49 protein-coding genes (2 of these 49 only partly in view) are annotated in these 56207 nt (G+C 64.8%); 19 read left to right on the top strand and 30 right to left on the bottom strand.

Features of this window, described 5'->3' with window-relative positions; all coding sequences use genetic code 11:
• The 3 genes in view from ACFPFG_RS16915 to ACFPFG_RS16905 are tightly spaced (each overlapping or abutting the next) and all read right to left on the bottom strand, a layout consistent with a single transcriptional unit that may run on beyond the window.
• Positions 1-1781: the 5' portion of a two-component system sensor histidine kinase NtrB gene (locus ACFPFG_RS16915; RefSeq protein WP_183021335.1), read on the bottom strand. The gene continues 325 nt to the left of window position 1, outside the view; 1781 of the gene's 2106 nt are visible here — the first part of the coding sequence; the start codon lies at positions 1779-1781; its stop codon lies off the left edge, out of view.
• Positions 1778-2593, bottom strand: coding sequence for a carbon-nitrogen hydrolase family protein (locus ACFPFG_RS16910; protein WP_374619030.1), 816 nt, complete (start codon positions 2591-2593; stop codon positions 1778-1780). Before ACFPFG_RS16910 ends, ACFPFG_RS16915 begins: the two co-directional genes overlap by 4 nt.
• The gene (locus ACFPFG_RS16905; protein ID WP_380107503.1) at positions 2590-6723 is read right to left on the bottom strand and encodes a YhdP family protein; all 4134 of its coding nucleotides are present in this window, start codon (positions 6721-6723) and stop codon (positions 2590-2592) included. The genes ACFPFG_RS16910 and ACFPFG_RS16905 overlap by 4 nt, the downstream gene beginning before the upstream one ends.
• Positions 6724-6856: 133 nt before the next feature.
• Between ACFPFG_RS16905 and glnE the strand changes: the two genes are divergently transcribed.
• Positions 6857-9601 carry a bifunctional [glutamate--ammonia ligase]-adenylyl-L-tyrosine phosphorylase/[glutamate--ammonia-ligase] adenylyltransferase gene (glnE, locus tag ACFPFG_RS16900; RefSeq protein WP_380107501.1) on the top strand — a complete coding sequence of 915 codons (2745 nt, stop codon included), beginning with the start codon at positions 6857-6859 and terminating at the stop codon, positions 9599-9601.
• A gap of 336 nt (positions 9602-9937) precedes the next feature.
• Here the strand turns inward: glnE and ACFPFG_RS16895 are convergent, their stop codons facing one another.
• Positions 9938-10558, bottom strand: a complete 621-nt coding sequence (locus ACFPFG_RS16895) for a glutathione S-transferase family protein (RefSeq protein WP_183021339.1) — start codon at positions 10556-10558, stop codon at positions 9938-9940.
• A gap of 115 nt (positions 10559-10673) precedes the next feature.
• Here ACFPFG_RS16895 and purB point away from each other — a divergent pair, with 115 nt between their 5' ends.
• From purB to ACFPFG_RS16880, 3 genes are read left to right on the top strand one after another with little or no spacing between them, the layout of a single operon-like run.
• Entirely contained in the window at positions 10674-12053 is a 1380-nt protein-coding gene (gene purB / locus ACFPFG_RS16890) for an adenylosuccinate lyase (RefSeq protein WP_380107499.1), read from the top strand.
• Positions 12054-12057: 4 nt separating this feature from the next.
• Entirely contained in the window at positions 12058-13134 is a 1077-nt protein-coding gene (locus tag ACFPFG_RS16885) for an acyltransferase family protein (RefSeq protein WP_380107497.1), read from the top strand.
• Positions 13135-13161: 27 nt separating this feature from the next.
• On the top strand, positions 13162-13722 hold the full coding sequence (locus ACFPFG_RS16880; RefSeq protein ID WP_183021341.1) for a YaeQ family protein: 561 nt from the start codon (positions 13162-13164) through the stop codon (positions 13720-13722).
• Between the two features lie 25 nt (positions 13723-13747).
• Here ACFPFG_RS16880 and ACFPFG_RS16875 read toward each other — a convergent pair whose 3' ends face one another.
• From ACFPFG_RS16875 to ACFPFG_RS16865, 3 genes are all read right to left on the bottom strand, one after another.
• Positions 13748-14461: an N-acetyltransferase gene (locus ACFPFG_RS16875; RefSeq protein WP_183021342.1), complete on the bottom strand. Its 714-nt coding sequence runs from the start codon at positions 14459-14461 to the stop codon at positions 13748-13750.
• A 140-nt stretch (positions 14462-14601) separates the two neighbouring features.
• Positions 14602-14793 (bottom strand): hypothetical protein, encoded by a 192-nt coding sequence (locus ACFPFG_RS16870; protein ID WP_380107494.1) that lies wholly within the window; start codon positions 14791-14793, stop codon positions 14602-14604.
• A gap of 80 nt (positions 14794-14873) precedes the next feature.
• On the bottom strand, positions 14874-15305 hold the full coding sequence (locus ACFPFG_RS16865) for a DUF3717 domain-containing protein (protein WP_183021344.1): 432 nt from the start codon (positions 15303-15305) through the stop codon (positions 14874-14876).
• 511 nt (positions 15306-15816) lie between these two features.
• On the opposite strand from ACFPFG_RS16865, the gene ACFPFG_RS16860 reads away from it, so the two are divergent.
• From ACFPFG_RS16860 to ACFPFG_RS16850, 3 genes are all read left to right on the top strand, one after another.
• The gene (locus tag ACFPFG_RS16860) at positions 15817-16557 is read left to right on the top strand and encodes a TerC family protein (RefSeq protein ID WP_012202789.1); all 741 of its coding nucleotides are present in this window, start codon (positions 15817-15819) and stop codon (positions 16555-16557) included.
• A 135-nt stretch (positions 16558-16692) separates the two neighbouring features.
• On the top strand, positions 16693-17151 hold the full coding sequence (locus ACFPFG_RS16855; RefSeq protein WP_013804594.1) for a hypothetical protein: 459 nt from the start codon (positions 16693-16695) through the stop codon (positions 17149-17151).
• A 299-nt stretch (positions 17152-17450) separates the two neighbouring features.
• Positions 17451-17798 (top strand): phage holin family protein, encoded by a 348-nt coding sequence (locus ACFPFG_RS16850; protein WP_012202791.1) that lies wholly within the window; start codon positions 17451-17453, stop codon positions 17796-17798.
• Here the strand turns inward: ACFPFG_RS16850 and ACFPFG_RS16845 are convergent.
• Positions 17772-19397, bottom strand: coding sequence for a M48 family metalloprotease (locus tag ACFPFG_RS16845; protein ID WP_197953986.1), 1626 nt, complete (start codon positions 19395-19397; stop codon positions 17772-17774). The two genes, ACFPFG_RS16850 and ACFPFG_RS16845, sit on opposite strands and share 27 nt — an antisense overlap.
• Before the next feature lie 154 nt (positions 19398-19551).
• Here ACFPFG_RS16845 and moaC point away from each other — a divergent pair, with 154 nt between their 5' ends.
• Positions 19552-20025 (top strand): cyclic pyranopterin monophosphate synthase MoaC, encoded by a 474-nt coding sequence (gene moaC / locus ACFPFG_RS16840; RefSeq protein ID WP_380107491.1) that lies wholly within the window; start codon positions 19552-19554, stop codon positions 20023-20025.
• Positions 20026-20131: 106 nt separating this feature from the next.
• On the opposite strand, the gene ACFPFG_RS16835 is transcribed toward moaC, so the two are convergent.
• The 9 genes from ACFPFG_RS16835 to sucC all read right to left on the bottom strand — a co-directional run bounded on the left by ACFPFG_RS16835 (position 20132) and on the right by sucC (position 29936).
• Positions 20132-21679, bottom strand: a complete 1548-nt coding sequence (locus tag ACFPFG_RS16835; RefSeq protein WP_232245673.1) for an NAD(P)/FAD-dependent oxidoreductase — start codon at positions 21677-21679, stop codon at positions 20132-20134.
• 1 nt (position 21680) lies between these two features.
• Positions 21681-22115, bottom strand: coding sequence for a GtrA family protein (locus ACFPFG_RS16830; protein ID WP_380107489.1), 435 nt, complete (start codon positions 22113-22115; stop codon positions 21681-21683).
• Between the two features lie 3 nt (positions 22116-22118).
• A complete protein-coding gene (locus tag ACFPFG_RS16825) occupies positions 22119-24044 on the bottom strand; it encodes a hypothetical protein (protein ID WP_197953980.1) in 1926 nt (641 codons plus the stop codon).
• Between the two features lie 200 nt (positions 24045-24244).
• On the bottom strand, positions 24245-24748 hold the full coding sequence (locus tag ACFPFG_RS16820) for a pilin (protein WP_374619048.1): 504 nt from the start codon (positions 24746-24748) through the stop codon (positions 24245-24247).
• 223 nt (positions 24749-24971) lie between these two features.
• A complete protein-coding gene (locus ACFPFG_RS16815; RefSeq protein WP_183021352.1) occupies positions 24972-25685 on the bottom strand; it encodes an FHA domain-containing protein in 714 nt (237 codons plus the stop codon).
• 244 nt (positions 25686-25929) lie between these two features.
• On the bottom strand, positions 25930-26712 hold the full coding sequence (locus ACFPFG_RS16810; protein WP_183021353.1) for a PP2C family protein-serine/threonine phosphatase: 783 nt from the start codon (positions 26710-26712) through the stop codon (positions 25930-25932).
• Positions 26713-27003: 291 nt separating this feature from the next.
• On the bottom strand, positions 27004-27696 hold the full coding sequence (locus ACFPFG_RS16805) for a TerC family protein (RefSeq protein ID WP_099734894.1): 693 nt from the start codon (positions 27694-27696) through the stop codon (positions 27004-27006).
• A gap of 165 nt (positions 27697-27861) precedes the next feature.
• Complete coding sequence (gene sucD / locus ACFPFG_RS16800) at positions 27862-28755, bottom strand: succinate--CoA ligase subunit alpha (RefSeq protein ID WP_012202800.1); 894 nt, start codon at positions 28753-28755, stop codon at positions 27862-27864.
• Between the two features lie 20 nt (positions 28756-28775).
• On the bottom strand, positions 28776-29936 hold the full coding sequence (sucC, locus tag ACFPFG_RS16795) for an ADP-forming succinate--CoA ligase subunit beta (protein ID WP_071954120.1): 1161 nt from the start codon (positions 29934-29936) through the stop codon (positions 28776-28778).
• Positions 29937-30372: 436 nt separating this feature from the next.
• On the opposite strand from sucC, the gene argC reads away from it, so the two are divergent.
• The 3 genes from argC to yddG are packed head-to-tail and all read left to right on the top strand — an operon-like array spanning position 30373 to position 34131.
• On the top strand, positions 30373-31305 hold the full coding sequence (gene argC / locus ACFPFG_RS16790; protein ID WP_380107484.1) for an N-acetyl-gamma-glutamyl-phosphate reductase: 933 nt from the start codon (positions 30373-30375) through the stop codon (positions 31303-31305).
• Positions 31302-33188, top strand: a complete 1887-nt coding sequence (locus ACFPFG_RS16785) for a hypothetical protein (RefSeq protein WP_380107482.1) — start codon at positions 31302-31304, stop codon at positions 33186-33188. The genes argC and ACFPFG_RS16785 overlap by 4 nt, the downstream gene beginning before the upstream one ends.
• Positions 33189-33210: 22 nt before the next feature.
• Positions 33211-34131 carry an aromatic amino acid DMT transporter YddG gene (yddG, locus tag ACFPFG_RS16780; RefSeq protein ID WP_197953976.1) on the top strand — a complete coding sequence of 307 codons (921 nt, stop codon included), beginning with the start codon at positions 33211-33213 and terminating at the stop codon, positions 34129-34131.
• Here the strand turns inward: yddG and recX are convergent.
• Both recX and recA read right to left on the bottom strand, forming a co-directional pair.
• A complete protein-coding gene (recX, locus tag ACFPFG_RS16775; protein WP_183021358.1) occupies positions 34128-34604 on the bottom strand; it encodes a recombination regulator RecX in 477 nt (158 codons plus the stop codon). The genes yddG and recX overlap by 4 nt on opposite strands.
• 116 nt (positions 34605-34720) lie before the next feature.
• Positions 34721-35827, bottom strand: a complete 1107-nt coding sequence (gene recA, locus ACFPFG_RS16770; RefSeq protein WP_183021359.1) for a recombinase RecA — start codon at positions 35825-35827, stop codon at positions 34721-34723.
• Between the two features lie 147 nt (positions 35828-35974).
• Between recA and ACFPFG_RS16765 the strand changes: the two genes are divergently transcribed.
• The 3 genes from ACFPFG_RS16765 (at position 35975) to ACFPFG_RS16755 (ending at position 38843) form a co-directional block, all read left to right on the top strand.
• Positions 35975-36475: a MarR family winged helix-turn-helix transcriptional regulator gene (locus ACFPFG_RS16765; RefSeq protein ID WP_012202807.1), complete on the top strand. Its 501-nt coding sequence runs from the start codon at positions 35975-35977 to the stop codon at positions 36473-36475.
• Positions 36476-36574: 99 nt separating this feature from the next.
• Complete coding sequence (locus tag ACFPFG_RS16760; protein WP_012202808.1) at positions 36575-37249, top strand: response regulator; 675 nt, start codon at positions 36575-36577, stop codon at positions 37247-37249.
• A 94-nt stretch (positions 37250-37343) separates the two neighbouring features.
• On the top strand, positions 37344-38843 hold the full coding sequence (locus tag ACFPFG_RS16755; protein WP_183021360.1) for a sensor histidine kinase: 1500 nt from the start codon (positions 37344-37346) through the stop codon (positions 38841-38843).
• Here ACFPFG_RS16755 and ACFPFG_RS16750 read toward each other — a convergent pair.
• Entirely contained in the window at positions 38827-39810 is a 984-nt protein-coding gene (locus ACFPFG_RS16750; protein ID WP_183021361.1) for a LysR substrate-binding domain-containing protein, read from the bottom strand. The two genes, ACFPFG_RS16755 and ACFPFG_RS16750, sit on opposite strands and share 17 nt — an antisense overlap.
• Positions 39811-39919: 109 nt before the next feature.
• Here ACFPFG_RS16750 and ACFPFG_RS16745 point away from each other — a divergent pair, with 109 nt between their 5' ends.
• Both ACFPFG_RS16745 and ACFPFG_RS16740 read left to right on the top strand, forming a co-directional pair.
• The gene (locus ACFPFG_RS16745) at positions 39920-40888 is read left to right on the top strand and encodes a Bug family tripartite tricarboxylate transporter substrate binding protein (protein WP_012202811.1); all 969 of its coding nucleotides are present in this window, start codon (positions 39920-39922) and stop codon (positions 40886-40888) included.
• A gap of 167 nt (positions 40889-41055) precedes the next feature.
• On the top strand, positions 41056-41988 hold the full coding sequence (locus ACFPFG_RS16740) for an N-formylglutamate amidohydrolase (protein ID WP_183021362.1): 933 nt from the start codon (positions 41056-41058) through the stop codon (positions 41986-41988).
• A 67-nt stretch (positions 41989-42055) separates the two neighbouring features.
• On the opposite strand, the gene ACFPFG_RS16735 is transcribed toward ACFPFG_RS16740, so the two are convergent.
• The 5 genes from ACFPFG_RS16735 to ACFPFG_RS16715 are packed head-to-tail and all read right to left on the bottom strand — an operon-like array spanning position 42056 to position 46030.
• Entirely contained in the window at positions 42056-43063 is a 1008-nt protein-coding gene (locus ACFPFG_RS16735) for a Bug family tripartite tricarboxylate transporter substrate binding protein (protein ID WP_380107477.1), read from the bottom strand.
• 2 nt (positions 43064-43065) lie between these two features.
• A complete protein-coding gene (locus ACFPFG_RS16730; protein WP_183021364.1) occupies positions 43066-43722 on the bottom strand; it encodes a 3-oxoacid CoA-transferase subunit B in 657 nt (218 codons plus the stop codon).
• Positions 43719-44393, bottom strand: coding sequence for a 3-oxoacid CoA-transferase subunit A (locus ACFPFG_RS16725; protein WP_183021365.1), 675 nt, complete (start codon positions 44391-44393; stop codon positions 43719-43721). Before ACFPFG_RS16725 ends, ACFPFG_RS16730 begins: the two co-directional genes overlap by 4 nt.
• Positions 44394-44427: 34 nt before the next feature.
• Positions 44428-44853 carry a Zn-ribbon domain-containing OB-fold protein gene (locus tag ACFPFG_RS16720; protein ID WP_197953969.1) on the bottom strand — a complete coding sequence of 142 codons (426 nt, stop codon included), beginning with the start codon at positions 44851-44853 and terminating at the stop codon, positions 44428-44430.
• 7 nt (positions 44854-44860) lie between these two features.
• The gene (locus ACFPFG_RS16715) at positions 44861-46030 is read right to left on the bottom strand and encodes a thiolase domain-containing protein (protein ID WP_183021367.1); all 1170 of its coding nucleotides are present in this window, start codon (positions 46028-46030) and stop codon (positions 44861-44863) included.
• Positions 46031-46133: 103 nt separating this feature from the next.
• Between ACFPFG_RS16715 and ACFPFG_RS16710 the strand changes: the two genes are divergently transcribed.
• Positions 46134-46895: an IclR family transcriptional regulator gene (locus ACFPFG_RS16710; RefSeq protein WP_183021368.1), complete on the top strand. Its 762-nt coding sequence runs from the start codon at positions 46134-46136 to the stop codon at positions 46893-46895.
• On the opposite strand, the gene ACFPFG_RS16705 is transcribed toward ACFPFG_RS16710, so the two are convergent.
• The 3 genes from ACFPFG_RS16705 to ACFPFG_RS16695 are packed head-to-tail and all read right to left on the bottom strand — an operon-like array spanning position 46882 to position 49039.
• The gene (locus ACFPFG_RS16705; RefSeq protein WP_197953960.1) at positions 46882-47613 is read right to left on the bottom strand and encodes an SPOR domain-containing protein; all 732 of its coding nucleotides are present in this window, start codon (positions 47611-47613) and stop codon (positions 46882-46884) included. The genes ACFPFG_RS16710 and ACFPFG_RS16705 overlap by 14 nt on opposite strands.
• 35 nt (positions 47614-47648) lie before the next feature.
• On the bottom strand, positions 47649-48479 hold the full coding sequence (locus ACFPFG_RS16700; RefSeq protein WP_183021370.1) for a biotin--[acetyl-CoA-carboxylase] ligase: 831 nt from the start codon (positions 48477-48479) through the stop codon (positions 47649-47651).
• On the bottom strand, positions 48476-49039 hold the full coding sequence (locus tag ACFPFG_RS16695; protein WP_183021371.1) for an SET domain-containing protein: 564 nt from the start codon (positions 49037-49039) through the stop codon (positions 48476-48478). Before ACFPFG_RS16695 ends, ACFPFG_RS16700 begins: the two co-directional genes overlap by 4 nt.
• Before the next feature lie 117 nt (positions 49040-49156).
• On the opposite strand from ACFPFG_RS16695, the gene ACFPFG_RS16690 reads away from it, so the two are divergent.
• Together ACFPFG_RS16690 and ACFPFG_RS16685 are read left to right on the top strand one after the other, a co-directional pair.
• A complete protein-coding gene (locus ACFPFG_RS16690; RefSeq protein ID WP_183021372.1) occupies positions 49157-52069 on the top strand; it encodes a DNA topoisomerase III in 2913 nt (970 codons plus the stop codon).
• A 114-nt stretch (positions 52070-52183) separates the two neighbouring features.
• A complete protein-coding gene (locus tag ACFPFG_RS16685; RefSeq protein ID WP_183021373.1) occupies positions 52184-52963 on the top strand; it encodes a tyrosine-protein phosphatase in 780 nt (259 codons plus the stop codon).
• Positions 52964-53488: 525 nt separating this feature from the next.
• Here ACFPFG_RS16685 and ACFPFG_RS16680 read toward each other — a convergent pair.
• Positions 53489-56026, bottom strand: a complete 2538-nt coding sequence (locus tag ACFPFG_RS16680) for a penicillin-binding protein 1A (RefSeq protein WP_380107472.1) — start codon at positions 56024-56026, stop codon at positions 53489-53491.
• Positions 56027-56189: 163 nt separating this feature from the next.
• On the bottom strand, positions 56190-56207 hold the 3' end of the coding sequence (locus ACFPFG_RS16675) for a ferritin-like domain-containing protein (RefSeq protein ID WP_034389809.1). The gene runs 552 nt beyond the window's last position; the window shows 18 of its 570 coding nt (coding positions 553-570); the start codon falls outside the window, past its right edge — the gene reads right to left on this strand; it ends in the stop codon at positions 56190-56192.

The raw sequence follows: 56207 nt of genomic DNA, 5'->3' as shown, positions 1-56207 counted from the left end.
CGCGCCAGGTTGAGCAGCACCTGCTCGATCATGGTCGGATCGCAGAGCACGGGCGAGAGGCCGGGCTCGATGTCGGTGGTCACGCGCACGCCCAGGTTGCGTGCCTGCAGGCTGATCAGCGGCAGCACGGCGTCTATGAGTTCGGCGGCGCCTATGACTTCGCGGGACTGGTCGCGCCGCCGCACGAAATCGCGCACGCTCTTGATCACGCGGCCTGCGCGGTCGGCCTGGAAGCTGATGCGCTCCATGGCCATGCGCAGGTCCTGCAGTTGCTGGCGCAGCCGGGCTTCATTGCCCGAGATGGCGCCGCCTGCACCCGCACCCGTGTCATCGTCGCTCCCCAGCATGTTCAGCGATCCCGTGGCGTAGCTGGAGATGGCCACCAGCGGCTGGGTGAGTTCATGGCTCAGCAGCGAGGCCATCTCGCCCACCGTGGCCAGGCGGGCCGTGGCCTGCAGGCGCTCCTGCGAGGCGCGTGAGATCTCTTCCATGCGCTTTTGCTCGCTGATGTCGATGAAGGCACTCATCCAGCCGGTGTGCTGGCCCTGGGCGTTGATCAGCGGCGCCTCGAAGATCAACACCGGAAAGCGCGTTCCGTCCTTGCGCATGAAGATGCTTTCGTGGCCCTCGCGCGGTGGCGGGGCGTTGCCGGACAGGCGGCTGTCGCGCCGGCGCGCGTAGATTTCGGCGCGCTCGGGCGGCCAGTAGGGTGCAATGCTCAGTCCCAGCAATTCCTCGGCCGTGAAGCCCACCATGCTGCAGAAGGCCGGGTTCACATAGCTGATGCGGCCCTGCAGATCGCGCGCGCGCAGGCCCGTGACCAGCGAGTCCTCCATGGCCTTGCGAAAGGCCAGCGCATCGCCCAGATCGCGCTCGGCGCGCAGGCGTCGGCGGTTGTCGCGCACCAGCACGGCGACCACGGAGACCAGGGCGATGGACATCAGCGTCACCAGGGCAGTGAGCACGTTGGGGAACACGCTGGGCGCGCGGTGCCAGCTGTCCATGCGCAGCACCAGGGTGCTGCCCGGCAGGTCCAGCAGCTGCTGCGCCGTGAACATGCGGGTGCCGCGCCAGGAGGCGCCCAGCAGGGCCAGGCGCGTGCCGTCCGGCTCGGTGAAGGACACTTCCTGGGTGCGCGGCAGGTTCTTGCTGACCTGGGTGATCAGCAGGCTTTGCAGGCTGTAGGTGCCGATGACAAAGCCGATGATGTGGCCGCTTTGCGTCAGGGGCAGGCAGACCTCCATCATCTCCGTGCCAAGGCCTTCGGCCAGCAGCTGGAAGTAGCTGGGCGAGTAGGCCGGGCCGTTGAGGCGGCGCGCGTGGGTGCAGGTCAGCACGGCCTCGGGGTGGGTGTTGTTCGTGCGCAGCTGGTCTTCCCACTGCACGTTGCGGTAGGGCGTCTCGGCATGGGAGCGGATCTGCAGGCCCGCATCGCGCCATTCGATGCGCATCAGCTCGCGGCGCACCTGCAGCAGCTCGGCGGCGCGGGTTTTCCACTCGGCGGGATCGTTGTCGGGCGCGTTCAGCGCCTGCAGGTCCTGCAGGTTGCGGTTGAGCGCGGCGCGTATGTCGGCCACGGCATTGGCGGTGTCGCGCTCCAGCTTGTCCTGGACCTGGGAGGCCTCGTAGCGTCCGGCCAGCCAGACCATGGTGATGAGCATGCTGGCCACCAGAGCGACCAGCAGGCTCCACAGCGACCAGCGCCGCCAGGCGGTGCGCCAGCGGCGCCAGGGCCAGCGGCCTTCGGCAGGAGCGGGCGTGGACAGGTGCAGCGGATTCACAGGACGCGGTGCTCCAGGGCCGGGAGCTGGCGGCGCACATGCGCCAGGCGCTCGCGCCTGATCTCGCCCAGCACCACGCCGGCGCCCTCGGCCTGCTGCGCCAGCACCATGCCCCAGGGGTCGGCCAGCAGGCTGTGGCCCCAGGTGCGGCGGCCGTTCTCATGGTGGCCGCCCTGGGCGGGCGCCAGCAGGTAGGCCTGGTTTTCGATGGCGCGGGCGCGCAGCAGTACCTCCCAGTGGGCCAGACCCGTGATGTGGGTGAATGCGGCGGGCACCAGCAGCAGGTCGGCGCCCTGCTCGGCCAGTCGGCGGTACAGCTCGGGAAAGCGCAGGTCGTAGCACACGCTCAGGCCCAGGCGCCAGGACTCGCCCTCGTGCGAGGTGATGTCGCAGGTCACGGGCGTATGGCCGGCCTGTACCACGGCGGCTTCCGTGTAGCGCTCGCGGCCATTGTCGTAGTGGAACAGGTGGATCTTGTCGTAGCGCGCCACGCATTCGCCCTGGGGCGAGAACACCAGCGAGCTGTTGAGCACGTGGGCATCGTCATCGGCCACCAGGGGCAGGGTGCCGCCGACGATCCACAGCTGCAGTTCGCGCGCGGCGCGGCCCAGGAAGTCCTGGATGGGGCCTTGGCCGAAGCTCTCGCGGTAGGCCAGCTTGTCCGTATCGCGCAGGCCCATGGCACAGAAGTATTCGGGCAGGGCCGCGAGTTCGGCGCCCTGCTCGCGCGCCTGGCGCAGCAGGGCCATGGCCTGGTCGAGGTTGGCGCGCACATCGGGTACCGACACCATTTGCAGGGCTGCGATTTTCATGGGCTCTCTCCTGAAGGGGCTGACTCGGTGGCGATGGAGGGCGTGCGCGATGGTGTGTCAGAGGGCATCGCTGCCCGGCGGCGCGGCAAGGCCGTGACCTGGGGATCGTCCCAGCTGCCGTCGATGCGAAATTCCTTGGTGGCCGCCGCGATCAGCGGGCCGCGCAGCAGCACCTGCGCCAGGAAGCTGCCCAGGCCGACCACGGGGTTGATGGCCGTGGCCACCAGCGAGGCGGTCATGGCGTTGATCTCGGGCACCACCACCACGTGCAGATTCTGCGTCTCCTGGACCAGGTCGGCCGTGCCTTCCATCAGCACGGCAGCGTTGACACCCTTCATCTGCATGTTGTTGGTGCGCGCCACGCCGTCGGTGATCTGCACATCGCCGCGCATGAAGTCGAAGGCGAAGCCGTTGCTGAAGACATCGCGGAAATCCAGCGTCAGCCGGCGTGGCAGCGCCTGCAGGCTGAGCACGCTCAGCAGCTTGGCCAGGCCCGGTTCGGCCTTGAGGAACTGGCCGGTCTGCACATCCAGGTGCATGGAGCCCGAGAGGCTGCGGAAATCGGGCGTGATGGGCGAGCCCGTCCAGCCCGCCGATCCCTGCAGCACGCCCTTGCCGTTGCCCACCACGCCAGGCATATCGAAGCGCGTGAGCAGCTTGCCCACGTCGCGCAGGTCCAGCTGGAACTGCAGCTGGCTGCGCCCCGGATGCTCGGACTGCCCCTGGGGCAGGCGCCACTGGCCGTTGGCCGTCAGCGTGGCCTCGGGCGTGGAAATGTTGAAGCGCGACAGCTGCCATTCGCGCGCCGCCGCGTTGCCGGGCACAGGGCGGTTGCGGGCCTCGACCTCCAGGCGGCCCAGCGCGTGGCCCGACAGGTGCATGTCGTCCACCACGATCTGCAGCGCCGGCAGCTGGCGCGGCCCTTCGCTGAACAGGGCGTCCACGCGTTCGGACTTGGCCTCCGGCACCGTCAGGCGCGACAGCCGGGCGACCAGCTGCCCCTCGGGCTGGGCATCCGTGCCTTCACGAAAGCCCACGTAACCATCCAGCTCCTGGGAGGTGAGATTGCTGTGCCACGAGCCGCCATCGCGCGAGATGCCCGCCACCACGTCGTGCAGCTGCCGCCCCTTGGCCTGCAGCTGCTTGACGCGCAGGGTCAGCCGGTCGGGGAGGTACTCGCGTGCAGGGTCTGCGGCATCGGCGGGCTCCGGCTTGGCGCCGCTGGACTGCGGTGCCAGTGCCAGCCAGTCATCGAGATTGAAGAGCGGCAGCTGCACGTGGGCCTGCACGCCCTGGCCCGAAGTGGATGCCGTGCCCGCTTCCTGGCCTATGAGGATGCTGCCGTGCAGCACACGGCTGTGCTTGCCACTGATGTCGCGCTCATAGAACACCGAGCCCGTATCGCCCAGTTGCACGCTGATCTGGTCGCGCAGCGGAGCATCGGGCGAGGCGAAGGAGTCCGGTGCGAGCTGATGGCTCACGGCCAAGGGCTGGCTGGATTCCGCCGCCTTGCCCAGCGGGGCGGGCAGGTGGATGCGCATGCCTTGCAGGTTGGACTGGACCTGGATTTCGGGTGTTCCGCGCCGCACCTTCAGCAGCAGTGAGTAGGGCGACTGGCCCTCGGCATGGCGGGCCAGGTCGGCCACCCAGCCCAGCTCCCTGGCGTCGCGCAGCCCCTGTGCCGTGGCCGTGCCCTGCACACGCACCTTCACGGAGGATTCGGTGGCCAGCGCATTGCGCGCCAGCGCCTGCATGCCGCCATCGGCGCGCAGCTCCCCGCCCAGCGCGCGCGCCTGCAGGCCGGCCAGCGAGAAGCCGGTTTCTGAGAACTTGACGGCCCCGCGCAGCTGGCTCAGATGGGGCGTCTGATCATCGAGCTGCAGGGAGTTGCCCGCCAGCGTGACCTGTCCGGACACCTTGCTGCGGTCCAGATGGTCGATGGGCAGGTGCAGCTGCAGGGCCAGTTGCGCGGCGCCCGTGGCCTCGCTGCCGTCCAGCACATGTCCTGTGAGAGCCGACAGCGCCGAAGTCCTGACCACCCCCAGCATGTCGGCCAGCGGGCCCTGGCCCTTGGCGGTGACGGCCACCTCGGTGTGGGCCAGGTCGGGAATGCTGGCCTGGATGTCGCGCATCTGCAGCTGCGGATAGCCGGCGAACTGGCCGCGCGCATTGCGCACGGACATGGAGGAGCGGTCAAAGACCAGCTCTCCGGACAGATCGACCAGGGCCGGCCAGGGCGCCTCGCCATGCGTGAGCAGATGGGGCGGCACATATTCATAGTGCACGTCATGCAGCTTGGCCGCGATGTGGAACTCGCCCTGGCTGGGCTTTTCGGCCGGCACGTGGTCCAGGTTGCCGCGCACCTTGAAGTTCACTGTGCTTGCGCGCCCGGCGTGGATGGCCTCTCGCACGTAGTGGCGCGCATCGGCGGGAATCTCCAGCGGCAGGTAGCGGTGCACGCGCGTGCCGTCGGCGTTGCGCAACTGGCCCTGCAGGTCGAGCACGCCGGGAAAGCGCGGCTGCCTGTCGCTGCCGTCGCCGGTGTGCCATTGCGCACGGGCCTCGCCCTCGGTGTCATCGTTGGCAAAGCGCAGGTTGGGCACTTGCACGCTGATGGCCTGGCCGCGCAACTGCCAGCGCAGGCTGGCCTGCAGGCGGTGCAATGGAATCTCGGGTTCCTCGAATACGCCGGGGAAGGTCAGCGCAGCCGGTTGCCGGGCCGTGCCCTCCATCTCCAGCTGGGCCTGTCCGCCGTCCTGGTCCAGCGAGAAGCGCGCGTTCAGGCCCTTGATGCCGGGCATGCCCGGCTTCGTGGGGCCTTCGGACGATGCCACGCCGTCGATCGACAACTGCTGCAGCTCGCCGCTGGCCTTGTACTGCTGCACAGCCTGCAGCGGGCCGCGCCAGCTTGTCTGGAACTGGCGCAGCTGGCCGGCCGGGGCCATGCCGGCCAGATGGCGCTGCAGCTGCTCGGGCAGCGGCAGGCGCTGGCCCAACTGGGCGAGGATGGCCAGGTCGATGCCATCGGCCTGGAACTCGCCCTGCTCGCCCAGCGCTCCCTGCGTGCTGGCGCCCGCAGGGCTGTAGCGCGCACGCAGATTGCCTGCCGGCCAGTGCAGGCCGTCGCCCGTGGAGAATTCCAGGTTCTGCGCCGCGAAGCGCCAGCCATCCTGATGCTGCACGCTCAGCCGGCCCGTCAGCGCCTGCAACTGCAGCGGCTCCAGGTTTTCGCGCCACTGCAGTTGCAGGGCATTCACCGCCACATCGGCCATGGCGCCCACGGGCTGGCCCTGGCGCAGGTCGATCCAGGCGCGCATTGCGCCCCGGCCCTGCTGCAGGCGCAGGTCGGACGTATCCATGTACTGCCCGAGCCGGGACAGGTCGATCTGCGTGAACATCGCATGGGCCTGTCCGCTCCAGCGCTGCCAGTTGCCCTCGTGCGTGGACAGCAGCGGCTCGCGGAACAGGCCGGCAAGCATGAAGCGCTCGCCCCAGCCTTCGGGCGGCGTGGCATCCAGGCGCATTCCGTGGCTCCAGCCCTTGTTGCGCAGCACCAGGTCCACATCGCGCAAGGCCAGCGGCGGTGCCTGGCGCAGCTCGTCCACCCACAGCAGGCTGCCGCCGCGCAGGGCCAGCTCGGTCTGGGAAAACAGCCAGTCGGCGGCGGCATTGTCCCCGCCGGATGAAGGGCTGATCTCGATGCCGGCCACGAAGACACGGCCATCGGCCGCGCGGCGGACCATGAGTTCGGGGCGGTCGATATAGATCTGCTCCACGCCCAGGCGCATCAGCGAGCGGGCCGAAACGGCCACCACCACGCTGGGCAGGCGCAGGGCGTCTGCCGAATGTTCGGGGTCTTGCACCACCACGTCGCCCAGCTCGAAGCGGGGGACCAATCCCTCGCTGCGGGCCGTGATGCTGCCTATGCGAACCGGTAGGCCCAGCGTGCGTGAGGCCAGGGATTCCAGCTGAGGACGCCATTCGCCGATTCGCGGCACAATCCAGCCATGGAGCACCCCCCACACGGAGGCGAGGACCAGCCAGAAGGCCAGGACCAGCCCCAGTGACCACCGCGCAAGGCCGGCCATCCAACGGGTCAGGCGTGTGGGGTGCGGTTTCGGTTCGATCATCGGCGGCATCAGCTATGACGGGAATTATGACCGGCGCCCCCAGGGCCTGGGCGGTAACCAAGGGTTGCTGCAATCCCTCTGCGCGTGAGTGGCCGCTTCTTTCGCGTTCCGTATGCAATCCTCAGAGCACGCAATGGCAGGTACGGCCTTGAATGTCACCGCACAGGCCGCCTATTCCCGTTTTCACCAACGGCTGCACCGTCGCTATGGCGACGAGCTGAGCCTTTTGCCGCCGGGCCCGCCCGAGCGCGCCTCCATGGAGCAGGCCCTGGCGGCGCTGCTGGAGCGCGGGCTGGACCTGTCGGCCGCCCTGCGCGTGCTGCGCCAGCTGGTCATGGAGCGAACCATGGTGCTCGACTGCGAGCAGCAGGCGCCGCTGGCCGTGGTCACGCGGGCCGTGACCGAGCTGGCCGAGCTGGCGCTGGAGCGCGCCTGCATCCAGGTGCGCGCCGAACTCGATGCGCGCCATGGCGCACCGCAGGGCCCCGAGGGCCGGCCCGTTCAGCTGTGGATCATCGGCATGGGCAAGCTGGGCGCGCGCGAGCTCAATGTCTCCAGCGACATTGACCTTATCTACGTCTACGAGCAGGACGGCGACACGGCCGGCCTGCCCGACGGGCGCGGCGTTCTGTCCAACCATGAGTACTTCGCGCGCGTTGTCAAAGGCATCTATGGACTGATCGGCGACACCACCGAGCACGGATTCGTGTTCCGCGTGGACCTGGCGCTGCGGCCCAACGGCAACTCGGGGCCGTCGGCTGTCTCGCTGGCCTCGCTGGAGGAGTATCTGCAGACCCATGGCCGCGAGTGGGAGCGCTTCGCCTGGCTCAAGAGCCGGGTGGTGGCGCCCATGGACAGCGTGCGCTCCACGCAGGTGCAGGCGCTGCGCGCCGTGGTCCTGCCCTTCGTCTTTCGCCGCTACCTGGATTACGCGGTCTTCGACGCGCTGCGTTCGCTGCACCGCCAGATCCGCGAGCATGCCGCGCGGCGCAGCGCAGGCCATCCCGGCCGCTCCAACGACGTCAAGCTCTCGCGCGGCGGTATCCGCGAGATCGAGTTCACCGTGCAATTGCTGCAGGTGGTGCGCGGCGGCCAGTTCCCCGAGCTGCGCTGCCGCCCCACGCTGGAGGCGCTGGGGCGCCTGGCACGCGCCGGCCTCATGAGCCAGGAGGTTGCCGACGCCTTGGGCGCGGCCTATACCTTTTTGCGCCGTGTCGAGCACCGCATCCAGTACCTGGACGACCAGCAGACCCACGTGCTGCCCACGCGCGACGATGACCTGGAATGGATTGCGCGCACCATGGGCTTTGCCGATACCTGCGCCTTCCTGCACCAGTTCGACGCCCACCGCGAAAAGGTGGCCGAGGAGTTCGACACCCTGCTCGGCGGCTCGGCCCCGCCGCAATGCAGCGCGGGCCGCTGCAACGGCGCCCGCAGCCCTTCACAGGGAGGAACGCCGCGCGAGATCGATGGGCTCATGGAGCAGCTGCCGCCCGCCCTGGCCGCCCACGTGGCCGACTGGCGCGGCAACGCCCGCATCGCCAACCTGCGCGACGAGGCGCGCGGCCGGCTGTTCCGCCTTGTGCAGCGCACGGCGCAATGGGTGGCCGAGCGCAGCGTGCCCGAGGACGCCGCAGTGCGCTTTCTGAACTGGCTGGAGCCGCTGCTGCGCCGCGAAAGCTATCTGGCCCTGCTGCTGGAGCGCCCTGCCGTGCACGAGCGGCTGCTGGACCTGCTGGGCGCGGCGCGCTGGCCCGCGCGCTACCTGCAGCAGCACCCGGGCGTGATCGACGAGCTGGCCAACGACGCCATGCTGGGCGAGCGCTTCTCTCCCATGGATTTCGAGCATGAGCTGGCCCTGCGCCTGGCCGCGCTGCAGACCACGGGCGAGGACGACGACGAAACCCTGCTGAACCTGCTGCGCCGCGCCCACCATGCCGAGGTCTTTCGCACGCTGGCGCGTGATATCGAGGGCCGCATCACGGTCGAGCAGGTGGCGGACGACCTCAGTGCGCTGGCCGACTGCGTGCTGCGCGTGACGGCCAGCTGGTGCTGGAGCCGGCTCAAGAACCGCCACCGCGAGTCGCCGCAGTTCGCCATCATTGGCTACGGCAAGCTTGGCGGCAAGGAGCTGGGCTACGGCAGCGACCTGGACATCGTCTTCGTCTTCGATGACGACGACGAGCACGCCTCCGAGATCTATGCCGCCTTTGTGCGCAAGCTCATCAACTGGCTGGCCGTCAAGACGGGCGAGGGCGATCTGTTCGAGATCGACACCGCGCTGCGCCCCAACGGCAACTCCGGCCTGCTGGTGACCAGCTTCGCCTCCTATGCCAACTACCAGCAGCAGCGCGGCAGCAACACGGCATGGACCTGGGAACACCAGGCCATGACGCGGGCGCGCTTCGTGCTGGGCAGCGACGATCTGCAGGCCCGCTTCGACGCCGTGCGCGAGGCCGTGATCACCGCGCCGCGCGACGCCGCGGCCCTGCGCGACGAGATCGTGGCCATGCGCGAACGCGTGCGCACTGCGCATCCGGTGCGCGGCGGCCTCTTCGACGTCAAGCACAGTCCCGGCGGCATGGTCGATGTGGAGTTCGCGGTCCAGTACCTGGTTCTCTCGCAATCGGCCCTGCATCCGGGGCTGATGGCCAACCTGGGCAACATCGCGCTGCTGCAGCGTGCGGAAGAGGCGGGCCTGCTGCCTGCAGGCGTGGGCCAGCAGGCCGCCCGGGCCTACCGTGAACTGCGCCGCCTGCAGCACGTGGCGCGGCTGGACGAGCGAACGGCCCAACTGGTACCGGGCCAGGCCGAACCGCTCAGTGCGCCGGTCAAGGCCCTGTGGGAAGCGGTTTTCACGGGGGCCATGCTGGGATGAGGATGCCGTCCCGTCAGCATCCGTCGAAGATGGCCTACAGCAGGATGACGCTCCTCGTCAAAATGTTACATTTTTCCCGCCCCGGACCCCTGGAACTTCTGCAAAAGTAGCTCATCTATTGGACAGGTTGACGAGAGAGGGCATACAGACCGAATTTCACGTTGCGAAGCCTCTGGGGCCACAGTCCTGAACTGTTCCGCCCGAAGCGCTTCTCCTCCCTCCCTCTCTTTATTCGTTTCGGGATGCTTCGCAACTTTTTTATGCCAGCAAAAAGGCCACCCATCGGGTGGCCTTTTTTGTCGCCGCTGCAGTTGTCGTTGCGGGGTTGACCCGCTTTCAGGGCTGGGGCGGGCGCGTGGCCGCAAAGCTGGCGCGTTCCGCCAGCTTGGCCTGCAAGGCAGCCAGATTGGGGTGGTCGGCGCGCCAGTCCAGCTCGGGAAAGCGAAAGTCCAGCCAGCCCAGCGCGCAGCCCACGCACACGTCGGCCAGGGTGAAGTGGATGCCGCAGCAATAGGGCTTGTCGCCCAGGCCCTGGGACATCACGTTCAGTGCGGCGCGCACCTTGGCGAGCTGGCGGTCTATCCAGGCCTGGCAACGCTGCTCTTCGCTGCGGCCATCCCAGGTGGCTTCGAGTCGGGCCAGGGCTCCGGCGTCCAGCACGCCATCGGCCAGGGCTTCCCAGGTCTTGATCTCGGCACGCTCGCGGCCTGTGCCCGGGATCAGCTTGCCTACCGGGGAAAGTGTGTCCAGATATTCGACGATCACGCGCGAGTCGAACATGGCATCGCTGCCGTCCATGACCAGGCGCGGCACCTTGCCCAGCGGGTTGCCGGTGCCGGGCGACAGCTCGCGGCTCCAGGGGTTTTCCTCGACGAACTGATAGTCGAGCCTTTTCTCGGCCAGTACGACGCGTACCTTGCGTACGTAGGCGCTGGTGGAGGAACCTATCAGTTTCATGGCTGTTTTCCGTGGCGAAGAGGCGGCCCATGGGCGGGCAGCCGATTCTATGCGCTGCCCGGCGATCTCCCCCTGCAGCCCCCGTTTTTGCCGCGCGCACCTACAATCACGGCCCATGAATCTGCCGCACATCTCCGCCCTGTCCCCGCTCGACGGCCGCTACGCCGCCAAACTGTCTCCTCTGCGCCCGATCATGAGCGAGATGGGATACATGCACCGCCGCGTGCAGGTGGAGGTGACCTGGTTCATCGCCCTGTCGGACGCCGGCTTTGCCGAGTTCAAGCCCCTGACCGAAGGCGCCCGCGTCTATCTGCAGGATCTGGTGAAGAACTTCTCCGAGGCCGACGCCGTGGCCATCAAGGACATCGAAAAGACCACCAACCACGACGTCAAGGCCGTGGAGTACTGGATCAAGGGCAAGTTCGACGGCCGTCCCGAGCTGCTCAAGGCCGCCGAGTTCGTGCACTTCGCCTGCACCAGCGAGGACATCAACAACACCAGCCATGCGCTGCAACTGCGCGCCGGCCGTGACAGCGTGCTGCTGCCGGCCTTGACGGGCATCACCGCCAAGCTGCGCGAGATGGCCCACGCCTACGCGGCCGTGCCCATGCTCAGCCGCACGCATGGCCAGACCGCCAGCCCCACCACCGTGGGCAAGGAAATCGCCAACGTGCTGGTGCGCCTGGAAAAGGCCGCTGCCCGCATCGCCGAGGTCAAGCTGCTGGCCAAGATGAATGGCGCCGTCGGCAACTACAACGCCCACCTGTCGGCCTGGCCCGAGTTCGACTGGGAAGCCTTCAGCAAGAACGTGATCGAGTCCCCCGAGCCCCAGGGCCTGGGCCTGAGCTTCCAGCCCTACTCGATCCAGATCGAGCCGCATGACTACATGGCCGAGCTGTTCGACGCCATCGCGCGCGCCAACACCATCCTCATCGACTTCTCGCGCGATGTCTGGGGCTATGTGTCCCTGGGCTACTTCAAGCAGCGCCTGAAGGCCGGCGAGATCGGCTCGTCCACCATGCCGCACAAGGTCAACCCCATCGACTTCGAGAACGCCGAAGGCAATCTGGGCCTGGCCAACGCCCTGCTCAAGCACCTGGCCGAAAAGCTGCCCATCTCGCGCTGGCAGCGCGACCTGACCGACTCCACCGTGCTGCGCAATATCGGCGTGGCCATGGGCTATGCCACGCTGGCCTACAGTTCGCTGATGACGGGCCTGAACAAGCTCGAGCTCAACGAAGAGCGCCTGCAGGAAGACCTGGACCACGCCTGGGAAGTGCTGGCCGAGCCCATCCAGACCGTCATGCGCCGCTACGGCGTGCAGGGCGCCTACGAAAAGCTCAAGGAAGTCACGCGCGGCAAGACCGTGCAGGCCGAAGACCTGCACCGCCTGATCAACGGCCTGGAAATTCCCCAGGCCGACAAGGACCGCCTGCTGGCCATGACGCCTGCCTCCTACTTGGGCAAGGCGGCCGAGCTGGCTCGCCGCGTTTGAGTTGATGCAGGTGATCCCAGGGTCCGAAACTGCCCTGCGCTCCAACAATTTCGATGCCTTCAGGCTGCTGGCAGCCCTGCTGGTCATTTGGAGCCACCAGTTCGCGGTCCTTGGGATGCCCATCCCGACGCTGCTTTACGACAAGCCCGGGGCCGTGGGCGTTGTCATTTTTTTTGCCATCAGCGGCTATTTGGTGATGCTGTCCTGGCTGGCAGATCCACACCTGGGCCGATTCGCGATGCGCAGGGGGTTGCGCATTTGGCCGGGCTTGACTGCTGCCGTGGTCTTGTGTGCGCTGGCACTGGGGCCGCTGGTGAGTTCGCTGTCCTTGGATGCGTATTTCGCGCATCCGCTGACCTGGAGCTATTTCAGCAATCTCTGGCTGCAGACGCGATATGAGCTGCCTGGCGTATTCGAGACGAATGTGCTGCGCACAGCAGTCAACGGCCCGCTGTGGACCATTCCTCTGGAGGTCGGCTGCTATGTGGCGCTGGGCGTAGCAGGTAGTCTGGGCCTGCTGCGTTGGCGTCATACCGCACCCTTGATCTTTGTGGCATTGATGGTGGCGCTTTGGCGACGTTACAGCATCGCTCCCGGCGAGTCCATGCCTGAATGGTCGTTCGCGCTGCAGTATGCGATGGTGTTCTCGCTCGGCGCCACGCTGGCATGCTGGCGCCATCTCTGGATCTCCCGGCGGATGCCGGCCCTTGCCTTGTTGCTGGCCGGCTGCGTGCTGCTGCATGCCACGGGGCCTCTGATCCTGGTGCTGCAAGCGCCTTTGCTGGCAATGGCCGTGCTGGCGGTGATGCTGGGCTCCGCCAGCACACCCCTGCTACGACAAGCTGGTCGCTTTGGTGATTTGTCTTACGGCCTGTACATTTACGCCTTTCCCGTTCAGCAGGCAGTGGTCTGGTACTTTTCAGGCCGGATCGGCTTTGTGGCGGCGCTGGCCTGCAGTCTTGTGGGGGCTGGCCTATTGGCGATGCTGTCCTGGCACCTTGTCGAAAAGAAGGCGCTGGCCTTCAAGCCACGCAAGCCGACTGTCTCCTCCCTCGATATTCCTGCGCATCTGGCCTCCTGATGGCCATGCGCTGTCCCTGGTTTTCTCATGGCCCTCAAATCCACCATCTTCAAGGCGAACCTGTCCATCGCCGACATCGACCACGGCTACTACGCCGACCATTCGCTGACCCTGGCGCGCCATCCCAGCGAGACGGACGAACGCATGATGGTGCGCCTGGTGGCCCTGGCCCTCAATGCACACCAGCTCAATGACATGTGCAAGGGCGACGGGACGCTGGCGTTTGGCGCAGGCCTGTCCGATCCCGAAGACCCCGATGTCTCGCTGACCGACTTCACGGGCGCCAAGCGCCTGTGGATCGAGGTCGGCCAGCCCGAGGAAAAGCCCATCGCCAAGGCCTGCAACAAGTCCGATGCGGTGGTGCTCTACGCCTTTCACCACGCGGCCGAGGTCTGGTGGAAGGGCCTGGAGGGCAAGCTGGCGCGGCTGGGCAAGCTGCAGGTTTGGCGCATTCCTTCCGAAACATCCCAGTCCCTGGCGGAACTGGCCGAGCGCAGCATGCAGCTGCAGGCCACCATCCAGGAAGGCGCGCTGACGCTCAGCAGCAACCTGGGCACGGTCTTCATCGAGCCGCTGCGCTGGAAGTAAGCGGGCTTTCGCTCAGGCCTGTGCCTCAGCCAGGCAACTGCATCCGGACGGCCTGGGCAAAGGACTCCACGGTCCAGCCCGCGCCCAGCAGCATGCGGCGCGTGGACAGGCGGTCCATGACATCGTCCGGCACATTGCGGCCCAGATGGATGAGCGACTTGCTGTCCGCAATGCCCACATAGCGACCGTCATAGGTTCGCGCCAGATGGTTCCACAGGCCGTGGGCGCCCGGCGACTGGCGTGCACCGCTGACCAGGCAAGTGCCTTTGTCCAGCACGCTGCGATACACGGCGCTGGCAATGCCGCGCCGCTGGTAATCCGGTGCAAAGCGCGAATGCGGCGAGCGCACGCGGCGGTCGGTGCGCTTGTCCACCTCGACCAGGCGATTGAACACCGTGTAGCCGGCCAGGCAGCGCCGCTCCATATCCTCCACGTAGGCAAACCATTCGCCGTCGGCTTCACGCCAGTGCAGCTGGAACTGCGGGTCGTGCAATGGGCGGCGCTCCAGGCCATGGAGCTTGTTGCCGGGCTGGTACAGGCGCTCATGAATGGCTTCGAGCTCGCCCTCCACCAGCGGCTGCATCACGTCGATGCGCAGCTCGGTGACGTGGCGTGGCGCGCAGCGGGGCAGGGCGCGATGCGCCACGGTATCGCTCAGATGGCGCAGATGTCGCAAGAGCGTGGAAAAAGAGGGGCCGGCAAAAGAGGGCCCGGCTGGGGCAGGGGCTAGACAGGTCACGGCAGGGCTCGCTTCGTCGGCTCGCCTTGTGGCCGGGCAGACGCGTGAAAATCCGACCGCCTTCAGCCTAGGGATGAAGGCGGCGCAAGAAGAGCGGATTCAATGAAGCGACGCTGCCCGGTTCCGCGCAGGGCAGCGCATCAAGACCGTGCGGCCTGTCGGGGGCCGATGTTCAGCCGTGCCGCGTCACGCTCGCGCAGGCGCGTGGCCGTGGCGGGCCAGGCCTTGCCGGCCGGCACGCGCGTCCCGCCCGCATCACGTGCCGTGAGGCGCACGCAAAGGCGGAGGTGGCTGTGGCTGTGGCTGTGGCAGGAAGCGGCGGTCTGCAGCATGGCGACCGATGTTAGGCCGTCTGCAACATCGCACTGGTCCGGTGCGGTATCCGGCAGATCGGTCGGCAATCAGCCAGCAATCAGCCGGAGTTGCGCGATGTGTCCGTGCGCTCGGCTGCACGCTCTGCATAGCGGGTGAAACGCCAGGAGTCGCCCTCTGCCGTGATCCTGCGCCAGACCATCCGTTTTTGCGCCGGCTCCATCGCGGTCCACAACTGCACTTCGTCAAAGCTGCGGCCGCAACCCTTGCATCTTTCGTCGCCCTGGCTGGTGGAGCAGATGGCGATGCAGGGCGTATCGGGCGTGGTGTCGTACCAGGCCAGCCAGGCCGCCATGGCGTGCGAGGGAAAGCCCTCAACCTGTACTTCGGTCTCATGCCAGAAGATCATCAGCGCGTACACCTCGGCCAGGGCCCGCACTTCGGGCTGTAGCAGCACGCCGTCCGGGGACGGATGGCGCTCGCGCCAGTAGTTGATGGCGGCTTCGATGTCGGTGATGTGCAGTGCGGTCATGGACGGGCAGGGGGAAGGGACAGCGATGATAAGACGCCTGCCCGCCCACGGCCGGGCACGGCTGCAACACTCCGTTGGCTCAAGGGTTGCTATGGATAGTGAAGCATCTGATGTATGCAGACAGATGGTCTGGGGGGCGCGTGACTTGTGCTTTCCGTGGGGATGAAGGGTTTTTTCACTTGCGTGCCGTGGCGGCTTTGTGTTGCAATCCACAGGTTCGAAGGGGAGTAGCTCTCTGCCGGCGGGGGTGGTTTTTGCAAAGCCACGGTGCCGGCATCGGAATGGTCGTCAATACGAAGCGCAAGCTTCCGGCCTTCCGGGTTGCGGTGCATGCCGCAGCCGAGCAAGACCTTTGATGGACCTGATGACGGTCGATCAATGTGTTCTCCCCTGAGCCAGGCATGTCCTTGCCCGGGTAGGCGCTGCGGCGTTGCATCGGTCTTTCTGTGCCGGTGGGTGTTTCTCCAGGAGGGAGGAGTTCTCGCCGGCCTTACTCAACAGCGAGGACCTTATGGACTTGGACTTTCTGACTCACGCCCCGTTCTGGGTGGCCCTGGGCCAAATCATCATCATCGACATCCTGCTGGGCGGGGACAACGCGGTCGTGATCGCGCTGGCCTGCCGCAAGCTGCCGCCCGAGCAACGCAAGAAGGGCATCATCTGGGGCACGGCGGGTGCCATCATCCTGCGCGTCATCCTGATCGCCTTCGCGATGACATTGCTGGCGCTTCCCTTCCTGAAGTTCGTCGGTGCCCTGCTGCTGGTGTGGATCGGCATCAAGCTGATCGCCCCTGATGAAGACGGCCACGACAACATCCAGGGCAGCGACAAGCTGCTGGCCGCCATCAAGACCATCATCGTTGCCGACCTGGTGATGAGCGTGGACAACGTGATCGCCATTGCCGGCGCCGCCCAGAGCTCGGGCGAGCACCAGATGCTGCTGGTGGTGCTGGGCCTGCTGATTTCGATCCCCATCATCGTCTGGGGCTCGCAGCTCGTGATCAAGCTGATGGAGCGCTTCCCCATCATCATCGTGGCCGGCGGCATGCTGCTGGGCTGGATTGCCGGCGGCATGCTGGTCACCGACCCCGTCTTCGCCAATACGGAGAAGTGGGACTGGATGGTCAAGCTGCCCCAGACCGACATGCTCAAGTACGGTGCCAGCGTGTTCGGTGCCCTGCTGGTGCTGGCACTGGGCAAGTACATCGCTTCGCGCCGTCCTGCTCCCAAGGCCGGTGCCCACGGAGCCTGATCCGCTGAAAAGTTGAGGTGGGCGCCGGGTTGGCCCGATGGGCCGCCCGCGCCGATTCACGACAATCCATGGCAAGGGCGGCCCCGGCCGCCCGCCTCTCCCACTCCCGCAAACCCAGTTCGACAAGGACTTGCTTTGAACCCCATCATCGTCTACGTGGATGACGCTTCCTACGCCCTGCCTCTGGTACAGGCCCTGGCCGCCTCGCCGCAGGCCCAGGCCTCGCACTGGCTGCTGGTGGCCTGCGCGCCGCGCATTACCCACCGGGTCAGCAAATGGGTGAGCCACAGCGCGCGCGAAAGCTGGCGCGGCAAGTGGGCCGACAAGCTGTTCGCCCAATTGCTGCCGGTGTTCGGTGACAGCGCTGGCAGGATCACTCCGGTGCTGGCCAAGGGCCCGCTGGCCGAACTGGTGGCCCAGCTCCAGCAGGAGCACGGCACGGCCCAGATCGTCGATGCACGCCGCCCCAAGCAGGAAGCCACGGCTCCCGCCGTGGCGCCTGCCGCCCCGCTGGGCCGGCGCTGGAATCTCCCGGGAACGCTGGCGGCCATCGGCGCGCTGATGGGCCTGGTGTTCGAGGAAGCGATGATCTGAGAACAGTTCACCCGCTGAGCGGCTTCGCCGCTTCCCCCAAGGGGGACGGCGCCCTTGCCGCGAGGCGGCTCTTGCTCGGCGCCCCTGGTTTGAAGGCGCGCCGGTTTCAAGGACGGTGGACGGTGCGGCGCTGCGGCTAACCGACTTGCGCATTTTTGCTGGATGGAGTCTTCCCCAAGACTGACTTTTGGTACGGCATCCCTGGAATCGGGGATGCCGTTTTTCGTTGGGCGCCGCAGTCCGCAGTTTCCAGTGCGCCGCCTCAACCCGGATCTGTCGGCTGCTGCTATGCTGCCCGCATGAAAATCCTGATCAAATGGCTGCTCAGCGCCGGTGCCCTGCTGGTCGTGGCCTATCTCTATGGTGGCGTGCAGGTCAACAGCTTCAGCTCGGCCATGATCGCGGCGCTGGTCATCGGCCTGCTCAATGCGGTGCTGCGCCCCATCCTCGTGGTGCTGACGCTGCCCGTGACCATCGTGACGGTCGGGCTGTTTCTCTTCGTGGTCAACGGACTGATGTTCTGGGCAGCCTCGGGCCTGCTCAGCGGCTTTCACGTCGCGGGCTTCTGGGCGGCCATGCTGGGCGCGCTCATCTACTCGCTGCTGGGCCTGGCCATCGAATCACTTCTCGCGCGCCTGTTCCCTTAGCAGCTCCTCCACGGCACGCAGCCGCGTGTCCACGATGGAGGCTTCGATGAAATCCACCTTGGGCCCGCCCTTGCGGGCCAGCTCCTGCGCCGCCTTGAAGCGGTCCACCGCGGCCGCGTAGTCGTAGTGCGCGACCTGGGCCTCGGCCTCGGCGCGCAACGCGCGCAACTCGTGGCCCTGGGCGCGCTGCACCTGGGCCAGCAGCTGCCAGGCGCTGGCATCGCGCGGGTGATCCGTCACCCAGGTCTGCAGCGGGCCCGCCATGCTGGCGGCGCCCTGCTCGCGCAGCAGGATCTGGGTGCGCATCAGCAATTCCGGCCTGCGCACAGCGCGGTTTTCGACCACATTGACGGTCGCCAGACTGGGGCCGCTTGCCATCGCCGTGGGGAGGCCAGGTTCCGTGGAGCGGGGCTCGGCAGGTGCGGCAGCAGGCAGGTACAAAGGCGGCAACGCCTCCAATGCGGCACCGGGCTTGCCGGCTGTCAACTCCAGTTCGGCCTGCAGCAGCTTCGCCTGCCGCAAGGCATCGGGGTTGGAGGCGGTGGCCTGCTGCAGGCGCAGCGACATTTCCCGCGCCTGCGCCCAGTCGCGCAATTGCACGGCGCTCAGCGTGGCGGCATACAGCTGCGCCGCCTGCTGCGCGGCGGGCTGGGTGCCAAAGCTGGTGGAGCGCGGCTGCTCGGCCCACTGGCGCAGCACATCCACGCCGGGGCGCGCCAGCACGCGGGCCCGTGCGGCCATCATCACGTGTTCCAGGGATGGCGCAGGCACAGGCGCAACGCCACGCGGAAGGCGCGAATGCATGTCGGCCATGCGCTCCGTGGTCAGCGGGTGGCTGCGCAGATAGGGCCAGCTGCCGTTGTCATTCAGGCGGTTGGCCTGCTGCAGCTTGTCGAACATGGTCACAAAGCCCTGCGGCGCGAACCCTGCCGGCGCCATCAGCCCGTAGCCCATGCGGTCGGCCTCGCGCTCCATGTCGCGAGAGAAATTGAGCTGATTCTGCACGGCCAGCGCCTGGCCACCCATCATCATCGCCATGGCGGCATCGGGGCTGCGGCTGGCAGCCAGCGCGCCCAGAATCATCGAGCCGATCATCAATGGCGTCTGCTTGCCCTGCTGGGCAATGAGCCGTGCAATGTGGCGCTGCGTGACGTGGCTCAACTCATGCGCCAGCACCGACGCCAGCTCGTCACGCGTGCTGACCACGCCGATCAGGCCCAGATGCACCCCCAGATAGCCGCCCGGCAGCGCAAAGGCGTTGACCGAGCGGTCCCGCCCCAGCAGGATCTCCCAGGCAAAGCGCTCCTCCAGCTCGTCCGACAGCTCGCCGCGCGTGCGTGCCGCATCGACCAGGTGCTGCCAGATGCCCTCCACATATTCCTGCAGTACCGCATCGTCGATGTAGTCCGGATCGCGGTAGAGCGAGCGGATGATGCGGTCACCCAGACGCCGCTCGTCACTGGTCGTCGTGGCCGCGCCATCGCCCAGCGTGGGCAGGCGCAACTGGGCCTGTGCGGGTGTATGCGCTGCGATGGTGAGAGAGGCCGCCAGCAACTGCAGGCCGACGGCGATACGTGTCTTCAGGCGTGATGGATGCATGAGCAGGTAAGAGGCCAGAAGGCCGGGCCCTGCACCTTGATGCCGGGCGGTGGAACACCCCACTATGATGCCTCGGTTCGCCGAACGTTCATGGCGGGTCCGGCCAGCGTGCCAGGACAGCTATGGGCCAGCCAGTGCATTTTCAGGAGTTGCCATGTCTTCCCTCACCCATTTCGACGCCCAGGGCCAGGCCCACATGGTCGATGTCGCCGCCAAGCCCGCAACCCACCGCATCGCGGTCGCCGAAGGCCGCATCACCATGCAGCCCGCCACACTGGCCATCATTCAGGGCGGCACGGCCAAGAAGGGTGACGTACTGGGCATTGCGCGCATCGCCGGCATCATGGCAGCGAAGAAGACCAGTGACCTGATTCCGCTGTGCCACCCGCTGGCGTTGACGCGTGTGGCTGTGGAGTTTGAGCTGTTGCCAGATGCGTCTGCTGTCCTTTGTATTGCAACGGTGGAAACGGTGGGGCCTACCGGTGTCGAAATGGAGGCCCTGACCGCCGTCCAGGTGGCCCTGCTCACGATTTATGACATGTGCAAGGCGGTGGACAAGGGCATGGTGATGGGGGGCGTGAGGGTGGTGGAGAAGCGAGGGGGGAGGTCGGGGCATTCTTACTCTTGAGTAAAGAGTAATTTGATACCTGAGGTATTGAGCTTGCTTCAAATCGATCAAGAAAACACTGAAATTCCCTCATTAATTACAGTGTTTGAAATGATTTCCTTGCAGATTACGAGGCCTTTTGTTCATGGTACTCATCATCAATATTGATGGACCATATTTTATCTTTCTCAGCCACACCTTCATTAATCTGGCGAGCAGCCTCCTTGGCCGTCAGCATTGAGTGATCCTGGTTGTTGTAACGATGCATTCCATTCCTTCCAATGAGAAAAAGGTTCTGAATTGGATCAAGTGCATTTCTTATTTTGTCGAAACTCTTATACGCATCTCCAAAGTATCCAGGATAGGCCTTTGGAACCTTTAGTACCACGGCATCCATTGATTTTTCTGTGTTGACAAGTGCAATTTTCTTTATTTCATGTTGTGCTAAATTAATAAGCGCTTCATCGGATTTATTCCAGATTTCATCCGTTTCTTTACAAAAAAACTCTAGTCCAAGCCAAACTGTATCCGGCTTGGCTACCATAAATGGGCTCCAGTTGTTGAATATCTGAACACGTCCCACATTGACGCCGGGTTCTTGAATATAGATCCAATTGTCTTTGAGGTCGCCCCGAAGGGCATCGCGTGGGTATAGCAGGCCTACTGTAAAAAAATCTCGATATTGTAGATTTTGGGCGATCTCTTTTATTTCGGGCGTCCAGTTTTTGGCGGATGCTGAAATAAGATTCTTTATTGGCATTGTTGATATCAAGTGCGTGCACTCGAGATTGGTCTCGCTACCATCTTGATATCTAACGGTTATAGAGCGCACCGTATTCTCTGTTACATCTATGCCGATAACTTCGGCCTTCATATGCAATGTGCCTCCGCTATTTTTGAAATGGCTAGCTACGGTCTCCCACATCTGACCGGGTCCGTATTTTGGGTAAATGAAGCTCTCAATCAAGGAGGTTTGCTCCGTTGATTTTCCTTTTAAACCCAGCATTGATCGGATGGAGTGTGTTAATGCTTTCAGAATGGAGAGGCTTTTGATACGCTGAGCCCCCCATTCGGCGCTTATCTGCTCACAAGGAACACCCCAAACCTTCTCTGTATACTCTTTGAAAAATTGCTGATATAGCTGTTTTCCAAAGCGGTTTACTAGAAAGTCTTCCAGGGATTTTTCTGGTTTTACAGGACTGATTCTGGAGCCTATATAGCTAAGGCCGAAGTGGAACGTTTTTTTGAATCCCAACTTCTGAATACTCTCTAAATTCAGCTTAAGTGGGTAATCAAAGAATTGGCGATTGAAATAAATTCTGGATAGCCTGTCGCGAATCAACATGACGGCATCGCTATCATCTGGCTTACCGGGAATGGGGAGATTGCTTATCTCTTTTCCTTGGTATTTGAATGAACGATTATTAATGTCTTTTGGTGTGCTGTGAATTGGCATGTATGACTGCCACCATTGCATAACCCAATCGGATTTGGAGAAGAACCGATGTCCTCCGATATCGATGCGGTTGCCATTATGGCTAACGGTACGGGATATGCCTCCTACATAACAGTCAGCTTCAAATATGGTGATGTTTTTTTCGCCGGCCTCTTGAAGTTCACGAGCAGCAGTAAGGCCTGCTGGTCCAGCACCAATGATGATGATTTTTTTCTGCATATTAGAAGAGGAAAATTTTCCGAACTAGAAAGTTGAAAATAAAAGTTGCTCCTGCTGCCACTATTTTGACAATTTCCAGGTTGGCTTTTAGCTGTAAATATCCTATTTCAAGTATGGCTTGTGTAATTAGCAAGCCTACAATTCCTATTGTTGCAAACAGCAGAAATTCTCTGAATTTTTGGTTTTCAAATTGACGATCTTTGAAAACCAACTTGACGCTCATAAGATAGTTCGCGACGGTCCCCGCAAAAAATGCCAGTGCAGCGGAAGTCGTTAGCGGTATTTCCATCCATCGAATCAGAAATGACAGCGTCCCAGTGTCTATTAGTAGTGCAACAAGTGCTACCAAGAAATACCGAGTGAACTGAACTATTGCAGTTTCCTTGAAATTTACGGCTGACTGGATTTTCTGAAAAGTGGATGATGGATTCTGCATTTTCTAAATATCCTTGCATGCGTAGAGATATAAATATTCTCCGGACATTGTGGATTCATTCTTGTTCTTCTCATCATTCTGCATGTAAGCTTTTCCCAGTGGGGTGATCGGAAGAGTATTCGGAATTATTAAGTAGTCAAGCTTGAAATATTTATCATGGCATGCGTCTTTCAAGGATTCAACATCTATTTGGCAAATTCCGGGCTTCTTGTTCAGATTGTCCATCATTTTGCACAGCTCTGACTGGAATTGGTAGGGGTAAAGCAGATTTGCTCGGCGTTGAGATTCCAATGCGGTCCCCCGATTAAATAAAAGCCCTGCCTGCTGTAGCTCATTCCAGTAACTTGGCTTATGCAGCATGACCCAAGGGGCTAGTAATTGACCGCTCCAGTAGACGGTCGCCCCTGGTTCAATGGAGTAGTTAAATATTTTGTCGGGATTTTTGCTTTTTTCTATTTGGGTAGCCAAGGGCGAGCGTTGATCCCAGTTAATAAATGAGGCAACTGCTAGTGCTGCAGTTGCTCCAAAAATATAAGGGCGAATGCTCTCTTTCCTATGCCAGTATTTTAATGCAAAGAATATTATGGTTATTAGTACTACCGGGTGTGTCAATGCAAGCCCTAGCCTCTCCCAGCGGATTTCTTGTAAATTGGGGTTGCTTATATCGAGTAAATAGGCTACATAGCGAAGGTATGTGCCTGTTATTGCTGCGGCAAGGCCAATGTACAAGGCCAACACATAAGGTCGGCTAATTTTTTTCTGTATATGAGGCCAGGCAAAATAAAGAGGAATAGTAAAAATAGCTGCATGGACGGAAGCCAGGGCCCCGTAAGGGGCGGCAGCGACAATAGTTGCTGAGAATAGTACGAGTCTGGGTTGTTGAGATTTGCCTTGATCTCGCATTCCAATAATTGCGAGTGGCGTGGATACTAAAGCTGCCCAATGCAGCAGCCAGTGAGCACGCCATAATTGGAGGCCGGCAGGTAGGACTAGCTTTAATAGATCAACAAGTAAAATGCTCGCCACGCAGCTTATTGCAGTAGTCCAAAGAGCCAAGACGGACCATTTGCGCAGCGCTGGCTGCATAAAAGGCAAGGCTACAAAAATTATGAAAAAATCTATAATCAACCATAGCCAGGACTCCGCTGGCCAACGAAGCATGAAGACATTCTTGTTGACATCAGATATTGCCTCGAGCCACTGGGTGTCATAGCTTTCGAAAATCCGATTAAAAGGATGAAGTCCCATCCATCCAAATATCAGCAGAATTATTCCAATCAGGACTGCAAAAATGCCCCTTTCTTTTTTATTTATTATTTGGGAAAGAAGCCATAGAGAAATGCCTGGGAGTGCCTGCAAGGGATGGAGAAGTGCTGCACATGCAAGCAGGGATAGTGAGATCCAGCGATGCCCCAATATCAAGGTGGCCATTGCGAAGATAACCAGGGGCTCCGCATAACTACGGCTGGTGAGATATGGTTCCTGGAAGCGGAAAACATTATATCCGCCATAGCTTGATGGCCAAACTAAGAGAAAAATCAAAGCCCATAGGGCTATTTTTCGATTTGGCAATATCTTTGTTGCGAAGAAGGCACTGCTGGCAAGAAATAGGATGAATGCAATAGACAGTCCGGCCATGGAGACTGCCCCGGTTTCAAAGAATTTTAATGGGATCGCCAGTAGTTTTGGATAAATCGTGTAGCTTGCTTGTGATCCATAGGCGAAAAATAGGTCCCTGTCCAACTCCTGTGGAAATAGTACTCTGAGTGCTTGCCCAAAATATAGAATAGAATCGTGTCGTATTCCATTGTAAGGGCGCAGTGAAAATAACAGTGCCACCAGTAAAGATAGTGCCGCCAAGCTTGTAATATCCGGGGGGCGGAGAGGAGAGCGCTGGATAGCCGAATTCTCGATAGAATCTGATTGCATGCGATATAGAATTGGTTTTTACCTTGACTACTAGTCAATCAGGAGATTTCCAACTGCATTCTCAAAGCTTGGAAGCGTGAAAAAGGGGCATGATTCATGCCCCTTTTTTCACATGGATTTAAATTCCATGAATCCTTGATTAAACAATGCTAGAGCGTAGAACCCTTGTGCCTAAAGCGAGGACTCAAGAATTAAATATATCAGTTGGAAGACTTGCAGGAGCCAGGCAGATACTTTGCCGGCATCGGGTTCGAAGAGGCAGGTCCACAGCGCCATTCGTGAATGGTCTTGCCGCCACCCGTTGTACCAACCAAAGCGGTGGGTGCAGATCCTGCTGAGGCAATAACGTATGGCTTCAACTCGATAGAGTTCGCCGTTGAGGAAGTGTCGCCCTTCAAGTTCGTGGAATTTGCATTGACGGTAATGACGCCGTTTGAGTCCGTATTGCCGCCCAGAACAAATTTGGTGGCAGAAATGCTGCAGCCGCCGTTCAATGCCGACGATACGTCATCGCCGGGGGCATTTTGCACTGTATCGGTTACTACAGTACGGCAGCTAGAGCCGGCCAGAATTACTTCCGATACACGCGCACGCACCGTGTAATCCTGATAAGCCGGCAGCGCAACCGCTGCCAAAATGCCGATGATCGCCACAACGATCATCAATTCGATCAAGGTAAAACCTTGCTGGATGGAACGCTTCATGAACTTCTCCTCATAGGGGGTTGATTGCATGCTCTGTTGAGCAAGAGCCGTGCCAGATGCCTCGGGGCGCCAAGGTCCACGCTTGTGTATGGTTTGGTTGCAACTTACACGGTTGGTCGCCATTCTCTGACAAATTGATCCATTTGTTGTGACGTTTTTGTCAGAGATCGTTCGTTTGCCACTGATGCTGCGCGCAGCTTGTCGGAGGGATCGGAATGGTCCTTCACGCCACCAGGAACTGCATCTGCGTACCTGCCAGCTCCACCGTGTCCCCATGCTGCAGCGGCATGGCGCGGCGGCCTATTTCCTGGCCGTTGAGCTTGAGGCTGGGGGAATCGCCCTCCAGCTGGGCAAGCACGAAGCCGTGGTGCTTCTGGGTGATGGATGCGACGGCCACGCCGGGCTTGCCCAGCGTGGTGACGACTTTGACCAGTGGCACTTCTCGGCCGGCAGCGTTGCCGTTGAGCATGCGGATGGCGGCCTGGCGTGTGGCCAGTCCGGCCATCGACGGAGGCAGGGTGTGGTCGAAACCCGAGGACGTTTCTTGGCTGAACTGCGAGGGCAGAGCCGCTTCTGCCAAAGGGGCCGGGCGGGTGGCCTCGACTGCCGCGGCGATGGCGGCCAGGGCCGAGCGTGAGGACGCGCTGACCTGCTGTTGCACGAAGCGGATCTTGTACTTGCCGATGTCCAGCAGGTCGCCGTGGTTCAGGGTCTGGCGCAGTATGGGCTGACCGTTGACATACGTGCCGTTGGTGCTGCGCAGGTCTTCGATGATGACGGTGCCGTCGACGACGCTGAGAACGGCGTGCTCGCCGCTGACCGCCAGGTTGTCGATCACGATGTCGTTGTAGGGACGCCGTCCCAGCGTGGTGCGCTCCTTGGCCAGCTGCACTTCCTTGATGACGGCGCCGTCGATGGAGATGACCAGGGTCGGCATGCTCAAAGTTCCTTTGTTATGCCCGGGTTGCACCATCCACTGGGCGATCCGGAGCTGGGGTGTATCCAAATATTATGTCTGCGGCCTGCGCGTGCCGAGGTCTGTCATCGTATTTGATACAGACTATGGATTATCTTTTCCCGATTGTTGAATTTGCAATCATTTTTAACAATTGGAACCTGGGAGGGTGGTGCAGGCAAGCGCGTCCATCGGTTGGGGCCTGCCGTCGATCGCTGTGCCGGCCTCAATCGATGGAAGTGACGGCCGGGGAGGGCGGGCTGGCCAGTATCTCGATCAGCGCCGCGCTGATGTTGTCGTTTCCGCCGGCTTCGTTGGCGGCGGCAAGCAGCGAGGTCAGCAAGACGGGCAGCGGGCTGGATTGGGTGAACAGGGCGGCGATGGCCTGGTCATCGAGCATGTCGGTGAGGCCGTCGGAGCACAGCAGGATGCGGTCGCCGGGCTGCAGCGGCCATTCGTTGAAGTCGGGTGTGACATCCTGCGTGACGCCCAGGGCCTGGGTGAGCAGGTGGCCCAGGCCGGACTGCCGGGCTTCATGGTCCTGGATGCGGCCTGCATCGATTTCTTCCTGAAGCCAGGTGTGGTCGCGGGTCAGGCGCAACAGCCGTCCGTCGCGCCAGCCGTAGGCTCGCGAGTCGCCCAGGTGGGCGAGCATGAGCAGGCCGGGCAGCAGGGCGGCGGCAATGATGGTGGTGCCCATGCCGCGGCAGCCAGGTGTTTTCTGGGCGGCGGTGAGGATGGCGGCATTGGCCAAGTTCAAGGCATTGGCCAGTGACTGCTGCAGCTCCTGGCGGGCCTGCACCGTGTTGGCTGTGGACGCTTCGGTGGCGACGCTTTGCAGTGCCACGGATACCAGGCTGATGGCCATGGCGCTGGCGACTTCGCCGGCGTTGTAGCCACCCATGCCATCGGCCAGCACGGCAATGGGCCAGGGCTGGGCGCCAGGGTGGATGGTGACGGCATCCTCGTTGTTGTCACGGCGCCGGCCCACATCGGTGCGCGCAACCATGGCGCAGTGTTGCGCAGGGACTGCCTGTCGGCAGGGCTGGTCCGGGGTCTTGGGTGCGCTGGGCATGGTGGCGAAGGGCGGGCGCGGCGGTGTTGCCATCAGTCCCTGTGTGCAGATGCAATGGTGAAGGCCGATGCACAGCGTAAATGAAAACAGTGCCCCCAAGTGCCAAGAATGGGTCGACGCGGCGGCTCGTCGGCTTGACGCCACATCAAGAACGGACCTTCACAAAGCAAAAACGCACTGCCGAGGCAGTGCGTCGTATAGGGCGAGGGCGCGCCTGCGGCGATGTCAGGCCTGTGCCGCGTGCTTGGCGCCGGAGCGCGACTGCAGGAGCTTGCCAATGCCGACGACCAGCACGGCACCGGCGGCAGCCGCCACGTAGTGCAGCCAGGGATGGCTGATGGCGTAGTCGTGCAGCAGGCGGTCGTTGACGATGGTCTCGCCTCCGACCCAGCCGATCAGGGCAGCGCCCAGTGTGATGATGACGGGGAAGCGCTCCATGAGCTTGATCATCAGCGTGGAGCCGAAGACCACCAGCGGGATGCTGATGGCCAGGCCCAGGATCAGCAGGACCATGTTGCCCTGCGCCGTGGCGGCCACGGCGATCACGTTGTCCAGGCTCATCACCAGGTCGGCGATCAGGATGGTGCGGATGGCGACCATCATGCTGCCATGACCCTTGGATTCGCCTTCATCCTCTTCTTCGCCGGTCAGCAGTTGCAGGCCGATCCACAGCAGCAGGCAGCCGCCCACGATCTGCAGGAAGGACAGCTCCAGCAGCTTGGCCGCGACCACGGTCAGGATGATCCGCAGCACCACGGCGGCGCCGGAGCCGAACATGACGGCTTTCTTTTGCTGTGCGGGGGGCAGCGAGCGTGCTGCGAGGGCGATGACGACGGCGTTGTCGCCAGACAGGATGATGTTGATCCAGACGATCTTCAACAGGCCGATCCAGAAATCGGCGCTTTGCAGGTATTCCATGGTTTCTCCGCTGTTATGAGTTGAAAAGCGCCAGGGCAGTAGCCTCTGGCGCTTTTTCTTTTTTGGAGTCGTCAGTGTAGGGCGGACTTGCCGCCTTACCGATTCGTAATTCTGCGTAATTTCTTCCTGGGGCGAACCCCAGGATGTCACGCAGAACCGTGCCGCTTAGATCAGGCCCTTGAGCAGGCGACCCATTTCGGAAGGATTGCGGGTGATGACGAAACCGCACTCTTCCATGATGGCCAGCTTGGCGTCGGCCGTGTCGGCACCGCCGGAGATCAGCGCGCCGGCGTGGCCCATGCGCTTGCCGGGAGGGGCGGTGACACCAGCGATGAAGCCGACGATCGGCTTCTTCATGTTGTCCTTGCACCAGCGGGCAGCTTCAGCTTCGTCGGGGCCGCCGATTTCGCCGATCATGATGACGGCATCGGTGTCGGGGTCGTCGTTGAAGGCCTTCATCACGTCGATGTGCTTGAGGCCGTTGATCGGGTCACCGCCGATGCCCACGGCCGACGACTGGCCAATGCCCAGTTCGGTCAGCTGCGCCACGGCTTCATAGGTCAGCGTGCCGGAGCGGCTGACCACGCCGATGCGGCCCTTCTTGTGGATGTGGCCGGGCATGATGCCGATCTTGATCTCGTCGGGCGTGATCAGGCCGGGGCAGTTGGGGCCCAGCAGCAGGGTGCGCTTGCCGCCTGCGGCTTCCTTGGCGCGCATCTTGTTGCGCACTTCCAGCATGTCACGGACGGGGATGCCTTCGGTGATGCAGATGGCCAGGTCCAGGTCGGCTTCCACGGCTTCCCAGATCGCGGCGGCAGCGCCTGCGGGGGGAACGTAGATCACGGAGACCGTGGCGCCCGTGCCTTGCGCGGCTTCCTTGACGGAGGCGTAGATTGGCACGTCGAAGATCTTTTCGCCGGCCTTCTTGGGGTTCACACCGGCCACGAAGCAGTTCTTGCCGTTCGCGTATTCAATGCACTTTTCAGTGTGGAACTGGCCCGTCTTGCCCGTGATGCCTTGGGTGATGACCTTGGTGTCTTTGTTGATGTAGATCGACATGGTGTTTTCTCCGGGCCTGCTTACTTGACGGCTTCGACGATCTTGGTGGCCGCTTCGGCCATCGTGTCGGCGCTGATGATGGGCAGGCCGGACTCGGCCAGCATCTTCTTGCCCAGTTCTTCGTTCGTGCCCTTCATGCGCACGACCAGGGGCACTTGCAGGTTCACGGCCTTGCAGGCAGTGATCACGCCGGTGGCGATGGTGTCGCACTTCATGATGCCGCCGAAGATGTTGACCAGAATGCCTTCGACCTTGGGGTTCTTGAGCATGATCTTGAAGGCTTCGGTGACCTTCTCGGGGGTGGCGCCGCCGCCCACGTCCAGGAAGTTGGCCGGCTCGCCGCCGAACAGCTTGATGGTGTCCATGGTGGCCATGGCCAGGCCTGCACCGTTGACCAGGCAGCCGATGTTGCCGTCCAGCGAGATGTAGGCCAGATCGAACTTGGAGGCTTCGACTTCGGCGGGATCTTCTTCGTCCAGGTCGCGCAGGGCCACGATTTCGGGCAGGCGGAACAGGGCGTTGGCGTCGAAGTTGAACTTCGCGTCCAGGGCAACCACGTTGCCCTTGCTGTCACGGTTCAGCGGGTTGATCTCGACCAGCGAGGCATCCGTGTCCATGTAGCACTTGTAGAGCTTCTGGCAGATGTCGATGAACTGGGCGGTGGAGTCGGCAGGCATGCCGATGCCCTTGGCCAGTTCTTCGCCCTGGGCCTGTGTCAGGCCGACCAGGGGGTCGACGAAGATGGTGATGATCTTCTCGGGAGTGGAGTGGGCCACTTCCTCGATGTCCATGCCGCCTTCGCTGGAAGCGATGAAGGCCACCTTCTGCGTGCCGCGATCGGTCACGCACGACAGGTAGTATTCCTTCTGGATGTCGGCGCCGTCTTCGATGTACAGGCGGCGGACCTTCTGGCCTTCGGGGCCGGTCTGGTGCGTGACCAGCTGCATGCCCAGGATCTGGCCAGCCAGTGCCTTGACGTCGTCAATGGTCTTGGCGACCTTCACGCCGCCGCCCTTGCCGCGGCCACCAGCGTGGATCTGGGCCTTCACGACCCACACGGGGCCGCCGAGCTTCTGGGCGGCCTCGACGGCCTCTTGCACTGTGAACGCAGGGATACCGCGAGGTACAGGCACACCAAACTGACGCAAGATGTCCTTGCCTTGGTATTCATGAATCTTCATGATGTCTCTCTCAAACAAATAGGGGGGGATTGACCCGGTAGCCCTGGGGTGCTGCCTCAAGGCGGAGTGACCTGGCAATCGCCGAATGTACCATGCTGCACTGCGCCATCCGACACGCCCCCATGCGCAGAATCCACAATTTCCTGCGGGCCAAGCAGCATGCCAGGAACTGTGCAATGCCTTGATATGTCAGGGAAAAGACGGTTTCCCGACATTTCTTTCAGGCGCCACAGCTCTTTTGTCTTATAGAGGATCTGCAGACGGCTCTGCCCGCCGTTTGTAACAGGCGCATGTCAGCGCGCCTTTGATCGCCGCTGCCAACCGTTTTGCGACAACGGGCGCAGGGGGACCCGGTTTCGGTGAGAATCCGCAGCTGGAACGCGGCAATGGTGCCGCAGCGGCTCCAGGAGGGCCGCGCAGCAGGAGAAATACAGCGATGGCAAAAGTCTTTATCGATGGCGAAGCAGGCACGACAGGGCTGCAGATCCGTGAGCGTCTGGTCGATCTGTCCGGCGTGGAGCTGGTCAGCATTGCCCCCGAGCTGCGAAAGGATCCTGCCGCCAAGCGTGCGCTGATCGCCGGCGTGGACTTGGTCATCCTGTGCCTGCATGACGATGCCGCGCGCGAGACCGTGGCCATGGTCGATTCCATCGAGGCCGAGACCGGCCGCGCCATCAAGATCATCGATGCATCCACGGCCCACCGCGTGGCGCCCGACTGGGTGTATGGCTTCCCGGAGCTGCGTGCCGGCCAGCTTGAGGCGGTCAAGACTGCCAGGCGCGTGTCCAACCCCGGCTGCTATGCGACGGGAGCCATCGCGCTGCTGCACCCGCTGGTCGCAGCGGGCCTCATCCCCGCCGACCACGGCCTGAGCCTGCCCTCGGTGTCCGGCTATTCGGGTGGCGGCCGCAGCATGATCGAAGCCTATGAGGCCGGCACGGCCGCGCCTTACGAGGCCTATGCGCTGGGCCTGACGCACAAGCATATTCCAGAGATCCTGCAATACACCGGCCTGACGCGCCGCCCGGTGTTCATTCCCGCCGTGGGCAATTTCCGCCAGGGCATGCTGGTGCAGCTGCCGCTGCACCTGGACCTGCTGCCGGGCGCGCCCAAGGCGTCCGACCTGCACGATGCGCTGGCCTCCCACTACGCGGCCACCAACACGCCGGAGCAATGGGTGTCGGTGCTGCCGCCGGCCGAGGACATGAAGCTGGCCGCCGACACGCTGACGGACACCAACAAGCTGGAGCTGCGCGTGTTCGCCAATGAGCAGTACCGCCAGGCCGTGCTGATCGCCCGTCTGGACAACCTGGGCAAGGGTGCCAGCGGCGCCGCCGTACAGAACCTGCAGATCATGCTGGGCCTGTGAGCCCGGCCACGCCACCGTCCGCGTCCCTGCCGGGCCGGCGCGGTCCGGCCTGGGGCCATGTCCTGGCCCTGGCCGTGCTGTGCCTGCTGGTCGTTCTGTTTGCCTGGAAGCTGCGGCCGGCACTGCCGTCTTCATCGCGCCTGCTGCTGAGTCCGCTGTTGGGCAATATGGAAGCCTGCCTGGTGCAGGACGGGCTGCGCGAGGACTTCCCCAAGGAATTTCAGCAGATACCCGCCAGTTGCCTGGGTCCGCAGGGCTCGGCCGCAGAAATGGTGAAAGCCACGCTGCAGCGCCTGGGCCGGCCCCAGGGCGAACTGGACCTGGGCTATACGCTCAGCGTGCCGCTGTTGCGCTACGTGCAGTGGAATGGCCAGGCCTGGGAAGTCCAGGGCGAGGCGCTGGACCGCGTGGTGCGCACGGTGGCGCAGGCGCATCGGCCCGTGGTGCTGTATCTGTTCGCCACGCATTTCGAGGTGCACTCCAAGGCCGAGGAGCGCCTGGCCGCCGATCCCGCCAATCTTGCTTGGACGCCCAAGGGGCCGCTGCCGCTGGACAGCTATTTGGGCGCACGCATCTTCCCGTGGTCGGTCGCGCGGCAGGACAACGAAGTCACGCGCGTGCGCAAACTGGTGGTCGATGCCCTGGCCGAGCGCATGTGCGCCGCAGGCGATGCCGCCATGCACCAGTTGCGCGCCCTCACCGTGCTGGGCGAGACGCACCAGCTGTTTCCGGGATTCGAGGCCGGCATGGGATTCGCGGCCGAAGGCTATGCGGTCACCGACTACAGCCCGGCCTCCGTGGCGGGCTTCCATGCATTCCTGCGCCAGCGCTATGGCGACATCGCGCAGCTCAATGCCCACCTGAAGTCCGGCTTTGCCAGCTTCGATGCGGTCGAGCCGCCGTCGCGCGACATCCGCAGCGAGCCGCTGCAGAACTTCTTCCAGCACATCGACAGCTATGCGGCCGGCACGGTCCCGGTGTCCGGCTGGGTCCACTCGCCCGATGCGAAGCTGCAAAAGCAGCTGGCCGTGGCCGTCTTCGTGGACGGGCGCCCCTACTCGCACGCCCCCGTGCACATGCACCGCCAGGACGTGGCTCAGGCCAGGCCCGGGTTCCTCACGCCCGATGTGGGCTGGCGTGCCGATATCCGCTATCCGGCGCTGGGCGAGGGCCTGCACCGCATCGACGTGGTGCTGCAGGCCGGCGGACGCAGCCTGGGCCTGCTGGCCACGCGCCAGATCGCCGTGATGGACCGCAACCAGGGCGAGCCCCGGCCCCATGCCGCCGAGGCCTTGCCCGACTTCGGCAAGCTGCCGGATGGCGTGGAATTCTGGGTGGACAGCCCGCAGGACCGGCTGGCGCTGTTCTACAACCCGCTGGTCACGGACTGGAACGATTTCCGCGAGCAGCAGGTTGCCGACTACATCCAGGGCTTTTCCGAGCACATCGGCCACGGCTGCCTGGGCCGGGTCCCTCGCTTTGCCCACCAGCTCAACCCCCATGCGAATCCGAGCTGGGATGCCAACCGCTACGCCGTGGAGCGCAGCCTGCAGCGCATGCCGGGGCTGTCCCTGGGTGTCAGCCTGTACGGCGAAGATACCTACGGCCCGCTGGTCGGCCAGATGCTGCGCCGCTATGGCCACACGGCCTATGGCGTGACGGAGTTCCATCCGCTGGTGGCCCTGTCGCCGCAACGGCTGGAGAAAGTGCTGACCATGCACCGCCGCCAGGGCGCGCGCTTCCTGTCCTTCTTCATGGAAGCCCGGCCCGAGGATGCGACGGGCACGCAGTCCAGCAACGAGTTCTCGTTCGATGCGGACAACACCGCGCATGGCTCGGATGCGCTGTACCACTCGCTGCGCCAGCTGCTGCAACCGCACTGATCTGCCGCGCGCAGCCATCGACGTGTCTTCCTTGCAGAACAACTCCCCCGTGGCCGCCGGCCGGGCCACCGCCATCGGACTGCTGGCCGTGGTGTGCTGGAGCTGCACCGTGGGCCTGATGCGCTCGGTGGCCGAGCCGCTGGGCGCCGTGGGCGGCGCCGCCATGCTCTACACGGTCAGCGCCCTGTGCGTGGCCGCCGTGCGCGGCCTGCCCAGGCCCTCGCAGTGGCGGGCCATGCATCCGGCCTACTTCTGGGGCTGCGGCCTGCTCTTTGCGGTCTACGAGATCTGCCTGTCGCTGGCGATTGGCCTGGCACAGGACCGCGCCCAGGCGCTGGAGCTGGGGCTGATCAATTACCTGTGGCCCAGCCTGACCATCGTTTTGGCCGTACTGCTGCGCCAGCAGCATGCGCGCTGGTGGCTGTGGCCCGGCGTGCTGCTGTGCCTGTGGGGCCTGACGCGCGTGCTGGGCGGCGACTCCCTGCAACTGCGGGGCATGGCGGACCACATGCTGTCCAACCCGCTGGCGTATGGACTCGCTTTTGGCGCGGCCCTGCTGTGGCCCTGCTATTCGCTGGCTGCGCGGCGCTGGGGCGGTGGCCACAATGCCGTGGGCCTTTTCCTGATATGGACCGCGCTGGCGTTGTGGATCAAGTGGCTGTGGCTGGGCGGTGAAGGCGGCATGCAATGGTCGGGCACCGTGGTGCTGCAATTGCTGGCCGTGGGCGGGCTCACCGCCCTGGGCTACAGCTGCTGGGAGCACGGCATACAGCACGGGCACCTGGCCGTGATGGCTGCAGCGTCGTACTTCACGCCTGTGTTCTCGGCGCTGCTGGCCAGTGCCTGGCTGCAGGTGCGGCCGGGCTGGGGATTCTGGCAGGGCGTGGTGCTGGTGACCGTGGGGTCGCTGGTGTGCTGGGGTGCTACCCGGCGCGCAGACTAGCCTTCGTCCTCTGCTCCCGCGTCCCAGTCTTCGCTGCGCCCCCGCAGCACCTTGCTTGCAATTTCTCCACCAAAACCGCGCGCAGCCAGAAAGCGCATCTGCTTGAGTCGTTCCTGCGGTGTGGCCGGTGGTGCACCGAAGCGCTGGCGCCACACGGCATGGGCACGCTGCAGTTCGGTGGCACGCAGTTGCTCGGCGGCGGCGCGCACCAGGCCGTCGTCCAGCCCCTTGCTGCGCAACTCCTGCACCACGCGTGCCGTGCCAAAGCGCGCGGCCTTGCGGTGCAGCACGGACTCGGCCACGCGCTGGGCACTGATGAAGCCGCGCTGCTCCAGCGCGTCGAGCATGGCGCCCAGGTCTTCGCCTTCCTCCACATGGGGGGCGAGCTTGCGTTCCAGCTCCAGTCGTGAATGTTCGCGCTGGCCCAGCAGCTTGAGCGCCCGGCCCTTGAGCGACAGCTTGGCGAATCCCATGCGGCAGCGTCTCCTGAATCGTCCTGAATAAAAAAGGCGCAGACGTGAGCCTGCGCCAAGATGGCAAACACAGTGTGCGCAGGCGCTGCGGCGCCTGCTGTGAGGGGGCTGGGTGCTCAGGCTTCGATCACGCCGTCCTTGTCGGCCTTGGCCTTGGCGGCCGCCTTGGGGGCCTTGGCTTCGGGGGCATCGCCACCGGTCGTGGGCAGCAGGGCGATGCCCAGGCCGTCGCGAACCTTGTTCTCGATCTCCACGGCCAGGCCACGGTTCTCGCGCAGGAATTCGCGGGCGTTGTCACGGCCCTGGCCGATCTTCTCGCCGTTGTAGGCATACCAGGCGCCCGACTTGTCGAGGATCTTGGCGTTGACGCCCATGTCCAGGATTTCACCTTCGCGCGAGATGCCCTCGCCGAAGAGGATGTCGAACTCGGCGGTCTTGAACGGAGGCGAGACCTTGTTCTTGACGACCTTGACCTTGGTCTCGTTGCCGATGGCCTCGTCGCCCTTCTTGATGGTGCCGGTGCGGCGGATGTCCAGGCGGACCGAGGCGTAGAACTTCAGCGCATTGCCGCCCGTGGTGGTTTCGGGGCTGCCGAACATCACGCCGATCTTCATGCGGATCTGATTGATGAAGATGACCATGCAGTTGGTCTTCTTGATGGTGGCCGTCAGCTTGCGCAGCGCCTGGCTCATCAGGCGGGCCTGCAGGCCGGGCAGCTGGTCGCCCATCTCGCCTTCGATTTCGGCCCGGGGTGTCAGCGCGGCCACCGAGTCCACGACGATCATGTCCACGGCGCCCGAGCGCACCAGGCTGTCCACGATCTCCAGGGCCTGCTCGCCGGTATCGGGCTGGCTGATCAGCACTTCATTGAGGTTCACGCCCAGCTTCTGGGCGTAGCCGGTGTCCAGCGCGTGTTCTGCGTCGATGAAGGCACAGGTGCCTCCCTGCTTTTGCATTTCGGCGATGACCTGCAGCGTCAGCGTGGTCTTGCCCGAGGATTCAGGGCCGTAGATCTCGATCACGCGGCCACGGGGCAGGCCGCCCACGCCCAGGGCGATGTCCAGGCCCAGGGAGCCGGTGGAGACGACCTGGATGTCCTGGATGGCTTCGCCTTCACCCAGGCGCATGATCGTGCCCTTGCCGAACTGCTTTTCGATCTGGGCGAGTGCGGCCTGCAGGGCCTTGGCTTTTTCACTGTTGGCGGTGGTGACGGCGGTGTTCATGCGGACTCCTGGGTTGGCTAGGGTTTCAGCTCTGTATTTGCATTCAGGCTGGATGCTTGAACAGTAGTTTATGGGCTTGTTGGTTTGTTTTGTTGGTGTTTTTAGTCAGTTTTCCTGACTTGTTGGATTTGCCTCCACAATGCATCCATGAGTGAGTTTTCCCCCGTCACGCCGCCCGCCGATGCCTGGCGCCAGACCCACCTGGGCCGCCTGCTCGGCCATGCCATGCGGCGGTTCGACGCGCGTGTGCTGCAGCTCATGGCGCGCGATGTGGAGGTGCCGCTGGCGCTGTCCAATCTTGCGGCGCGCGACAAGGTGGGCGCGGCCCACATCCACATCACGCGGCATCTGTCGCTGGCCGGCGACAGGCTCACCGACCTGGCCGAGCGCGCTGGCATGACCAAGCAGTCCATGGGCGACCTGGTGGCCCAGTGCGAGGCCTGGGGCCTGGTCACGCGCGAAAGCGACGAGCGCGATGCGCGCGCGCGCCGCATCCGCTTCACGCCTGCGGGCCTGGCCTGGCTGCAGGCCTTCCATGACGCCGTGTCCCAGGCCGAGGCCGAGTTCCGCGAGGAAGTCGGCGACGACATCGCCACCGTGGTGGCGCTGGGGCTGGAGGCCTATGCGGGCGGCGGCTCACTCGGGTAAGGTCCCTGCCCTTGGGGCGGGGCGCATCCTAGAATCCTGGGAATCAAAGGCGCGCATTTCCAACATCCAGAGCGCGTCTGTATTTCAGGAGACAACCCCATGCGCATTCTGATTGCCGAAGATGACCAGGTCCTGGCCGATGGTCTGCTGCGCAGCCTGCGCGGCTCGGGCGCCGTGGTCAGCCATGTGGCCAACGGCAGCGAGGCCGATACCGCGCTGATGACCAGCAGCGAGTTCGACCTGCTCATCCTGGACCTGGGCCTGCCCAAGATGCACGGACTCGAAGTGCTCAAGAAGCTGCGCGGCCGGGGCGATGCGCTGCCGGTGCTCATCCTCACGGCAGCCGACAGCGTGGAAGAGCGCGTGCAGGGGCTGGACTACGGCGCCGACGACTACATGGCCAAGCCGTTTGCGCTGTCCGAGCTGGAGGCGCGTGTGCGTGCGCTCACGCGGCGCGGCATGGGTGGCGCCAGCAGCACCATCAAGCATGGCCCCCTGGTCTACGACCAGGCTGGCCGCGTGGCCACCATCGACGGCAAGATGGTCGAGCTGTCGGCGCGCGAACTGGGCCTGCTGGAAGTGCTGCTGCAGCGTGCGGGCCGGCTGGTCAGCAAGGACCAACTGGTCGAGCGCCTGTGCGAATGGGGCGACGAGGTCAGCAACAACGCCATCGAGGTCTATATCCACCGCCTGCGCAAGAAGATAGAGCGCGGCCCCATCCGCATCGCCACCGTGCGCGGCCTGGGCTACTGCCTTGAGAAGATCGCTTCCTGAGGCCGCTGCCCTGGCTGTCAGGCCCGGGTTGGCTTGCCTGCGCATAGTGGCGGATGCCACGGGGCCGTGAACCCGTCGTGAGGGCTGCCCGCCGATGAAAATCTTCCAGCGTGAACAGCGCTCACTGTTCGGCGAGATCCTTGACTGGATGCTCACGCCGCTGCTGCTGCTGTGGCCCGTGAGCCTGGCACTGACCTGGCTGGTGGCCCAGGGCCTGGCCAACAAGCCGTTCGATCGCGCGCTGGAGTACAACGCCCAGGCGCTGGCGCAGCTGGTGATGGTGCAGCACGGCAAGGTGCTGTTCAACCTGCCGCAATCGGCCAGCGAGATCCTGCGCGCCGACGAGTCGGACACCGTGTATTTCCAGGTGCTGGGTGTCAAGGGCGAGTACCTGGCCGGGGAGCGCGATCTGCCGCCGCCGCCCGAACCTGACGAGGCGGCGCTTGCGGGCGCGCTGCCCGGCCTCCCCTCCGGCGGCACCGTGCAACTGCGCGATGCCGAGTTCCGCGGCATTGACCTGCGCGTGGCCCATGTCTGGGTGCGCATGCCCCTGCCCGACGAGCCCCAGGCCCTGGTCCAGGTGGCCGAGACGCGCGAAAAGCGCAGTGTGCTGGCCACGGAAATCATCAAGGGCGTGATGCTGCCGCAGTTCGTCATCCTGCCCCTGGCCGCCTTGCTGGTGTGGCTGGCGCTGGCGCGCGGCATCAAGCCGCTGCACCGGCTGGAGGAGCGCATCCGCGCACGCCGGCCCGAGGACCTCTCGCCCATCAACCACAAGGACGTGCCGCTGGAGGTCGTGCCGCTGGTGGACTCGGTCAACGACTTGCTGGGCCGGCTCGGTGATTCGCTGGCCACGCAAAAGCGCTTCCTGGCCGACGCGGCCCACCAGCTCAAGACACCGCTGGCCGGGCTGCGCATGCAGGCCGAACTGGCCCAGCGCGAGGGCGTGAGCACGGAGGAGTTGCGGCAGTCCCTGGCCCAGATTGCGCGCTCCAGCATCCGCGCCACGCACACGGTGAACCAGTTGCTGGCGCTGGCGCGCGCCGAGAGCGCCGGCGTGGGACGGGGCCTGGCCATGCAGCCCTGCAACCTGGTGCGCATCGTCACCGACGTGGTGCGCGACTGCCTGCCACGCGCCATGGACAAGCATGTGGACCTGGGCTACGACGGCGCCGAGTCGTTTGCCACCGGCGTGTGGCTGCAGGGCAATGCCACGCTGCTGACGGAGCTGGTGCGCAACCTCGTGGACAACGCCATCAACTACACGCCTTCCAGCAGCAGCCGGCCCGGCATGGTCACGGTGCGCGTGCTGGCCGACCCCTTCGGCCAGGTCCTGTTGCTGCAGGTGGAGGATTCGGGACCCGGCGTGCCCGAGGCCGAGCGCGAGCTGGTGTTCCAGCCGTTCTACCGTGTGCTGGGCTCGGAGGCCGACGGCTCGGGCCTGGGCCTGCCCATCGTGCTGGAGATCGCGCGCCAGCATGGCGCCCAGGTGGTGCTGGAGGATGCGCATCCGGGCCAGCAGCCCCCGGGTGCGCGCTTCAGCGTGCGCTTCACGGCGCTGCGTTCGCCGCCGCCGCCTAAGCCTGCGGCGTAGGTGGTGCGGCTTCCGCGGCTGCCGCAGATCCCCCGGGGGCCACGGGGGCCACCGCGATCCGTCCCGGCGTCTGCGCGGCATGGTCCACCAGCCAGTTGCGGAAGATGCCCAGGGTGCCGTGGTTGGCGCGGTCGGCCGGATAGCACAGCCAGTAGCCCAGGGCGCTCTGGTAGCCGTGCTGGGGCAGGGGCTCGTTCACCAGGCCGGCCGCGATCTCGTCCTGCACCAGGCAGCGCGGCACCAGGGCGATGCCCATGCCGGCCATGACGGCGCGGATGATGGTCTGGAACTGGTCGAACTGCGGGCCCGCAAGAGGGCTGATGCCGTTGACGCCATGGGCCTCGCTCCAGCGCGCCCAGGCATCGGGAATGGTCACATGGCGCAGCCGGGTGCAGCGAGCCACGTCCTGGGGGGTGGTGATGCGTGCTTCGGGACCCGCGCCGCGCGGCGGCGCGATCAGCACCACCTGGCGGCCCACCAGATAGTGGGCGTGCGCACCGTTCCAGTGCCCGTCGCCAAACAAAATTGCGCAGTCCAGCCCCGGACTGTCAAATTGGTAGCTGTGTACGTAGGGTACAAAGTGCAGCGTGATCTGTGGATAGCGCTGCTGAAACTGGGGCAGCCTGGGGATCAGCCACTTGGCCGCGAAAGTCGGCAGCGATGACAGGTGCAGCGCGCCTCGGCTGTCATCGCTGGTGATGAGTTCGAGGGTGGCGGCCTCCAGCTGGCCCAGCAGGGCGCGCACTGCGCGCTCATAGCGCTCGCCCGCAGGCGTCAGGCTCAGCCGCTTGCGCTCGCGTTCGAACAGCGGCACGCCCACCCACTTCTCCAGCTCCTGGATCTGCTTGCTGACTGCGCTTTGCGTCAGGTGCAAGGCCTCGGCCGCGCGCGAGACGCCCCCGAAGCGCACCACGGTGGAGAAAGCGCGCAGCAGATGCATGGGCGGGTTGAGGCGGCGCAAACTCATGACAGGGATATGATGAAAGTATTCCTGTTTGGAATATTAACAGGCACAGTATTTGCTTTTTTTGTGAGCAGATTTCTTTTAATCTGAACTTGTTTGTAAGAAAGATCCTATGCAACGACGCCATTTCCTTGCTTCCATCGCCGCTTCTTCTGTCGTTCCTGGAATGTCCTTCGCCCAGGACACCTCCCGTCCCTTGCGCATCGTCGTTCCGTTCCCTGCTGGTGGTTCCACCGACATGGTCCCGCGCAACATGCAGGACGTGCTGCCCAAGCTGCTGGGCGGCCAGGCCGTGGTGATCGAGAACAAGGCCGGCGCTGGCGGCTCCATCGGCATGGCCGAAGTGGCGCGTGCCACCGACGGCGTGACCTTCGGCATCGCCACGCTGTCCACGCACGGCGTGAACCCCGCCGTGTTCAAGAAGCTGCCCTACGACGCCATCAACGACTTCGTCGGCGTGACCGAGATCGTCAAGGCGCCCGGCGTGATCGTGATCAACCCCAAGCTGGTGCCCGCCAACAACTTCGCCGAGTTCGTGAAGTACCTGAAGGCCAACCCCGGCAAGGTCAGCTTCGCAACACCCGGCAACGGCACCATCGGCCACATGTGGGGCGCCCAGTTCATGAAGAGCACGGGCACCGAGATGCAGCACATTCCCTACCGCGGTGCAGGCCCGGCCATCAACGACGTGCTCGGTGGCCAGGTGCCCGTGTACTTCGACCAGGTGGCTTCCTCGCTGCCCCACATCAAGGGCGGCAAGGTCAAGGCCCTGGCCGTGTCCTGGCATGAGCGCCTGGACGTGCTGCCCGACGTGCAGACCTATGCCGAAGCCGGCCATGCGGACCTGAACGATCCTTCGTGGTTCGGCCTCGTGGCCCCCAAGAGCACGCCGCCCGAGCAGATCGCCCGCGTGCAAAAGGCCATCGCGGCCGCGCTCAAGGATCCGGCCGTGCAAAAGCGCATGGCGGCCCAGGGCCTGTACATCTCCGGCACCAGCAGCGACGCTTTCACCAAGCAGATCGCCAGCGAAGTCGCCAAGATGAAGAAGATTGCCGCCACGGCCCAGATCCAGCTGGATTAAGGCTCCCACGGAGGCGCTTCGCGCCTTCCCCCTCTCCCGCTTCGCGGGAGGGGGACCACGCCCTCGCTGCGGGACGGCCCTTGCTGGGCGTGCCTGATATGAGGCTGCGCCCCGTTCATGGAGTGCGCCCGGCGAGTGGCGTCTGCACAACCGAGTAGACACATCTCATGCATCCCGTCCTGCGACTGATCAGTCAGAACTTCCTGCAATCCCTGCCCGGCGCGGCAGGCTCCGGCGCGGCCGATGCCGCGCCGCCCATGGTCACCAGCGTTGCCGGCGCCAGTGCCGTGGTGCTGGACTCGCCGCACAGCGGCACGGTCTACCCGGCGGACTTCGGCTCCTGCCTGCCGCTGGCCACGCTGCGCCAGGCCGAGGACACGCATGTGGAGAAGATCTACGCCTTTGCGCCGGGCCTGGGCGTGAGCTGGGTGGAGGCGCATTTCCCGCGCATCTACCTGGACGCCAATCGCGACACCACCGAGATCGACACCACCATGATCGGGGGCGAGTGGCCGCTGCCCGTCACCACCGACCAGGTCGTGCTGCAGAAGGTGCGCCTGGGCAAGGGCCTGATCTGGAAGTTCACCGATGAGGGCGTGCCCATCTATGACCGCCAGCTGCCCGCCGCTGAACTGATGCAGCGCATCGAGCGTTGCTGGAAGCCCTACCATGCGGCCGTGGAGCGCGCCATCGACGGCGCCCATGCGCGCCATGGCTACAGCATCCATATCAACTGCCATTCCATGCCGTCCGTGGCGGCCAGTCATGCCACGCTGCACCCGGGCCTGGTCCATGCCGACTTCGTCATCGGCGACCGTGACGGCAGCACGGCCAGCCCGGCACTGTCCGAACGCATCTGCGCCTTCCTGCGCGAGCGCGGCTACAGCGTGGACTACAACCATCCCTACAAGGGCGTGGAGCTGGTGCGCCGGTACGGCAAGCCCGCCGAGCATCGCCACAGCATCCAGATCGAGATCAACCGCAAGCTCTACATGAACGAGCAGACCCTGGATCTCGACCAGGCCGGCTACCTGCGCCTGACCACCGACCTGAAGGTGCTGGTGGAGCAACTGATGGCCACCGATCCGCGCACGCTCTGAATCCCCCGCGAGTGAAACGCAAAAGGCCCGCGATCACAGGATCGCTGGCCTTTTTCATCTTGCGTGCTCAGTTGGCTGTGAGGTTGAGGCTTTTGAGCAGGCCTGACCAGCGCAGTGATTCTTCGGCAATGAACTTTGCAAATTCCTCGGGCGTGCTGGGCCGGGGGTCCATGCCCTGAGCCACAAGTTTGCTGCGTACCTCAGGATTGTTCAGCGTTGTGATCAGTGCTTCGCTGAGCTTTTTCTGTATGTCTGCAGGCAGCAGGGCCGGTGCGACAAGGCCATACCAGGTGGACATGTCGTAGTCAGGCACTCCCGACTCGGCGATGGTCGCTATATCGGGTGCGGCAGCCGAGCGCGTGCGCGTTGTCACGCCCAGGGCGCGCAACTGCCCACGCCGCACAAGAGGCATGGCGGTCGGCAGGTTGGGAAAGGCCAGCGACACCGTGCCAGACAGAAGGTCGGGCATGAGGGGCCCCGAGCCCTTGTAGGGCACATGCACCATGTCAACCTTTGCGTAGTACTTGAACATCTCACCGGAAAGATGCACCGAGGCGCCCATGCCGGACGATGCGAAGTCCAGCCTGCCCGGATGCGCATGGGCGTAGGCGACCAGTTCCTGCACGGACTTGAACGGCGAGCTGGCGGGAACGACCAGCACATTGGGCGCGCTCAATACCTGGCCGATCGGCGTGAAGTCCTTGACCGGGTCGTAGCGTGTTTCCTTGTACAGCAGGGGGTTGGTGGCGTGGCCTATCGATGTGTAGAACAGTGTGTAGCCGTCGGGTTCGGCGCGGCGCACCACATCGGTCGCCAGGTTGCCGTTGGCACCAGGCTTGTTCTCGACAACGAAGGACTGTCCGAGGATCTTGCTGAACGACTGTGCCAGGATGCGCGCCACGGCATCGCCACTGCCGCCAGGCGTGAAGCCCACGACGATCTTGACGGGGCGGTGGGGGTAGTCGCTGGCGTGGGCAGACCACGTGGATGCCAGAGCGATGGCCGCCAGCGCTGTAGCTGCAAGGGCCTTCGGCAGGCGCTGCAACAAAGGTTGAAGTGACAGACGAGGGAACATGCTCAGGCCTCCATCAGTTGCAGTTGGGAAAGCTCTTCCAGTTCGGCATGCGACAGGCCGGCCACGCGGTCCACCACGCGCAGGCCCAATGGCGTGACGGCCAGCGTGGCCAAGTCGGTGTAGATGCGGTTCACCACGCCTGCTCCGGTCAGCGGGTAGGTGCAGCGTTCGACCAGCTTGGACTGGCCCTGCCGCGTGCGGTGCTCCATCATCACGAACACCTGTTTTGCGCCCTGGGCCAGGTCCATTGCGCCGCCCACGGCGGGAATGGCGTCGGCGTCGGGTGTGCGCCAGTTGGCCAGGTCGCCGCGCGTGGAGACCTGGAAGGCTCCCAGCACACAGATGTCCAGATGCCCGCCGCGGATCATGGCGAATGAATCGCCGTGGTGGAAGATGGCGCCGCCCGGCAACAGGGTTACATGCTGTTTGCCTGCGTTCACCAGTTCGCTGTCCACGTCGTCACCTGCGGCCAGCGGGCCCATGCCCAGAATGCCGTTCTCGCTCTGTACGATGATCTCGCGGTCCACCGGCAGGTGGTTGGCGATGGCCATGGGTTGGCCTATGCCCAGGTTCACATAGGCGCCGTCCGGTATGTCCTGCACGATGCGTCGGGCGATCTCGTCCACGCTGCGCGGCGTGTAGCGGGGTGAAGTGCTCATGGTGTTCCTCCGGGGGCGCGGACCACGCGCCGCACGTATATGCCGGGCGTGACCACGGCCTCAGGATCGATGCCGCCCAGCGCCACGATGCGCGAGACCTGGGCGATGGTGCAGCGCGCCGCAGTCGCCATCAGTGGGCCGAAGTTGCGGCCGGAGCGGCGGTAGGCCAGGTTGCCCCAGCGGTCCGCCACCTCGGCCTTGATCAGTGCGAAGTCGGCATGCAGCGGGTACTCGAGCAGGTAGTCCCGGTCGCCGATGCGACGGCTTTCCTTGCCCTGGGCCAGCTCCGTGCCCACGCCCGTGGGTGTGTAGAAGCCTGCAATGCCCGCGCCCGCCGCGCGGATGCGCTCGGCCAGCGTGCCCTGGGGGACCAGTTCCAGTGCCAGGCGTCCCTGGCGGTAGAGATCGTCGAAGGCGCTGGAGCCTGGCTGGCGCGGAAACGAGCAAATCACCTTGCGGACTTGGCCCGCCAGTACCAGCCGGCTGATGCCCTTGCCCTGGCTGCCCGCGTTGTTGCTCACGATGGTCAGATCGTGCGTGCCGCGCTCGACCAGGGCATCGACCAGCTCGAAGGGAAGACCGGCTCCGCCGAAGCCCGAGATCATGATGGTGGCGCCATCCTGGATGCCGTCCAGCGCATCGGCAAGGCTGTATGCGATTTTGTTGATCACGTCGGATTCCTCAATAAGGGCGCAAAGAATCGGTTCAAGTCCGCAGGGGCTCGAAGACTGGCACGGGATAGTCGCCGTCGCTGGGCTCCAGGCGCACCTGCACGGCATCGCCTATGGACCAGTCTTCGGGCGCGCGCGCCACGAGGTGGGTCAGCATGGCCGGGCCCTCGTCCAGCGTGACGAAGGCCAGCACCACTGGAGGGGCTGCCGCGCCTGCGCCGTGGCGCAGGACGGTGAACGAGTACACCGTGCCCCGGCCCGGCGAGGGGTTCCAGTCGATATGCACGCTCCAGCAGAACGGGCAGGCGGCCCGGGGATACCAGTGGGCTCGACCGCAATCGCGGCAGCGCGGCACCAGGAACAGGCCCTGGCGTGCCATGTTCCAGAAGTGCTGGGTCTCGGGCGTTGGGACGGGACAGGGGCGCAGGGCCGAGCTGGGATTCGGTGGACTGTCGCTCATGGTGGTTTCACTCCCGCTCCAGGATGAGGGTGGCACTGCCGTGGCGCGTTGCCAGCATGCCGCCCGTGCCTTGCGCCAGGGCCAGCCGGCAATCGGGGACCTGCACGGCGGGATGGGCCTCCCCGCGCAACTGGCGCACGGCCTCGATCACCTTGGTCATGCCGCCCCGGTTGCCCGGATGGTTGTTGCACAGGCCGCCACCATCAGTGTTCACGGGAAGGCGCCCCACGCCCGCGATCAGGTTGCCGTCAGAGACGAAGGCCCCGCCCCGGCCCGGTGCGCAAAAGCCCAGGTCCTCGAGCTGCATGAGGACCGTGATCGTGAAGCTGTCGTAGATGGACGCGTACTGGATGTCGGCAGGCGTGACGCGGGCCTCGGCAAAGGCCTGGGCGCCCGACCAGCGCGCGCCCGAATGGGTCAGGTCCACCTGCCCGCCCGCCGCATGCTTGACGGCCTCGCCCGCGCCACGGACCTTGATGCGCGGGCGGTGCAGGCGCCGGGCGATCTCGGGCCGTGCCACCACCAGCGCGCCGCCTCCATCGCTGACCACGCAGCAGTCCAGGCGGTGCAGCGGGTCCGCCACCATGGGCGATTCCAGCACCTCGGCCACCGTCACCGGCTTGCGCAGCATGGCGAGAGGGTTGTGCTGGGCATGGTGCGAGGCCGCCACCTTCACCCATGCCAGCTGCTCGCTGGTGGTGCCGTACTCGTACATATGGCGCCGGGCGCACAGCGCATAGCCGCTGGCGTTTGCGATGCCATACGGGTACTCCCACTGAAAGTCCGGCTGGGACGGGTTGCGCACGCGCGGCACCGTGCCCGTGGCAATGCCCTCGCTGCGCGGGCGGCCCGCCAACGTGATCAGCGCCACATCGCACTTGCCCAGCGCAATGGCCTGGGCTGCATGGCTGACGAGGGCGATATAGGAGGCACCGCCGATATCGGTCGAATCCACATGGCGTGGTTGCAGGTTCAGGTACTCGACCATCGACGTCGGCCCCATGCCCGGTGCATCGGCGGAGCAGAAATAGCCGTCGATATCGGCCGCCGTGAGACCTGCATCGGCAATCGCCCCGCGTGCCACATCGGCATGCAGCTGGGCGACCGACAACTGCGGTGCCTTGCGCAGCGGATGCTCGAATGCGCCAACGATGTAGGCCTTGCCATGGATGTCCATGCGGTCTGCTCCAAAGGTGTGCTTCAAAATAGAAATTACTTCTATTTTTTTGAAGATTAGAATTTCCTCCTGTTTTGATGTCATCCATGGAAACCCTTTGACCATGACCCGCAGCACCCCAGACAAGACCGAGAAAGCCGAAGGTGTGGCCGCAGTGAACCGCGCGCTGTCCGTGCTCCAAGCCTTCGAGAACGCTCCTGAAGGACAGACCTTGTCCATGCTGGCGGCCGCGACCGGCCTGTACGAGAGCACCATCCTGCGGCTGCTCGATTCATTGATGGGCGCGGGATTCGTCAAGCGCCTGCCGGATGGGCGCTATGTGGTCGGCCCCAGGCTGCTGCCCTTGGCCGAGATGTACCGCCAGTCATTCCGTCTGGCCGACTACGCCCTGCCGCGCCTGCGCCAGCTGTCGCGGCAGTCCGAAGAATGCGCGGGCCTGTACGTGCGTGAGGGCGACCGGCGCATCTGCCTGCACCATGTGCAGCCGCAGCGCAGCGTACGCACTCACGTGCTGGAAGGGGAGATGCTGGCGCTGGACCGGGGCGCTGCAGGTCGCCTGATCCTGGCGCTCGATGATGCTCTGCCGGGCGAGCCTTACGAACGCATCCGGAAGCTGGGCTATGCAATCACGCAAGGCGAGCGGGACCCGGAAAGCGCGGCCATTGCCTGCCCCGTTTTCGCGCGCGGTACGCGGCTGATGGGGGCCATGTCGCTGGCGATCCCGCTGTATCGCTGCTCCGAGGAAGTGCTGCAGCGCCTGCTGCCCCTGGTGCGGGCGCAGGCCGAGGCCTTGACGCAGGACCTGGGCGGCATCTCGCCCTATGCGGGCGCAGCGGACGATACGGGCCTGGTCAGCAAGGCCTGAACGGCTTGCCCTCGAAGGCCTTGCCGCCCATGGACTCGACCTGGCTGCGCAGAGCGGGCGTGGCCTGGGGCAGGCGCAGCGTGTAGAGGGTGATGTCGGGGCGCTCCTGCACTACGCGGGCCGTGCGCACGCCCTGGCGCGCAACGTTGGTCAGCTCGCGCGTGGCCGCTTCCTCGGAGGAGAAGCGGCCCAGCGACAGGCCGGGCTCCAGCGCGCCGCCTGCGCGGTCGAAGTCGATCTTGCGTGCACGCAGTTCCGCGCGCTTGCGCTCCAGGAACTCGGCATCGGGGAATTTGCCCATGTAGACCATCCAGCGGCCCGGCTGGTGCGTGCTGCTCAGGTCCCACTGGTCGCTGGCGACCTGCGCCACCAGGCCGCGGCGCAGCGCCTCGGCGTGGCGGTCCTCGATGCCCGTGGCCACCAGGCAGCTGGTGGGCTGGCCCGCGGCTTTCTCGGGCCGGGCCGGCGCGGCGGGTTCCTCGCCACTGGAGGGTGCCGCGGGTGAGGCAGGGGATGCAGGAGCCGGGGCCGCCGAGGAGGGGGCCGGCGCGTTGTCCGCACTCAGCATGCTCAGCGCCTCCGGGCGCACCTGCTGGCCCAGGCGCTCGGGCTCGGTCTGGGACGGCGGCGCCAGGCCCAGGGCCTGGAGCTGGCCGTGGTTCCAGAGGTAGTAGCCGGCATTGGCCAGCACCAGCAGCAGGAAGGCGATTCGCAGCATGTCGTTTCTTGGGCCCTAGTGATGAGTCACCCGCCCTAGCCTACAACAGCCGGGCGCACGCTGATTTCCGAGCTGGTGATGGCCTGCAGGCCGCGCGCCGTGCGCACCAGCAGCGCGCCATCGGGGCCCACGCCCTCGGCCGTGCCGCTTTCGCCATCGCTGAGATTGACGGCGCGGCCACGCAGCAGGTCGCGCTGGGCAAAGCGCTCCACCAGCGGCGCAAAGCCCTGGGCGGCGAAGGTCTGTATGTCGGAGACCAGGCCCGGCAGCACACAGGCCAGGGAGGTGGGCGCGTCCAGGCGCTCGTCCAGCTCCAGCAGGCTGGCCGGGGGCGTGCGCATGCCGTCGCCGGGGCGCGGGCGCACGTTCAGGCCGATGCCCACGACCACGTAGCGCGGTGTGCCCGGCTCATGCGCGGCGCTGCCGACGAAGCTGGCCGTCTCGATCAGGATGCCGCCGAGCTTGCGGTCGCCGTCGATCCACAGGTCGTTGGGCCATTTGAGGCCGATGCGCGGGCGCTGCGAGCCCGGGGCGGGCAATTGCGGCTGCAGGCTTTGCGCCACGCTCAGGCCCACGGCCAGCGACAGGCCGGACCAGTCGGCGGGCGCCAGCGGCATGCCCAGCGAGAAGGTCAGCGAATCGCCCACGCCGCTGGTCCACTGGCGGCCCAGCCGGCCCCGGCCGGCGGTCTGCACTTCGGTCACCAGCAGCACGGGCTCGTTGCGGCCATCGCGGGCACGCGCCATCAACTCGGTATTGGTCGAGCCGATGCTGGGCACGATCTCCACGGAAAAGCCCGGCAGTTGCGGCTCGATGGCCTGCCACAGCGATTCCGCAGGCCAGTGAATGGGGGACGATGCCATCATGCGCCGGCCTTCGTGGAGGATTTGCGGGATTTCTTCTTTGGCTTTGTGCTGGCCGGCAGCGCATCGCCGGGCATGGGCGGGCGCCAGCCGCGCTTGGGCGCCAGCAGCGTGCCGCGGCAGGTGGCCGCGCCGCACCAGCATGGATACTCGGCCTTCAGCTTCCTGGTGTAGGGCTCGTCGATGATCAGGCCGTAGTCGTAGCTCAGTTCCTCGCCGGCGGCGATGTTGCGCAGCGCGACGATGAAAATGCGGCCATCGCGCTCATCGGTGTAGCAATTGGGAGCGCAACTGTGGTTGATCCAGCGCGAGGAGTTGCCGCCATAGTTGGCGTCGATCACGCGGTCTTCGTCCACGTGGAAGTAGAAGGTATGGTTGGGCTGGCTGGGGTCGTGCGGATGCCGGTCCTGGGCTTCCTGCCAGCTGATGATTTCCCCTACGTACTCGACAAGGACCTCGCCTTCGGCAAGATCCTGCGCGGCGAAGACGCCCTTGCCATGGACACCCGAGCGGCGGGTCTGGATGCGGCGGCCGCTCGATGGGGCCAAAGCTGTGCGGGGCATGTTTTCTCTGATAACTTGAATAGGCACACATGCGCGTGCGTGTGCACGCGTGAGCCATGGATTGTAGAAGCGCAGGCTGCGACATGCAGGTCCTGCGGGGAATGACGAGTACACACAATGACAAAGACCCTGGTGATTGCTGAGAAGCCTTCGGTCGCGCAGGACATCGTCCGCGCGTTGACTCCGGTGGCGGGCAAATTCGACAAACACGATGAATACTTCGAGAGCGAGCACTACGTCGTGACCAGCGCCGTGGGCCACCTGGTGGAAATCCAGGCGCCCGAGGAATTCGACGTCAAGCGCGGCAAATGGAGTTTTGCCAACCTGCCGGTGATTCCGCCGTATTTCGACCTCAAGCCCGTGGACAAGACCAAGAGCCGGCTCAACGCCGTGGTCAAGCTGGCCAAGCGCAAGGATGTCACCGAACTCATCAACGCCTGCGACGCGGGCCGCGAGGGCGAGCTGATCTTCCGCCTGATCGAGCAGTACGCCGCAGGCGCCAAGCCAGACGGCAAGGGCCTGGGCAAGCCGGTCAAGCGCCTGTGGCTGCAGTCCATGACGCCGCAGGCCATCCGCGACGGCTTCCAGAACCTGCGCAGCGACGCGCAGATGCTGGGCCTGGCCAGCGCCGCGCGCAGCCGTTCCGAGGCCGACTGGCTGGTGGGCATCAACGGCACGCGCGCCATGACGGCCTTCAACTCGCGCGACGGCGGCTTCTTCCTGACCACCGTGGGCCGCGTGCAGACGCCCACGCTGTCCCTGGTGGTGGAGCGCGAGGAAAAGATCCGCAAGTTCGTCAGCCGCGACTATTGGGAAGTGCATGCCGCCTTCGACGCACAGGCCGGCCAGTACCTGGGCAAGTGGTTCGACACGCAATGGAAGAAGAGCGACGATGCCGAAGCGCGCGCCGACCGCATCTGGAACCAGCGCGACGCCCAGGCCATCGCCGACGCCGTGCGCGGCAAGCCGGCCCAGGTCACCGAGGAGTCCAAGCCCACGTCCCAGGCCAGCCCGCTGCTGTTCGACCTGACCAGCCTGCAGCGCGAGGCCAACGGCAAGTTCGGCTTCTCGGCCAAGACCACGCTGTCGCTGGCGCAAAGCCTGTACGAGCGCCACAAGGCCCTGACCTACCCGCGTACCGACTCGCGCGCCCTGCCCGAGGACTACGTGCCCGTGGCGCACCAGACCTTCGCCATGCTGGCCGGCAGCGGCATGCGCCACCTGGCGCCCTTTGCCCAGCAGGCGCTGGACGAGAACTACGTGCGCCCGACCAAGCGCATCTTCGACAACAGCAAGGTGTCGGATCACTTTGCCATCATCCCGACCACACAGGCGCCCAGCGGCCTGTCCGAGGCCGAGCAAAAGCTCTATGACCTCGTCGTGCGCCGCTTCATGGCCGTGTTCTTCCCCAGCGCCGAGCACCAGGTGACCACGCGCATCAGCAAGGTCGAGCAGCACAGCTTCAAGACCGAGGGCAAGATCCTGGTCAAGCCCGGCTGGCTGGCCATCTACGGCAAGGAAGCCGCCAACGAGGTCGAAGGCGGCAAGGACGGCGACAAGGGCCAGCCCCTGGTCGCGGTGCAGCCCGGCGAGCAGCCGCGCGCCGGCCAGGTCGATCCCAAGGGCCTCAAGACCAAGCCGCCCGCGCGCTACTCCGAAGCCACGCTGCTGGGTGCCATGGAAAGCGCGGGCAAGCAGGTCGAGGACGACGAACTGCGCGAGGCCATGCAGGAAAAGGGCCTGGGCACGCCTGCCACGCGCGCGGCCATCATCGAAGGCCTGCTGACCGAAAAGTACATGCTGCGCGAAGGCCGCGAGCTGATTCCCACGGCCAAGGCCTTCCAGCTCATGACCCTGCTGCGCGGCCTGGGCGTGGAAGAACTCTCGCGCGCCGACCTCACCGGCGAATGGGAGTACAAGCTGGCGCAGATGGAAAAGGGCCAGCTCTCGCGCGAGGCCTTCATGCAGCAGATCCAGTCCATGACGGAAAAGCTGGTCAAGAAGGCCAAGGAATACGACCGCGACACCGTGCCTGGCGACTACGCCACCCTGTCCACGCCCTGCCCCAACTGCGGTGGCGTGGTCAAGGAGAACTACCGCCGCTACGGCTGCACGGGCAGCGACGGACAGGGCGCGGGCTGCGGCTTCTCGTTCACCAAGTCGCCTGCGGGCCGCACCTTCGAGACGGCCGAGGCCGAGCAACTGCTGCGCGACCGCCGCCTGGGCCCGCTGGACGGCTTTCGCTCCAAGGCCGGCTGGCCCTTCGTGGCCGAGGTCACCATCGTGCACGATGAGGAGGGCGGCAACTACAAGCTCGAGTTCGACTTTGGCGACGACGCCGCCTCCGAAGACACGGGCGAGCTGGTGGACTTTGCCAGCCAGCAATCGCTGGGCCCCTGTCCCAAGTGCGGTGCGCCGGTCTTCGAACACGGCAGCAACTACGTCTGCGCCAAGGCCGTGCCCACGCTGGCCCAGGCCACGCCCAGCTGCGATTTCAAGAGCGGCCAGATCATCCTGCAGCAGCCCATAGAGCGAGAGCAGATGCAAAAGCTGCTGCAGACCGGCAAGACCGACCTGCTGGACAAGTTCGTCTCCAACCGCACGCGCCGCAGCTTCAAGGCCTTCCTGGTCTGGGACGGCGCGGCCGGCAAGGTCAACTTCGAGTTCGAGCAGCGCGACAGCAAATACCCGCCGCGCAAGACGGCGGCCGCCAAGAGCGCGCCGGCCAAGAAGGCGCCTGCCAAGAAAGCCGCGGCCAAGACCACGGCAAAGACGGCCACCAAGACCGCGCGCAAGCCGGCTGCCGGCACGCTGCAGCCCAGCGCGGCCCTGGCCGCCGTCATCGGCGAAGGCACGGTGGCGCGTACCGAGGTGGTCAAGAAGCTGTGGGAATACGTCAAGGCCCAGAACCTGCAGGACCCCAAGGACAAGCGCGTCATCCGCGCCGACGACAAGCTGCGGCCCGTCTTCGGCAAGGACAGCGTGAACATGTTCGAGCTGGCCGGCATCGTGGGCAAGCATCTGGCGTAAGGCGCCTGCCTGACCTGATCCTGCGACCCGCTTCTGCACCTTGCCGGAGCGGGTCGCCGGCCTGACACGGGGGCAACACATGCTTGGGCTAATCTAGCGGGCATGGATACCGAAATGCTCACCCCGGCAGCGGCTGCCGCCGCTGCTTCCTCCCCGGCGCCGTCGCGCTCCATCCGCCTGGACGGCGCCTCCAACTTCCGAGACCTCGGTGGCTACGCGGGCCTGGATGGCCGGCGCGTGCGCTGGCGCACGCTGTTCCGTGCCGACCACCTGGCCGGCCTCAGCGCGGCTGACCTGGATGTGCTGCAGGGCCTGAAGCTCGCGCGCAGCGCGGACTTCCGGGGCAAGATGGAGAGCGCCCACCTGGCCTACGAATGGCCGGGCATTGCCCGCCATGCGCTCATCGTCGAGCCCACCGTGGTGCAGCGCGCCAGTGCCCTGATCGCCGCGGGCAACGACCTCACGGCCGCCCATGCCGAGGAGCTGATGCAGGATACCTACCGCAGCTTCGTGCACGACTACGCGCCACGCTTTGCACAGCTGTTCCAACTTCTGCTGGACAGCCAGGACCCGCTGGTCTTCCACTGCACGGCCGGCAAGGACCGCACGGGCTGGGCCGCCGCCCTGCTGCTCACCGCGCTGGGCGTGGACGAGGACACCGTGATGCAGGACTACCTGCTGACCAACCAGCTCTACCAGCGTCCCGCCACCACCTTCGCCCCCATGCCGGCCGAGGTGATGGATGTGCTGTGGCGCGTGCAGGCCTCCTACCTGGCGGCCGCCACCGATATGGTGCGGGCCGACTTCGGGGGGATGGAAGGGTATCTGCGGGATGCGCTGGGCATCGACGGCGCGGCACGCGAGCGGCTGGCTGCGCTTTACCTGGAAGGGTGATTACCTTCGCTCACGGGGCGGCGGGTTGGCGCGGCTAACATGGGCTGTGCCGGTCGGTTGCGCCGGAGATGAAGGAGATTGCGATGAAGTACGGCATGCGTGAGCTGGCCGCGATGGCGCTGGTGGCCTTGAGTGTGGGGCTGGCTGGCTGTGCGGGCGGGGTGCCTGGGGATGTGGCTGGGAGCCAGGCGTCCAGTGGCAGTGGGGTGACGGTGTTCGGGACTGTGGATGCCAATGTGAGTCATACGCGGACTTCGCGGTGACTTGTTTTCTTGCCTGATCTGGGCTGATCTTCTGGACTGATTTTTGCTGCTTGCCTTTGCGGCGGGCAGGAGCCGGGTTTCGGCCCGGCAGCCGACCTCCTTTCTTGCCGCGCAGCAAGAAAGGAGGCAAAGAAGTGCGCCCCGCTGCCCACGACCCTTCGCTTCGCTGCGGGCGACCTGCGTGGGCAGAAGGGGGGAGGCTGGGGAACAGCCGACAGCCGACAGCCGACAGCCGACAGCCAACAGCCAACAGCCAGCAGGGTCAGGGCTGGATCGGCGTGATCACCACGCCGGTGCCTGCGGGGGCGTCTTCGCCGCCGGGCAGAGCGGGTGTGGCGGGGGTGGCTTCCTGCACTGAGCGCTGGTCCGTGGGGCCCAGCGTGCCCTGGGTGAGGGGGATGCTGGGGGCGGGCAGGGCGGGGGTGCTTTCTATGATTTCCTCGCCGGGCGACAGGCCCGGGCCGGGTGGCTCCGTGGGCTCGGGTGCGGGTTCAGGGGTCGGGGTCGGCTCCGGAATGGCGGGTTGGTCGGGCTGGGCGGGCGGCTGCTGGTCGGGCCACCAGCCCTGCATGCGTTCGCGCAGGCGGCCGACCATGTCGGACCACCAGTGGCTTTGTTCGGGCGGCTCGAAGCGGGCCTTGGCGTCGATGACGGGGCTGCGCAGGGCGCGGGACATGAAGTCTCCCACCATGGGCAGGGCGCTGCGCGAGCCCTGGCCCCAACGGTCGCTGCGCAGGGTGATGCGCGGGTCGTTGAAGCCGGCCCAGGCGCCGGTGACGATTTCCGGGTGCATGAGGATGAACCAGCCGTCGGCATTGCCCTGGGTGGTACCGGTCTTGCCGGCCACGTCGGCGTGGATGCCGTAGCGCTGGCGCACGGCCACGGCCGTGCCTTTGTCCACCACGGAGCGCAGCATGTCCACCAGGGCGTAGGCGTGGTCTTCGTCCAGCGCGCGCTCGGGCTTGGGCGGGCTGAATTCTGCGATGACCTTGCCGTCGGCATCCTCGATGCGCGTGACCATCATGGGCGGCAGCCAGCGGCCACCGTGGGCCAGGCTGGCATAGGCGTTGACCATTTCCAGCAGTGACACCGGGCTGCTGCCCAGGGCCAGGGCGGGTACTTCGTCCAGCGGGCTCTGGCGCACGCCCAGGGCGCGCGCCAGGCGTGCCACGCGGGCGGGGCCCACGGACTGCATGACTTCGGCGGTGATGGTGTTCTTGGAGTAGGCCAGGGCGTCGCGCAGCGTCATCTCGCGGCCCGTGGGTGGCGTGGCGTCGGTGGGGCGCCAGACTTCGCCGCCGGGCAGCTTGATTTCCACGGGGCCGTCCACGCGCTTGTCGTCGGGGGTGGCGCCCTGCTGCAGCGCGGCGCCATAGACAAAGGGCTTGAAGGTGGATCCGGGCTGGCGCCGTGCCTGCTGCACGTGGTCGTAGGCGTCCTGCGTGAAGTCGCGGCTGCCCACCCAGGCCAGCACTTCGGAGGTGGCCGGGTTCAGCGCCACAAAGCCTGCCTGCACGCGGGTCTTGTCCTCGCGCAGCTGCTTCATGAAGGCCTTGTCGGCCAGCAGGGCCTTGAGGGTGTCTTCCTCGCTGTCCTTGTCCGTTGCCTTGTCCTTGCCTTGGCCGTCCGCGCGTTTGCGCGCCGCGCGCCAGGCGGGGGTCTCCCGCACCAGCTGTTGCACCAGCGGGTTGGCGGCATTCCAGCCGTCGCGCTGGCTCCAGGCGCCGTTGGCCACGCCCTGCAGCGTGCGCGTCTGGCGCGCCACGGCCTGGTTGGCCCAGTTTTGCAGGCGCGAGTCGATGGTGGTGTGCACCACCAGGCCATCGGTGTAGATGTTGTAGTCGTTGCGGTCGGCCCAGTCGATCAGCCACTTTCGCAGTTGCTGCGCGAAGTGCGGCGCCATGCCCAGGGGCTCTTCCTGGCGCTCGAAGTTGATGCGCATGGGGCGCTTCTTGAGCTGGGCGAACTCGGCCTCCTGCAGCACGCCGCGCTTGACCATTTGCGACAGCACCGTGTTGCGGCGGTACAGCGCGCGGTCGGGGTTGAGCACGGGGTTGTAGTAGCTCGTGCCCTTGAGCATGCCCACCAGCGTGGCGCTTTCCAACACCGTCAGCCGCGCGGCCGGTTTGTCGAAATAGGTGCGCGCCGCCATCTCTATGCCGAAGGCGTTGTAGAGGAAGGGCACGGTGTTCAGATAGGTCTCGAGGATCTCGTCCTTGGTGTAGAGCGCCTCGATCTTGAAGGCCGTGATCGCCTCCTTGAGCTTGCGGTTGAGCGTGGGCGCGCGGCCGATCTCGGTCGGGTACAGGTTGCGTGCGAGCTGCTGGGTGAGGGTGGAGCCGCCCTGCGGATCGCCGCGCAGCGTGTGCACCACCGAGCCCAGCGTGCGCCGCCAGTCCATGCCGTGGTGTTCGTAGAAGCGGTGGTCCTCCGTGGCGATCAGCGCCTTGATCACCGACGGCGACATCTCGTCGAGCTTCACCCACTGCCGGTTGCTGCGCTTGAACTGCGCGAGCTGCTTGCCATCCGCGCTCATGACCTGGGCGGGCTGCTCCAGCTTGGCCTTGCGTATGTCGCGGATGCCGGGCGTGAACGGGATCAGGGCCAGCACATACAGCGCGAACAGCAGCGGCAACGCAGCGGCGAACAGCAGCCATTCACGCCGCGTGGGCCAGCGGTGCCACCAGGGCAGGGCCGCCACGCGCTGGCCGATGCGGCTGGCCAGCAGCCTTTGCCAGGCTGCGAGCAGGGCCGAGAGCAAGGCATCGGGCAGCTTCAAGTCATTGAAAGAAAAGCGCATATTGCAAGACGGCCCTGATGACGGGACATCAGGGCCGGTAGGGCGGGACCATTCCGCGAAGCCGAGAGAATGCCCAAAAAAACGGCACCCCGCTCGCGCGGGGTGCCTTGCCTATGGGCCAAGCCCCGGTATTGTCGGGCTGGCGGGTACTGGCGGGAAGTGCTTATTTCTCCAGCCAGTC

The sequence above is a fragment of the Delftia deserti genome (assembly GCF_042653485.1).
In the GTDB taxonomy this organism is placed as follows: Bacteria; Pseudomonadota; Gammaproteobacteria; order Burkholderiales; family Burkholderiaceae_C; genus Comamonas; species Comamonas acidovorans.
The sequence above is the reverse complement of the archived record's forward strand: the minus strand, read 5'-3'. Positions and strand labels throughout refer to the sequence as shown.

Excerpts from the sequence above, each read along its gene's own strand:
- ACFPFG_RS16910 (WP_374619030.1), bottom strand. The coding sequence starts at position 2,593 with ATGAAAATCGCAGCCCTGCAAATGGTGTCGGTACCCGATGTGCGCGCC.
- ACFPFG_RS16905 (WP_380107503.1), bottom strand. The coding sequence starts at position 6,723 with ATGATCGAACCGAAACCGCACCCCACACGCCTGACCCGTTGGATGGCC.
- glnE (WP_380107501.1), top strand. The coding sequence starts at position 6,857 with ATGGCAGGTACGGCCTTGAATGTCACCGCACAGGCCGCCTATTCCCGT.
- ACFPFG_RS16895 (WP_183021339.1), bottom strand. The coding sequence starts at position 10,558 with ATGAAACTGATAGGTTCCTCCACCAGCGCCTACGTACGCAAGGTACGC.
- purB (WP_380107499.1), top strand. The coding sequence starts at position 10,674 with ATGAATCTGCCGCACATCTCCGCCCTGTCCCCGCTCGACGGCCGCTAC.
- ACFPFG_RS16885 (WP_380107497.1), top strand. The coding sequence starts at position 12,058 with ATGCAGGTGATCCCAGGGTCCGAAACTGCCCTGCGCTCCAACAATTTC.
- ACFPFG_RS16880 (WP_183021341.1), top strand. The coding sequence starts at position 13,162 with ATGGCCCTCAAATCCACCATCTTCAAGGCGAACCTGTCCATCGCCGAC.
- ACFPFG_RS16870 (WP_380107494.1), bottom strand. The coding sequence starts at position 14,793 with ATGCTGCAGACCGCCGCTTCCTGCCACAGCCACAGCCACAGCCACCTC.
- ACFPFG_RS16865 (WP_183021344.1), bottom strand. The coding sequence starts at position 15,305 with ATGACCGCACTGCACATCACCGACATCGAAGCCGCCATCAACTACTGG.
- ACFPFG_RS16860 (WP_012202789.1), top strand. The coding sequence starts at position 15,817 with ATGGACTTGGACTTTCTGACTCACGCCCCGTTCTGGGTGGCCCTGGGC.
- ACFPFG_RS16850 (WP_012202791.1), top strand. The coding sequence starts at position 17,451 with ATGAAAATCCTGATCAAATGGCTGCTCAGCGCCGGTGCCCTGCTGGTC.
- ACFPFG_RS16845 (WP_197953986.1), bottom strand. The coding sequence starts at position 19,397 with ATGCATCCATCACGCCTGAAGACACGTATCGCCGTCGGCCTGCAGTTG.
- moaC (WP_380107491.1), top strand. The coding sequence starts at position 19,552 with ATGTCTTCCCTCACCCATTTCGACGCCCAGGGCCAGGCCCACATGGTC.
- ACFPFG_RS16835 (WP_232245673.1), bottom strand. The coding sequence starts at position 21,679 with ATGCAGAAAAAAATCATCATCATTGGTGCTGGACCAGCAGGCCTTACT.
- ACFPFG_RS16830 (WP_380107489.1), bottom strand. The coding sequence starts at position 22,115 with ATGCAGAATCCATCATCCACTTTTCAGAAAATCCAGTCAGCCGTAAAT.
- ACFPFG_RS16825 (WP_197953980.1), bottom strand. The coding sequence starts at position 24,044 with ATGCAATCAGATTCTATCGAGAATTCGGCTATCCAGCGCTCTCCTCTC.
- ACFPFG_RS16820 (WP_374619048.1), bottom strand. The coding sequence starts at position 24,748 with ATGAAGCGTTCCATCCAGCAAGGTTTTACCTTGATCGAATTGATGATC.
- ACFPFG_RS16815 (WP_183021352.1), bottom strand. The coding sequence starts at position 25,685 with ATGCCGACCCTGGTCATCTCCATCGACGGCGCCGTCATCAAGGAAGTG.
- ACFPFG_RS16810 (WP_183021353.1), bottom strand. The coding sequence starts at position 26,712 with ATGGTTGCGCGCACCGATGTGGGCCGGCGCCGTGACAACAACGAGGAT.
- ACFPFG_RS16805 (WP_099734894.1), bottom strand. The coding sequence starts at position 27,696 with ATGGAATACCTGCAAAGCGCCGATTTCTGGATCGGCCTGTTGAAGATC.
- sucD (WP_012202800.1), bottom strand. The coding sequence starts at position 28,755 with ATGTCGATCTACATCAACAAAGACACCAAGGTCATCACCCAAGGCATC.
- sucC (WP_071954120.1), bottom strand. The coding sequence starts at position 29,936 with ATGAAGATTCATGAATACCAAGGCAAGGACATCTTGCGTCAGTTTGGT.
- argC (WP_380107484.1), top strand. The coding sequence starts at position 30,373 with ATGGCAAAAGTCTTTATCGATGGCGAAGCAGGCACGACAGGGCTGCAG.
- recX (WP_183021358.1), bottom strand. The coding sequence starts at position 34,604 with ATGGGATTCGCCAAGCTGTCGCTCAAGGGCCGGGCGCTCAAGCTGCTG.
- recA (WP_183021359.1), bottom strand. The coding sequence starts at position 35,827 with ATGAACACCGCCGTCACCACCGCCAACAGTGAAAAAGCCAAGGCCCTG.
- ACFPFG_RS16765 (WP_012202807.1), top strand. The coding sequence starts at position 35,975 with ATGAGTGAGTTTTCCCCCGTCACGCCGCCCGCCGATGCCTGGCGCCAG.
- ACFPFG_RS16760 (WP_012202808.1), top strand. The coding sequence starts at position 36,575 with ATGCGCATTCTGATTGCCGAAGATGACCAGGTCCTGGCCGATGGTCTG.
- ACFPFG_RS16755 (WP_183021360.1), top strand. The coding sequence starts at position 37,344 with ATGAAAATCTTCCAGCGTGAACAGCGCTCACTGTTCGGCGAGATCCTT.
- ACFPFG_RS16750 (WP_183021361.1), bottom strand. The coding sequence starts at position 39,810 with ATGAGTTTGCGCCGCCTCAACCCGCCCATGCATCTGCTGCGCGCTTTC.
- ACFPFG_RS16745 (WP_012202811.1), top strand. The coding sequence starts at position 39,920 with ATGCAACGACGCCATTTCCTTGCTTCCATCGCCGCTTCTTCTGTCGTT.
- ACFPFG_RS16740 (WP_183021362.1), top strand. The coding sequence starts at position 41,056 with ATGCATCCCGTCCTGCGACTGATCAGTCAGAACTTCCTGCAATCCCTG.
- ACFPFG_RS16735 (WP_380107477.1), bottom strand. The coding sequence starts at position 43,063 with ATGTTCCCTCGTCTGTCACTTCAACCTTTGTTGCAGCGCCTGCCGAAG.
- ACFPFG_RS16730 (WP_183021364.1), bottom strand. The coding sequence starts at position 43,722 with ATGAGCACTTCACCCCGCTACACGCCGCGCAGCGTGGACGAGATCGCC.
- ACFPFG_RS16720 (WP_197953969.1), bottom strand. The coding sequence starts at position 44,853 with ATGAGCGACAGTCCACCGAATCCCAGCTCGGCCCTGCGCCCCTGTCCC.
- ACFPFG_RS16715 (WP_183021367.1), bottom strand. The coding sequence starts at position 46,030 with ATGGACATCCATGGCAAGGCCTACATCGTTGGCGCATTCGAGCATCCG.
- ACFPFG_RS16710 (WP_183021368.1), top strand. The coding sequence starts at position 46,134 with ATGACCCGCAGCACCCCAGACAAGACCGAGAAAGCCGAAGGTGTGGCC.
- ACFPFG_RS16705 (WP_197953960.1), bottom strand. The coding sequence starts at position 47,613 with ATGCTGCGAATCGCCTTCCTGCTGCTGGTGCTGGCCAATGCCGGCTAC.
- ACFPFG_RS16700 (WP_183021370.1), bottom strand. The coding sequence starts at position 48,479 with ATGATGGCATCGTCCCCCATTCACTGGCCTGCGGAATCGCTGTGGCAG.
- ACFPFG_RS16695 (WP_183021371.1), bottom strand. The coding sequence starts at position 49,039 with ATGCCCCGCACAGCTTTGGCCCCATCGAGCGGCCGCCGCATCCAGACC.
- ACFPFG_RS16690 (WP_183021372.1), top strand. The coding sequence starts at position 49,157 with ATGACAAAGACCCTGGTGATTGCTGAGAAGCCTTCGGTCGCGCAGGAC.
- ACFPFG_RS16685 (WP_183021373.1), top strand. The coding sequence starts at position 52,184 with ATGCTCACCCCGGCAGCGGCTGCCGCCGCTGCTTCCTCCCCGGCGCCG.
- ACFPFG_RS16680 (WP_380107472.1), bottom strand. The coding sequence starts at position 56,026 with ATGCGCTTTTCTTTCAATGACTTGAAGCTGCCCGATGCCTTGCTCTCG.